Origin of the sequence: Chelativorans sp. M5D2P16 (assembly GCF_034427935.1) — a bacterium.
GTDB lineage: Bacteria > Pseudomonadota > Alphaproteobacteria > Rhizobiales > Rhizobiaceae > Chelativorans.
This window is the reverse complement of sequence record NZ_JAXQNM010000012.1, coordinates 55,611-112,715: the sequence shown is the minus strand read 5'-3', so window position 1 is coordinate 112,715 and position 57,105 is coordinate 55,611. Positions and strand designations below refer to the sequence as shown.

The following is a 57,105-nucleotide window of genomic DNA, read 5'->3' as shown; positions in this document are numbered from 1 at the left end:
AATTTCGGCCAACGCGCAGATGAACCAGATCACCGGTCCCCAGGAGGCCAGGGTCCATAGGCCGACCGCAGCGAAGGGAAACAGCACGGCCAGCGGCGCAGCGGCCACCTGCCAGTGCGGCGACATGAGGTCGAACCGCCATTCCGCTCCTTCGAAGAAGCCCATGAGCCTGACCCAATAGGCGGTGCCCTGGATAAGGCAGGAAAGCGCCACTGCCCTGTGGAGCAACTCCAGCGCATATTCGAGCGGGGACTGCTGTACCGGCGCTTGCGCTACCCTGTCGTCTATCACAGCTCCGGCTCTCCTCCCTCGGGCGGTGCTGAACGGGCATCACGCGTGACGGGCGTCATCGTGGTGGCGTCACCCGCCGGATATCGAAGAGAACTTTTCGCCTCCCCGGCAGACATCATCGTCCGGGCGAGCGGATCCGATCGCGCTCGCCAGTCGAGCGGGGTGATGCATGCACGGCCGGTTGGCGCAAAGCAGACAACAGCATCGCCGCCGAATCCAAGCTCCAAACCAGCCTCCTCGCACAAGCCCAGACCGGTGCTTATGTGCGGCACGGCCCCGCGTCAATGGCGCCCGCGCCCATCGCGGCATCGGACAAGCAGACTTGTTGTTCGGCGGGGGCAGCGCGTGGTAGGAATCCGGTAAACTGGAGATCGATCGTGAACAAGCCCGGCCGCCCCAAACCCGACACCATCCGCAGCGTCGACGACATCACCGCCGGAAGGCGCCTTCGGCGCATGCGCAAGGCGGACTGGTCGCGTCGGCTGGTGCAGGAAAACCACCTGCGGGTCGACGATCTCATCTGGCCGATCTTCCTGGTCGAAGGACAGAAGAAACAGGAGGAGATCGTCGCCATGCCCGGCGTCTATCGCTATTCGGTCGACCTGGCGGTGAAACAGGCCGTGCGAGCGGCTGAACTGGGCATTCCGGCCGTCGCCACCTTTCCGAACATCGACATGAGCCGGCGCGACGCGCGGGGTTCGGCAATCCTCGATCCGGACAATCTGATCAACCGGGCAAGCCGTGCCATCAAGGAGGCGGTCCCCGAAATCGGCGTCATCACCGACGTTGCGCTCGATCCCTTCACCGACCATGGACACGACGGCATCCTGGCTGACGGGACCATCGTCAACGACGAAACGGTCTCGCAGATTGCCGAGGCGGCGGTGCTGCAGGCGGCCGCCGGTTCCGACGTGATCGCCCCATCCGACATGATGGACGGGCGCGTGGGCGCCATTCGCGACGCGCTCGATGCGGCGGGTTTTCACGACGTGGCGATCATGTCCTACGCGACCAAGTTCGCCTCGGCCTTCTACGGACCCTACCGGGAAGCCATCGGAACGGGTGGGCTTCTGAAGGGCGACAAGAAGACCTATTACATCGATCCGGCCAATACGGACGAGGCACTGCGCGAGACCGAGCAGGACCTCGCCGAGGGCGCCGACATGGTGATGGTGAAACCGGGCTTGCCCTATCTCGATATCGTGCGGCGCCTGAAGGACAATTTCGCCGTACCGACCTTCGCCTATCAGGTCTCCGGCGAGTATGCGATGATCAAGGCGGCGGCCGCCAATGGCTGGCTCGACGGCGACAAGGCGATGATGGAAAGCCTGCTCGCCTTCAAGCGCGCCGGCTGCGACGGCATTCTGACCTATTTCGCGCCGGAGGTGGCGAAGCAGCTTCGCGGCTGAGAGGCCATTCGCTTGAAAAGCCCGGCACGATCCCCATCTTGGCCGCAAAGCTCGGGCTCGCAATTTTCAGGGATTTTCTGACGTATGGCTACGAAGACGATCGATATGTCCGCCGAGGATGCACGGCTTGAGGACGCGCGGACCTTCCGGGGTGTGCGCACCCGCCGCGTCATCGCTTTCCTCATCGACTATTGCCTAATTGCCCTCCTCCTCATTCCGATCGGGCTTCTGGTGTTCCTGCTGGGGATCTTCACCCTGGGTCTGGGGTGGTTTCTGTTCGGCATATTGGGACCGCTCACCGCACTTTTATACGTGGCGGCGACGCTTGGCGGCCCCAACCAGTCGACTCTCGGCATGCGGTTGATGGATCTGCGGCTCGAACGGCTCGACGGGCAGCGTGTCGATCCCGTATTGGCGGTCGTCCACACCGTGCTCTTCTGGGCCGGCAACGCCATTCTGACACCGCTCATCCTCCTGGTGAGTCTCTTCCTTAGCTACAAGCGGACCTTGCACGACCTCCTGCTGGGAACGGTGGTGACGCGCGCAAGCTGACGAAACGGCATACCACGCGGGCGGAGTAAACCTGGTCCAAAGTTGCGCACAGCGGGCCTGCGCGGGCAAATCCATGCTTGCGGCGCGAGGTGCTGCCCTTATGCTCTGGCGCAATCGGCGGGCGAGGGATCCGGGTCCGCCAAACATTCACTGGCGGGACGCGTCATGGCCGATTTCCACATCTGGATGACCCTCGTGATCATCCTGGCGACGGTGGCCGCCTATGCCAGCGAGCGTTTCGCGCTGGAGCAGGTGGCGCTGGCCAGTCTCGCTGGCTTTTTGCTGCTCTTCGCCGTCTTTCCCTACGAAAGCCCGGTTTACGGGAGCCTGGACCCGGAGGAGCTGCTCACCGGCTTCGCCAATCCGGCGCTGGCCACGGTGCTCGCCCTGCTCATCGTCGGCCAGGGGCTTTTCGCCACCGATGCGATGGACCGGCCGGCACGCATCATCGCCGGTTCCGGAGGGCGCTCCAACACGCGCACCATCGTGATCACGCTCCTGGCGGCTGCCACCTTGAGCGCGATCCTGAACAATACCCCGGTGGTGGTGATCTTCATCCCGGTCCTGACGGTGATGGCCGCGCAGCGTAACTTCGCCGCTTCCAAGACGCTGATGCCCCTATCCTTCATGACGATCCTCGGCGGCATGACGACCCTGATCGGCTCCTCCACCAACCTGCTGGTTGCCGGCGTGGCGGCCCGGTCGGGCATCGGAATCGGCTTTTTCGACATCACCGTACCAGGGCTCGCGCTGGCAGCCACCGGCGCGGTCTACGTCCTTTGGATAATGCCGCGTATCCTGCGCGAAACGGGCAGCGAGCAGAACTTCCGCCGGACCGTCTCGGGCACGCAGTTCATCGGCGAGATCAGGCTGACCGCCGGGCACCCCTTCATCGGCCTGGAGTCGCGCGCCGGGCTCTTTCCGGGTCTGGGCGAGATCACGCCCCGCCTCATCGTGCGCCGCGGCATGAACTTCTATCCGCCGTTCGAAAACGTCACCCTGTCTGAGAGCGACCGGCTGGTGGTGACGGCGACACGGCGGGCGTTCGTGAAAGCGCTGTCGCGCGGCGGGAGCGGCATCATCGGCGGCGAGGAGGCGGAACCCTTCGCCGGCGGCGGGGAACTTTCCCAGCCGCTGGGCCCCGACTACCATATCGCCGAGGCCGTCATCGCGCCGGGCTCGCGCCACGCGGGACGGACCATCCGCAATGCCGGCATCGACATCACCCACGGGGTGCACATGCTCGGCGTTCAGCGCAAGCACCGCATGGGCCGCACACCCCTGTCGGAGATCCGCCTGGAACCGGGCGACACGATCCTCATCGGCGGCACCGACCGGGCGTTTGAGGAAATGCGCGATAGCCACGACCTGCTCGTTCTGGAATGGTCTGCCGAACCGGTGCCGCAGCGGCGCAAGGCGGGGATCGCCATCGCCATCTTCGCCTTCATCGTTGTGACGGCGGCCTTCAACATCCTGCCCATCGTGGTCACCTCCATCGCCGGCGCCTTCGCCATGATGGCGACGGGGTGCCTTACCCTGCAGCAGGTGGGCCGCGCCTTCGACCGACAGATCTTCCTGCTCGTGGGCGCCTCGATCGCCGCCGCCACCGCCCTGGAACGCACCGGTGGCGCGGAGTTGATCGCCAATGGCGTCGTGACGCTGCTGGACGGCCAGAGCCCTGCCGTGGTCGTTTCAGGCTTTTTCGCCGTGGTCGCGGTGTTGACGAACTTCCTGTCCAACAACGCGACGGCCGTGCTGTTCACGCCCATCGCCATCGGCATCGCGGAGGCCATCGGCGCACCGCCGGAGGCCTTCGTCGCGGCCACCATCTTCGCCGCCAACGCCTCCTTCGCCACGCCGATCGGCTATCAGACCAACCTTCTGGTCATGGGTCCGGGACACTACTCCTTCCGCGACTTCATCAAGGCCGGTGCGCCGCTTGTCGCAATAATGTGGTTGACGTTTTCACTGGTCGGTCCATGGTATTATGGGCTTTGAAAAGGAGTAGCGCCCACAGACCATGACGCAGCAGCCGACGCAATCGCCGCAATTCTTCCTCACGGCACCCTCGCCCTGCCCCTATCTGGAAGGGCAGTTCGAGCGGAAGGTCTTCACGCATTTGGTGGGGGACAAGGCGTCAGAACTCAACGACCTCTTGACCCAGGGCGGCTTCCGCCGATCGCAGAACATCGCCTACCGGCCGGCCTGCGAGGGCTGCCGGGCCTGCGTGTCTGTGCGAATCCTCGCCCAGGAATTCCGGCCGACGAAGAACATGAAGCGCATCATGAAGCGCAACGCGGACCTGATCGGCACCGCCCATCTTCCCGAACCGTCGACGGAGCAGTATTCGCTCTTCCGTGCCTATCTCGATGCCCGTCACCGCCGTGGCGGCATGTCGGACATGACCGTTCTCGACTACGCGATGATGGTCGAGGACACCCATGTCGACACCAGCATCATCGAGTACCGCCGGCGCGGCCCGGACTCCTTTGTCACCGGCCGCGGCGAAGGCGAACTCCTGGGCGTGGCGCTGACCGACCAGATGACGGACGGGCTGTCGATGGTCTACTCCTTCTATAATCCTGAGGTCGAGGACCGCTCGCTCGGCACCTTCATGATCCTCGATCATATCCGGCGGGCCAACGCCGCCGGCCTGCCCCATGTCTATCTTGGCTACTGGGTCAACGGCTCGCGCAAGATGGCCTATAAGGTGCGCTTCACGCCGCAGGAGCATCTCGGCCCCAACGGTTGGGAGCGGTACGAATAACCGCTTCCGTGAAGCCTCCACAAGCGAGCAGCGCCAATTGTCCGACAGCCAGAACAGCCACGGAAAAGGCCTGCTGCTGACTGCGATCGGCGGCATGGCCCTCACCGTCGACATTCCCCTGATCCGCCTTGCAGACGGCGATCACTGGTCCATTCTCATGGTGCGCAGCGGGCTCACCGTCATCGTGGCGCTCGTTGTCTGGGGCATCTGGCGGCTCTTCTCGCGTAATGCGCCGGCGCTTATCCCGGGCCGGCCCGGGCTGGCGGTCGCAGCCCTTTACGGCCTGTCGGCCATCACCTTCATCGGGGCGGTCTACAACACCACCACCGCCAATCTCGTCTTCATCCTGGCCTTCAACTCGATGTTCGCCGCCCTTCTTTCCTGGGTCTTCCTGAAGGAGCGGCCGCGGCCGGCCACGCTGATCGCCATGGCCGCGATGTTCGCCGGCGTCCTCATCATCGTCGGCGGCAGCATCGGCACCGGCAACATCGTCGGCGACCTGATGGCGCTGTCCTCCGCCTTTTCCATCGCGCTCGCCATCACCATCACACGGGCGAGCGGGCGCGACATGGGGTTTGCCGCATTGGTGGCGGTCGCCCTGCCCTGCCTGCTGGGGGCCTTCATGACCGCCGGAACGGGATATCGCATCGAGGCGCCCTGGTGGATCGTCCTCAACGGCGCCGTCGTCATACCGATCTCCTTCTTCTGCCTCGCCAACGGCCCGAAATATCTTCCGGGACCGGAAGTGGCGATGTTCTATCTGCTGGAGACGGTGCTGGCACCGATCTGGGTGTGGATGATCTTCAACGAGGTGCCGACGCGGGCGAGCCTCGTCGGCGGCAGCATCCTCGTCGTTACGCTGGTGGCGCACTCCCTGTGGCGGCTCCGCACCGGTCGGCGGCGGCGCCGCGCGGCGGGAACGATCCGCCATCCGGTATAGCAAGCAGGTCCGCTTACCCGGGCGAGCAGTTCCGCGAGCTGGTCGGCGCATTGGCCCCAGCCTTCGTGAAACCCCATCTCCTCGTGTCTCTTGCAGTCCTTCGCCGTCCAGTGGCGTGCGCGCGCGGTGTAGCGGGTCCTGCCGCCTTCCTCCTGCTCCTTCTGGCGCCTCGCGACCCGACAGCAAGGGCCGATTTTCCTCTTCCGGCAGCGCTCTTCCGGGTGACGCCGTCAGCCGCGCTCCCGCCAGGACCTCAGCCGAATTTGCCGGTGCGCGGAAAGCCCTTCGGCGCCATGCGCCCGGCCGCCGCGCGGTTGCCCACCCATTCGGTCAGCTCTTCGCGCCGGCGGGTGAAGGTGCGGTCGGCCGAGTCCTGCCAGGAGAGCCCCGCCTCGATGGCGAAGGTCTTCAGGTCGGAAACACCGCCGTCCTTGTAGCGCTGCAGGCGCACGCCCTTGCCGCGGGCCATCTCCGGCACCTCCGAGAGCGGGAAGACGAGGAGTTTTCGGTTCTCGCCGACGATGGCGACGTGGTCGCCGGAAACCGGTATGCAAAGCCGTGCCTCGTCGGGTGCCTTGACGTTCATCACCTGCTTGCCCTTGCGCGTATTGGCGACGACGTCGCTCTCGGCAACGATAAAGCCGTTTCCGCCATGGGAAGCGAGCAGCAGGCGACGCTCCGGATCGTGCACGAAGGCGGTGACGATCGCCTGGTCGTTCTCCATGTCGACCATGATGCGCACCGGCTCGCCATGGCCGCGCCCGCCCGGCAGGCGGTCCGCACCGATCGTGTAGAACTTGCCCCCTGTGGTGAAGAGCAGGACCTTGTCGGTCGTCTGCGCGTGGAAGGCGCGTTTCAGGCTGTCGCCCTCCTTGAAGGAGAGCGTGGAGAAGTCCGACAAATGGCCCTTCATGGCGCGCAGCCAGCCCTTCTCGGAAAGCACGACGGTGATCGGCTCGCGCTCGATCATCGCGTGCTGCACGTCCTCCAGATCGTGCGCAGGCGCCTCGCCGAAGGTGGTGCGGCGGCGGCCGAGCGCCGGGTTCTTCTCCGGGTCGAAGGTCTGGCGCACCTTGGCGACCTCCCAGCGCACGGTCTTCCATTGGCGCGCTTCCGAGCCCAGCAACCCTTCGATCTGGCTCTTTTCTTCCGTTAGCTTCTCGAACTCCTTGCGGATCTCGAACTCTTCCAGCTTGCGCAGGGCACGAAGCCGCATGTTGAGGATGGCTTCGGCCTGGACCTCGGTCAGTTCGAAGCGCTCGATCATCACCGCCTTGGGCTCGTCCTCCTCCCGGATGATGCGGATCACCTCGTCGATGTTGAGATAGGCGACGAGGTAACCGGCCAGGATCTCCAGCCGCTTCTCGATCTCGGCCAGGCGGTGCCGCGACCGGCGCAGGAGCACCTCGCGCCGGTGATCGAGCCATTCGCGCAGCACCTGTTTGAGCGACAGCACACCCGGCACGCGCCCGCGCGACAACACGTTCATGTTGAGAGGGAACCGCGTCTCCAGGTCGGTAAGCCGGAAGAGCGACTCCATCAGAAGGTCGGGCTCGACCGAGCGGCTCTTGGGCACCAGCACCACGCGGATGTCTTCCGCGCTTTCGTCGCGGATGTCTTCCAGCAGTGGCAGGCGTCGGGCAATGATGAGCTCGGCGATCTTCTCGATCAGCCGAGACTTCTGCACGCCGTAGGGGATTTCGGTGACCACCGCGTTCCAGGTGCCGCGGCCCTGATCCTCCTTGTGCCAGCGCGAGCGCAGGCGGAAGCCACCGCGGCCCGTCTCATAGGCCTCGCGGATGGCCGCCTCGCCCTCGACGAGAATGCCGCCGGTCGGGAAGTCCGGTCCCTTCACATGTTCGAGCAGGCGCGAAACCGGTGCCTCGGGATCGTCGATCAGAACGAGCGCCGCATCGCAGATCTCGGCGGCGTTGTGCGGCGGGATCGAGGTCGCCATGCCGACGGCAATGCCGGAAGAGCCGTTGCACAGCAGGTTCGGGAAGGCGCCGGGAAGGACAACCGGCTCCTCGTCCTCCTCGTTGTAGGTCTGGCGGAAGTCGACGGCGTCTTCCGTGATGCCGGTCAAAAGCTCGGCGGCGACCTCCGTCATGCGCGCTTCGGTGTAGCGCATGGCGGCGGCGTTATCGCCGTCGATATTGCCGAAATTCCCCTGCCCGTCGACCAGCGGATAGCGCATGGAGAAGGACTGGGCGAGACGCACCAGCGCGTCGTAGATGGACTGGTCGCCGTGGGGATGGAACTTACCCATGACGTCGCCGACGATGCGCGCGCACTTGGCGAAGCCCTGGTCCGGGTTGAGGCGCAGCAGCCGCATGGTGTGCATGATGCGCCGGTGCACGGGCTTCAACCCATCGCGCACGTCGGGCAGCGCCCGGTGCATGATGGTCGACAGGGCATAGGCGAGATAGCGTTCCTCCAGCGCCTTCTTCAGGTCGACCGGAGGGGCCGAATCATCGCCATTGCCGGGCGGAAGCAGCTCTTTTCCCATGGGCTCCGGTTATCGAACGCCGCGCCGCAAGGCAAGTGGGACGGGCCCGTCATCCACGCCTGTCAGGCGCCGTCGGCGAAGGGGAAATGCTCGATTTCCGCCCAGCGAGGATTAAGCTATGATCCGATTCGGGCGCGGCCCCCGCCTCCCCCCTCCGTTCGGGAAAGTATAGGTCACATACAGGGCTCACCGATCATCGAACCGACTGTTCGAGCACCAGGCATAAGGAGGGATTGCGAAGAACGCTCGCAATAGGAGGTTGCCGATGAAACTGTCCGCGCCGATCTACCATTTGAAGCGCAAGGCCAGGCTGTTGTCCCGCGAAGGAAACATTCCGCTCCACGAAGCGCTTGACCGGATAGCCCTCCAGGAAGGCTACGGCAGTTGGAGCCTGCTCGCAGCGAGATTGTCCGCGTCGAAGCCCGCAGGAAGGCTTTTTGCCCGGTTGGCGCCCGGCGATCTGGTGCTGGTGGGCGCACGCCCTGGCCACGGCAAGACGCTGATGAGCCTCGAACTCGCCGTGGAGGCAATGAAATCCGGCAACCGCGCGGTCTTCTTCACGCTGGAGTACACGGAAAGGGAGGTTCTGGACCGTCTCCGTTCTATCGGGACGGACCATGCGCGGTACGACGGGATTTTCGAATTCGACTGCTCCGACGCGATCAGCGCCGATTACATCATCGAGAAATTGGCATCAGCGCCCCGCGGCACACTGGTGGTCATAGACTACCTGCAATTGCTCGATCAGAAACGCGAAAATCCCGAACTGGCGGTGCAGGTTCGTGCACTGAACTCGTTTGCCCGGGACCAGGGCCTCATCATCGTCTTCATCTCGCAGATCGACCGGTCATACGATCCGTCGGAGAAACCGTGCCCTGACGTTCAGGATATCCGGCTGCCGAACCCGCTGGACTTGCATCTGTTCAACAAGACCTGCTTCCTGAACCGCGGTGAAATCCGGTTCCAGGCCGTGCGCTAGCGAGGCCGGTCCCGCCCATAATGAAGATACGCACTCCTGTCTCCCCGAAATTCCAAAGGAACTGACGCTAGGACCTGAGGTTAGCTTTAGGTCAAGTGCTCCTGAGCACCGTCCCCGGCCATGCCTTACGCGGCGCCCGACGTTGCACGCGGGTCAGTGATTTCGCGATTTGACAGGGATAACCCTGCCGGTCATCTTCCGGAGGTAATCCCGGGGCAATAATTCACGTCTTCGCGTATAATAACCGAAACGAAACTCTGGAAACGCCGCATGATCCGTCTTCACCGCCATTCCAAGTCCCTTCTTCTCGCCGGTTTCATAGCCGGTGTTGGCACGCCGTGCGCCTTCGCCGTCGAGGCGGATGCCGTGGGCGAGCGCCTGCAGGCGCTCCTCGAGAAGCAGCAGATCGTGCTGACTTATGACGCCGCGAGCATGGCCGGCAGCGACGTGACGCTGGAGGGCGTGAGCGCCCGCAGCACCGTGGGCGGCGAGGCGATCGCGCTCGGCACCGTCACGCTGGAAGACGTCATCGAGGAAGAGGACGGCGATTATCGCGTCGGCACCATCGCGCTCGACGCGTTCGAACATCGCAGCGACAACGTCACCGTCTCGCTGACGGATGCGACGATGACCGGCCTTGTGCTGCCGCCGGACATCGATGCCGATCCCTTCGCCGGTGCCATGCGCTACGAGCGGTTCGCGGTCGCGCGGGTGGACGTCGACGGCGAGGACGGGCCGCTCGGCTCGCTCGAAAACGCCTATGCCGAACTTTCGGAGGAGGACGACGTCCTTCAAGCCGTCGGCGCGGCGGAACGCTTTTCGCTCAACCTCGAGGCCATCGCCGACGACCGGGACGCCACCGCGCTTCTGGATCGGCTTGGCTACAGCCAGATCAGCGGCAGCGGCTACATGGAAGGATCCTGGCAGCCATCGGACGGACGCGTCCGTCTGACGCGCTACGAGGCCGTGATCGAGGATGCGGGGACGCTCGCGCTGATGGTCGATTTCGCCGGCTATACGCCCGAATTCGTGCGCATGCTGGACGAAATGGCGAGACAGTCCGCCGACGGCGGTCAGAACAACTCGGCCCAGGGCATGGCCATGCTCGGGATGATGCAGCAACTCACCTTCCATGGATTGCGCATCCACTTCACCGACGATTCACTGACGCGCAAGGTGCTCGACTACGTGGCCGAACGGGAAGGCAGCACACCCGAGGACGTTATCACCCAGATGACGGCCGTCATTCCCCTCCAGCTCTCCAATTTCCTCGGCGAGCAGGCGGCCACGGACATCGCAACGGCGGTCGGCACTTTCCTGAAGAACCCGCAGAACCTGGAAATCAGCGCGATGCCCGAGAACCCGGTGCCTTTCGCCATGGTCATGGGCGCGGCAATGGGTGCGCCCGAAATGCTCGTTCAACAGCTCGGGCTAAGCGTTAAGGCGAACCAATAGGCGGGATGGATCGGTGCGGGCGGTGCAACAATCGCCCGTGACATCGACCATTCTGCAGATTGGGCCGTTCCGGCATGGATCCTCGGGTCAAGCCGGAGGATGACGAATAGCGGGGGCGTTGCCCCTTTGCTCCCTCAATCCTTCTTCGGCGTAAGCCTCAGATGCAGCTCGCGCAGCTGCTGCGCGGTGGGTTCCGAGGGGGCTCCCATGAGCAGGTCTTCGGCCTGCTGGTTCATGGGGAACATGGTCACTTCGCGCAGGTTCTTCGCGCCCACCAGAAGCATGACGATGCGGTCGATGCCCGCCGCCATGCCGCCGTGCGGAGGAGCGCCATACTGGAAGGCGCGGTAGAGGCCGCCGAAGCGCTCCTCCACCGTCTGGCGGTCGAAGCCGACGATCTCGAAAGCCTTCACCATCACCTCCGGCAGGTGGTTGCGGATGCCGCCGGACGCAATCTCGAAGCCATTGCAGACGAGATCGTACTGGAACGCCTTGATGGAGAGCGGATCATCCCTCTCAAGCGCCTCCAGCCCGCCCTGCGGCATGGTGAAGGGATTGTGGCCGAAGTCGACCTTCTTTTCGTCCTCGTCCCATTCGTAGAACGGGAAGTCGACGATCCAGGCGAGTTCGAAACGCTCGCGGTCGACGAGATCCAGTTCCTCGCCGGCGCGCGTGCGCGCCGCCCCCGCGAAAGCGGCGAACTTCTTCGGATCGCCGGCGACGAAGAAGCAGGCATCCCCGTCCCCGAGGCCGAGTTGGGTGCGGATCGCCTCGGTGCGCTCGGGGCCGATGTTCTTGGCGATCGGGCCGGCGCCTTCCAGCGCTTCCCCTTCCCCGCGCCAGAAGATGTAGCCGAGCCCAGGCTGTCCCTCGCTCTGCGCCCAGGAGTTCATGCGGTCGCAGAAGGCGCGGGAACCGCCGGTCCTGGCGGGAACCGCCCAGACCTCGGCCTTCGGATCGTTGGCCAGGATGTTGGCGAAGACCTTGAAGCCGGAACTGCGGAAATGCTCCGAAACCTCTTCCATGACGATCGGGTTGCGCAGGTCCGGCTTGTCGGTGCCGTATTTGCGCATCGCCTCGTCGTAGGGAATGCGCGGGAATGTGCCGGTCACCGGCTTGCCTTCGGCGAAGGTCTCGAACACGGAGCGCATGACCGGCTCCATCGTGCGGAAGACGTCCTCCTGCTCGATGAAGCTCATCTCCAGGTCGAGCTGGTAGAACTCTCCAGGCAACCGGTCAGCGCGCGGATCCTCGTCGCGGAAGCACGGCGCAATCTGGAAATAGCGGTCGAAGCCCGAGACCATGATGAGCTGCTTATAGATCTGCGGAGCCTGCGGCAGCGCGTAGAACTTGCCCTCGTGCAGGCGCGAGGGCACGAGAAAGTCGCGCGCGCCCTCCGGCGAGGAGGCCGTCAGGATGGGCGTGGAGAACTCGGTGAAACCGGCCTCGCCCATCTTCTCGCGCATGGCGGCGATGACCTTCGTGCGCGCGACGATGTTCCTGTGCAAGGTTTCGCGGCGCAGGTCGAGGAAGCGGTATTTCAGCCGGATGTCCTCGGGATAGTCCGGCTCGCCGAAGACGGGCAGCGGAAGCTCCTTCGCCTGCGACAGCACCTCGATGTCGCGCGCGAAGACCTCGACCTCACCGGTCGGCAGGTTCGGGTTCACCGTCTCCTCCGTGCGCGCCTTCACCGCGCCGTCGACACGGATCACCCATTCGCCGCGCACGCGCTCGGCCGTCTGGAAAGACGGCGAATCGGGATCGGCGACAATCTGCGTGATGCCGTAGTGGTCGCGCAGATCGATGAAGAGCAGGCCGCCATGGTCGCGCACGCGGTGAACCCAGCCGGAAATGCGTACGGTCTGGCCCACGTCGGCTTTTCTCAATTCTGCGCAGGTATGGCTGCGGTAGCGATGCATTCTGTCTCGTCCGTGTCCTGAGGTGACTGGGGCGCCGGCGGCCCGAACAAACCGGCGCGAAAAGCGCATGCGCGCCCGCTTTTGTCAAGGCGGAGCCGGCCTCCCACGCATGGCATGCCGGCATACGCCTTATGACACCTTTCTTCACATTTCGCCCGCCAGCGCCTAATAAGGGGGCATGGAACTCATCAAGACCCGCCATGAGCTGGAACAGGCTGTCGCCGAGCTCGAAAAATCCGATTTCGTCACGATCGATACGGAGTTCATCCGGGAGACCACCTTCTGGCCGGAACTCTGCCTGATCCAGATGGCCTCGCCGACCACCACCGCCCTCGTCGATCCGCTGGCCGACGGCATGGATCTCGCGCCCTTCTTCCGAATGATGGGCAATGAGGCCGTCACCAAGGTGTTTCATGCGGCCAGGCAGGACATCGAGATCATCTATCACGGTGGCGGGCTGATCCCGCACCCCATCTTCGACACGCAGGTGGCGGCGATGGTGTGCGGCTTCGGCGACAGCGTCTCCTATGACCAGCTCGTCTACCGCATCACCGGCACGCGCATCGACAAGACCTCGCGCTTCACCGACTGGCGGCGGCGACCGCTTTCGGACAAGCAGCTCGAATACGCGCTGGCCGACGTCACTCACCTCATTCCCGTGTTCGAGCACCTAAAGGAGGAGCTCGTCCGCGAAGGCCGTGCGCACTGGCTGAAGGAGGAGATGGACGTTCTGACGGCGCGCGAGACCTACGACCCGCATCCGGATGACGCCTGGAAACGGCTGAAGCTGCGCGTGCGCAAGCCGTTGGAGCTCGCCGTCATGCAGCACGTGGCGGCATGGCGCGAGCGCGAGGCGCGCGAGCGGAACGTCCCGCGCGGACGCGTGCTCAAGGACGACGCCATTTACGAGATCGCCCAGCAGCAGCCAAGCGACGCCGTCGCGCTCGGGCGGCTGAGAAGTACGCCGAGGGGCTGGGAGCGCTCCGCTTCCGCCGCGGGCCTCATCGAGACCGTGAATGCCGCCCTTTCATTGCCCAAGGCCGAACTGCCGAGACTGCCCAAGCCCCAGCATGCGCCGGACGGCGCGGCGGCAGCGGCCGAGCTCATCAAGGTCCTGCTCAAGCTGGTGGCGGAGAAGGAAGGCGTCGCCGCCAAGATGCTCGCCTCCGGCGACGATATCGATCGGCTGGCCGCCGAAGGCGAAAACGCCAACGTGCCCGCGCTCGCCGGCTGGCGGCGCGAGGTGTTCGGCGAGGAAGCCCTGAAGCTGTTGCGCGGCGAAACCGCCCTGCGCTTCGCCAACCGGCGCATCGAGACATTCACGCCGCCAAGCGAGGTGGCACGCGCGGCAGAGTAGGATCCTGCTTCCCCGACGGCGGGCGGGACAGATGAAGGCCGTGAGAGTGGCGGTGATCCGCAACATCTCCACCCCGCGTGGTCCCGGAAAGCACAAGGCGTGACCGGCACCCATTCCGTGACCTTCCCTGCGTTCCGGGGCGGAGCCCGAACGGCCTGCAATCCGGCGCTATTCGGCAGCCACGTCGAGCACCAGTTCGCGCCCCGCCACCCGCGCGAGGTGCGCCATGCGCCCATGCGGCCGCTCACCCATCAGGGCGGCGTGCGAGCGCGGCAGGAGCAGCGCCAGCGTGCCGTCGGCGCGCTTTTCCCATTTCAGTTGCGGGATGATGCCGGGCATGGATGCTGTCAGCAGGTAGACCACGCGCAAGAGGCCGCCGAGCAACCGCGCGCGCTCCACATAGTGCGGTCCGGCGAGCGCCCGCATCTCCGGCGACAGCGCATCGTCGAAAAGGCCCTCGTGCCGAAAGAGATTGGCAAGGGCGATAAAGGCGCGGCCGGGATGGTCGATGCCGCTGAAGGAGCCGTGGGAAATGATGTTGAGCGACTGGGTGCCGCGATACTCGGGATGCGCGCGCCAGCCGATATCGGCAAGCAGGCAGGCGGCGCGGCGATAACGCGCGTCGTCCTCGCTCTCCTCGATACCGAGCGCGGCGAAGGCCGTCCCCGTCCACTCCGCCAATTCGCGCGCGTGGGTGATTGAGCGCGAGCGCAGCAGCGCCAGTTCCTCGGCTGCGGACAAAAGCGGATCGGTGCGGCGTTCCTCCTCCTTCAGAAGCGAATAGAGGTAGCCCTCGCGCACGCCCGTGGCGGAGATGACGATTTTCGACGGTCGGGCCACGCGCATGAGTTCAAGAAGCACCGTCGCGCCATAGGGCAGCAATGCCCGGCGGTTCTTCGAGATGCGCTGGATGCCCCTCATCTTGCCGGTTTCGCCGGCCGCGACGCGCTTGAGAAACCCGGAATCCGCCTGGGGATCGAGCTCGTAGTGATGCATTACTGGCAGCGCATACCGGTTCGTGTACATGTGCAGGCGGGCGAGATTTCGCCATGTACCGCCGACACAGTAGAAGGTGCGTCCTGCTCCGTGCTCCAGCCAGGGCGCGCGGGAGAGCTCGGTCGCGGCGATCCCCGCCGCCTCGTTGAGCGAGGATCCGGCCATCTGGCGCAGCCGCAAGCCTCCGAGCGGCAGGGTGATGCCCTCCCCGAGGGTCTCGCCCTCGAGATCGACCAGCTCCAGGCTACCACCACCGAGATCGCCGACAATTCCATTGGGCTTGTGAAAGCCCGATATGATGCCGAAAGCCGAATAGCCCGCCTCCTCACGTCCCGAAAGGACGCGAATCTTCGTTCCGAGGATGTCCTCGGCGCGGCGTATGAAGTCCGGCCCGTTGGTGGCCTCGCGCGCAGCCGCGGTGGCCAGCACGTGCAGCGACTGCGCACCGGCCTGTTCCGAAAGCGCCCGGAAACGGCGGAACTCCTCGACCGCGCGGCTCACGCCATCGGGGTCGAGCTCTCCCGTCGTAACGATCGAGCGTCCGAGACCGGCCAGCATCTTTTCGTTAAACAGCACGGTGGGCGCGCGGGCGATGCCCTCGTAGATTACGAGGCGAATCGAATTGGATCCGATATCGATGACCGATACGGGCCGCCGGTCCTGCAACCGGCCTTGGGAGGCGGTGATCGGCACGGCTTACTCGCCGGCTGCGACCTTCTTGCGCCGCTTGAAGGCAGCGATCCTCCTCGGCGCATGAGACTTCAAGGCGTTGCCGCGCCCGGACAGGCTGGGGTTGGTCATGAAATATTCCTGAGCGTTGAAGGCTTCCTCTCCGTCCTCGGGCAATATGCGCCGCGAGGTTCCGTCAGGCAATACTTCGAAGCTCTGCTGGTTGTCCATAATATTTCCCAGCATGATCTGCCCAAGCACCTGCTCGTGAACGGTCGGGTTGGTGATGGGCACCATGGCCTCGACGCGCCGGTCGAGATTACGCGGCATGAGATCCGCGGAGGAGACATAGACGATCGCCTCGTCGGAGGGCAGCCCGTGTCCGTTGCCAAAACAGAAGATCCGGCTGTGCTCCAGAAACCGGCCGATAATCGATTTCACGCGTATGTTCTCCGAAAGGCCCGGCACCTGCGGCCGCAGACAGCAGATGCCGCGCACCACGAGGTCGATCTCCACGCCGGCGCGGCTGGCCTCGTAGAGCGCGTCGATGATCTTTGGATCGACCAGGGAGTTCATCTTCATCCAGATCTGCGCCGGCCGGCCGGCCCTGGCATGGTCCATCTCCTCGCCGATATGCTTCAGGATACGGCTGCGCAGCGTGAAAGGTGAGACGGCAAGCTTCATGTCCACGTCCGGCTCGGCATAGCCGGTGATGAAGTTGAACACCTTCGCCACGTCGTGCGCGATGACCGGATCGACCGTGAAGTAGGACAGGTCCGTGTAGATGCGTGCGGTGATCGGGTGATAGTTGCCGGTGCCCAGATGCACATAGTTGCGCAGGCGCCCGTCCTCGCGCCGTACCACGAGCGACATCTTGGCGTGTGTCTTCAATTCGATAAAGCCGAACACCACTTGCACGCCGGCCCGTTCCAGGTCGCGCGCCCAGCGGATATTGGCCTCCTCGTCGAAACGCGCCTTGAGCTCCACCAGCGCGGTCACCGTCTTGCCGGCCTCCGCCGCGTCGACGAGCGCGCGCACGATCGGGCTGTCGTTCGACGTGCGGTAGAGTGTCTGCTTGATGGCGACCACCTCCGGGTCGCGTGCCGCCTGGCGCAGGAACTGCACCACCACGTCGAAGCTCTCATAGGGATGGTGGACGACGATGTCCTTCTCGCGGATGGCCGCGAAGCAGTCGCCACCATGCTCGCGGATGCGCTCTGGGAAACGCGGATTGTAGGGCGCAAACTTCAGCTCATCGCGCGGCAGCTTGACGATTTCGGAAATCTGGCTGATCGCCAGCGGCCCGTCCAGAACGCTCACGCGCGCCGCCGGAACACCGAGCTCGCTCGCCACGAACTCGCGCAGGCTTTCGGGCATCGAGCTTTCGAACTCGATGCGGATAACAGAGCCGCGGCGCCGGCGCTTCAAGGCACTTTCGAACAGGCGCACGAGGTCCTCGGCCTCCTCCTCCACCTCGATGTCGCTGTCGCGGATGATGCGGAATGTGCCCGAGCCGTTGACCTTGTAACCGGGAAAGAGCTTGCCGATGAACATCTCGACGATGTCCTCGAGCGGAATGAAGCGTACGCTCCTGCGTCGCTCCGGCAACGCCACGAAACGATCGAGCGCGACCGGCAGGCGCAAGAGCGCCGTCATGGTCTCGCCATTGCCGAGATGCTGGAGATCGAGCGCGATCGAAAAGCCCAGATTGGGAATGAAGGGGAACGGATGCGCCGGGTCGATCGAAAGCGGCGTCAGCACCGGGTAGATGGCTTCGAGGAAATGCTCCTCCACCCATTTCCTGTCCTCGCGCGTCAGCGCGTCCGGGCGAATGATCTCGATGTTTCCCTTCTTGAGAAGGTCCAAGAGGGCGATCAAGCTGGCATGCTGCTCCATCTGGAGGCGGCTGACCTCCCGCAACACGTGTTCGAGCTGCTCCTGCGGGGTTCGCCCGTCAGCGCTGCGGGTGGCGATTCCCTCGCGCACCTGGCCGGCAAGCCCGGCCACCCGCACCATGAAGAACTCGTCCAGATTATCCGCGGAGATGGAGAGAAAGCGCACGCGCTCCAGAAGCGGGTGATTGGTGTTCTGCGATTCCTCCAGCACACGCCGGTTGAATTGGAGCCAGGAGAACTCCCGATTGACAAAACGGTCCGGGCTGGATTTGGCGATCTCGTCGACCGTTCCCGGCGCTGTCGGAAATTCGTTCTTGACCGGTTTCAGTTCATTCATGAGTCACTCGTTCACGCTCGTCTCTTCGGTGACGGCCCGCCCCTGATGACGGTATCTGACAGGATTTTACGACAGTTTCATATCACACGCTTTCCGGAGCGCCATTTCGGATTTCGCTTGGTATCACCCGAGCCATCCGCCTGTGAACTAGTCGGGCATCTCAACGCGAATTTTGATTGCCGCGTACCAGACCGCGACATTGGCTATGTCTTCATCGGTAAGGTCTTTTGCCACCACGTTCATCATCTCGCTTTTGCGCGTGCCCGAGCGAAAAGCCTTGAGCTGTGTCTGGAGATAGATCGCGCTTTCACCGGCCAGATGCGGGGCGACCGGTATCTGCGCGATTCCGTCGAGCCCGTGGCAGGTGCGGCACTGCGACGACGCGATCCGCCGTCCTGCCTCCAGATCGGCACCGGCGGCCGGAACTGCAGCGCCTGCCGTGAGAAAGGCGCAACACAATAGTTTCGGGATGTCCGTCATTTCACCGTCCGTTCGAAGAGGCCTGCCGCCCTTGGCGGCAGGCGCGGTTACCGCTGCTTCACTCTCCATATGCAATCCGGTAGAGCGCACCCGTCAGATCGTCGGAGACGATGATGGAACCGTCGCGCAACTGCGCCACGTCGACGGGGCGACCAAGATATTCCCCGTTTTCGTTCAACCAGCCCTCCGCGAAGACCTCCGTATCTCCCGCCGATCCGTCCTCATTGATCGCAGTGAACATGACGCGGGCACCGATCGGCGTCGTGCGGTTCCAGGAACCATGCTGGGCGGAGAAGATGCCGCCGCGATATTTGTCCGGGAACTGCTCTCCCGTATAGAAGACCATGCCGAGATCGGCCGCATGCGCGACCGTTTCCACCGCCGGCATCACCACGTCGACCGGCACTTCCTGGTCCTTGTATTCGACGGTGCGCACGGAGCCGCCGCCATACCAGGGGAAGCCGAAATGCTGGCCGGCTTCCGTCTGGCGATTGATCTCGCCGGGCGGAATATCGTCGCCCATGCCGTCCACCTGGTTATCGGTGAACCAAAGCTCGCCATTGGCCGGATTGAAGTCGTGTCCGACGGAGTTGCGCACGCCGTAGGTGTAGACCTCGCGCCCGGTGCCGTCCTGGTTCATCCGTATGATGCCGCCGATGCCCGTCCGCTCGTAAAGGTCCAGCTTTTCCGGTGGCGGCACGTTGAAGGGCTGGCCGAGCGAGATGTAGAGCTTGCCGTCCGGTCCGATGCGGCAGACACGAGCGGTATGGTTGTAGCTTTCCTCGTCCGGCGGAATGAGTTCACCCTGCTTCACCACCTCGAAGGCGGCGACGTCGGGGCTTTCGTAAAAGAACTCGGCGGCCGGATAGGAAATGACGCGGTTCTGCTCGGCGATGTAAAGGACGCCGTCGGGCGAAAAGCACGGACCGTTGGGGATCGTCATGGCGAGCGGCGGCGCGAAATCCTTGACCTCGTCGGCGACGCGATCCTTGTCGCGGTCCGTCACCGACCAGACCTTGGTCTTGCGCGTGCCGACGAACGTCACCACGCCCTGCGGCCCGACGGCCATATGCCGGGCGTCCGGGACGATAGCATAGAGGCTGATAGTGAATCCTTGCGGCAGGCTGATCTGCTCCAGCGTCCGCTTTATAGCCTCGGCTTTCGGTCCACTTTGCTCGATCTCGGTAAACTCGGTCGTGCCCGTCGTCTTGAAAGACCCCAGCTTCTCGAGATTGCTTGGCTGGGGTTGCGCAGATGACAGCATGGTCGTTCCGGCGAGAATCGCCAGAGACCCCAGAAACGTCCTATTCATTGCTTCCTCCCAAAAGCGTTTTTTCCCGGGTAGCAGATATAATGTCCGCCCAAATTTGCGTGATGACAATGGCAACCGCGACTTTGCCGGCGTGCGAACGGGTTAAGACGGTGTGTGAGCGGAAATGAATGGATCGCCAAGCGTGATCGTTTGCGGCAAACTGCTGCCGAGGCTTCCCGGCCGTCGCTTCGGCGAAAGACGGCCGCCAGGCACTACCGTGAGGCTTGGGGGCTTGCAATCACGTCGTATTTACGCCAAACGCAGCGCAAACAGCCACGCGCGGGAGAGGAAGAGATGGCGGGTCACGCAACACCCCACTTCCACAACACGGACGGCCACCGGTCGATCGAGATCGGTGTCAAGGAGTTCATGTGCGTGGGTGCCTATCCGCCGAACGATCACCCGCATGTCTTTCTCGACATGGGTGACGACGAAGAGCGGATCTGCCCCTATTGCTCAACGCTTTATCGCTACAATGCGCAGCTGAAGAGCGACGAGACCGTCCCCGAAGGATGTCGCTTCCGCGAGGAGGCGGTCTAGAGGCCTCGGTGAGCGACTGCGCTGTCGCCGTTGCAGGCGCGGGCATCGCCGGCCTGACCGCCGCCTTGAGCTTCGCCGCCAAGGGCTTTTCCGTCACTGTCATCGAAAAGGCCGCGCATCTCGACGAGATCGGCGCCGGCCTTCAGCTTTCCCCCAACGCAACGCGCGTTCTCGACCGGCTCGGCGTTCTCGATCGCCTGTCGGGAAATGCCGTAGAGCCGCGCGGCATCGTCCTGCGGGACGCCGCAAGCCTGGCCTCCCTCGCCTGCATACCGCTCGATGCGGCGGAGAAGCGCTGGGGCGCGCCCTACCTCGTCGCGCACCGGGCGGATCTGCAACGGGTGCTTCTGGAGCGCGTCCGCGAGAAAGAGAACATCACCCTGGAAACCGGGGTTGCCGTACGTGGCGCCACGTTCGGGAGAACCGGTGTGACGGTCGAGCTTGACCGCTCACCGGTGGAGCGCCGCCTCGCCGCCGGGCTGCTGGTCGCCGCGGACGGCGTCTGGTCCGCGCTGCGGCCGCTGGCAAACGCGAACCGGAGCCGCTTCACCGGCCACATCGCTTTCCGCGCGGTCATGTCCCGAAGATCCGCCGGCCTCGACCATCTCACGCAGCCCGACACGGTAACGGCCTTCCTGGCACCCGATTTCCACGTCGTCGCCTATCCCCTGCGCGGCGGGGAAGAGATAAACCTGGTGGCGGTGACGAAAGGCGGGGAAATTCGGCCGGACTGGTCGAATGACGCCGATACGGCACATCTGGCGAGGGCCACCGCCCGCGCCGCCCCTGCTCTTTCCCATCTCATCGAAAACACACAAGCCTGGTCGGCCTGGCCCATTCACGCGGTGGAAGGCGACGGACCCTGGACACATCCCGGCGGGCTGGCGCTGATCGGTGATGCCGCGCACGCGCTCACGCCCCACGCGGCGCAAGGCGCAGCCATGGCGATCGAGGATGCCGCGCTCCTTGCCGAACTCGCCGCCCACGCGTCCGACACGGAAACGCTGCTCGGAACATTCGAGCGCCTGCGGCGGCCCCGCATCCGGCGGGTCGCCCGGCGCGGTGCCTTCAACCGCTTCGTCTGGCATGCCGGCGGCCCGGTTGCGCTCGCCCGCAATCTGGCACTGCGCCTGCGCAGCCCGGAACGCCTCGCGGCGGATATGGACTGGCTCTACGGGTACGACGTGAAGACCGAACGATGATCCGACCGCCACCCGGGCGGCGCCGAACACCCTTGTCAATGCAGGATCTGTGACAGGAAGAGCTTCGTGCGTTCGTGTTGCGGGTTGTCGAAGAATTCGGCCGGCGTGTTCTGCTCGACGATCTGTCCCTGATCCATGAAAATCACGCGATTGGCGACCTGGCGGGCGAAGCCCATCTCGTGGGTAACGCAGATCATGGTCATGCCCTCCTCGGCCAGGTCCACCATGGTGTCGAGCACCTCCTTGATCATCTCCGGATCGAGCGCGGAGGTGGGCTCGTCGAACAGCATGATACGCGGGTTCATGCACAACGCCCGGGCGATCGCCACGCGCTGCTGCTGGCCGCCGGAAAGCTGGCCGGGATATTTGTTCGCCTGTTCGGGGATGCGCACCCGCTCCAGGTAATGCATGGCCACCTGCTCGGCCTCGCGCTTGGGCATCTTGCGCACCCAGATGGGCGCCAGCGTGCAGTTCTCCAGGATGGTCAGGTGCGGAAAGAGGTTGAAGTGCTGGAACACCATGCCGACTTCGCGGCGCACCTCGTCGATCTTCTTCAGATCGTTCGTCAGTTCGATCCCGTCGACGATGATCTTGCCCTTCTGGTGGTCCTCGAGCCGGTTGATGCAACGGATCATGGTGGACTTGCCGGAGCCCGAAGGGCCGCACACGACGATGCGCTCGCCGCCCATGACCTTCAGGTCGATGTCGCGCAGCACGTGGAAATCGCCAAACCATTTGTTCATGCCGACAATCTCGATCGCCACGTCGGTGTCCGAGATCTGCATGCGGCCGCGCCCGGCCTCGCTTTCGGTTGCCTTTGCGTTCTGGGTAGCCATCGCCGTGTTTCCCTGATGGGCCTTGCGGCCGGTTATCATTCGTGGCCGGTATGGAGTCGGCGCTCGGTGTAGATGGAATAGCGCGACATGCCGAAACAGAAGAGCCAGTAGATGAATGCGGCAAAGACGAGTCCCGATGCCGCCGTCGTCGGCGTAATCCAGTTCGGATCCGAAAAGCCGCGCCGCACCGTGCCGAGCAGATCCGCCAGGCCGATAATGTAGACCAGGCTCGTGTCCTTGAAGAGACCGATGAAGGTGTTGACGATCCCCGGTATGACCATCTTGAGCGCCTGCGGCATGACAACGAGACGCATCATCTGCCAGTAGCCGAGCCCAAGCGCCTGCGCCCCCTCGTACTGCCCCTTCGGGATCGCCTGCAGTCCGCCGCGAACCACCTCGGCCATATAGGCGGCGGAGAAGAGCGCGACGCCGATCAGGGCGCGTAGGAGCTGGTTGAAAGTGACCCCCTCCGGCAGCAAGAGCGGGATCATGAAGGCCGACATGAACAGAACCGTGATCAGCGGCACGCCGCGCCAGAACTCGATGAAGATGATGGAGAAGAGGCGTACCGCCGGCAGGTGCGAACGCCGGCCGAGAGCCAGAAGAATGCCGAGCGGCAGTGACGCGGCGATGCCGGTGAGTGCTACGACCAGCGTCAGCATCAGGCCGCCCCACAGATTGGTGGGCACCCGGCGCAGGCCGAAATCGCCGGCCAGGAGCACAATGATTACGGCCACGAAGAGCGGCGCTGCGAGCACGCTCAACAGCACTCCCTTACGCCCCTCGCCCTTTCCGGCGAGCGCCGCCGCCACGCTGACGCCGATCGAGGCCAGCGCGGCCAGGAAGGCCAGCACCGACAGGAGCGAGAAGCGGAAGGCCATGAGATCGACACGCCCGCTGGAGACGGCGTTGGCGAGGACCAGGATCAGGACAGAAGCGCCGGCAAGCCAGCTCGCCATACGCAACAGGCGTGGCGGAGCGGACAGATTGCCCGCCGCCAGGGCCGCGGCGACGAAGGCAGCGAGCGCGAAGAGGAAAGCGATCCAGCCGCCGGCAATCCTGATATTCCCACCCGTCAGGAGCATCAGAGCGAGGAAGGGAAAGGCGACAATCAGCAGAAACGCGTTCAGACGCTTGAACGGCACGCTCGGTATGGCCATCGGCAGGGCCAATGCGACCAACAGGAACAGGACCAGATCGACCCGCCATCGCTCCGCCATGGGATAAAGCCCGTAGAAGAACTGGCCGAACTTGGCACGCACGAATGCCCAGCATGCACCCACGGCCTCGCCTTCGCCGGCCAGGCAGGCCTCCCGGTCGGTGCCGGTGAACACGGCCGACAGAAGGGCCCATTGCAGCAGGTTCCAGGCCGCCCAGAGGCTGAAGAGCCCGAGCACGACCGTCAGGAGCGTATCGACGGGCGTAGCGAAGAAATTCTTGCGCAGCACTCCCCCGACGCCGACCTCGCTCGGTGGCGCGGGAAGCGGTTGCTTCTGTTCGCGCGCGACATAGGCTGCGACCTGTTCTTCCACGTCGACCTCCTATCGCTCGATCAGCGCCATGCGGGCGTTGAACCAGTTCATGAAGCTCGCCACGCCGACGCTGAGACCGAGATAGACGACCATCCAAATGGCCACCACCTCGACGGACTGGCCGGTCTGGTTGAGCACCGTCGAGCCCACCGCAACCAGTTCGGGATAGCCGACGGCCAATCCCAGCGACGTGTTCTTGGTCAGGTTCAGGTACTGGCTGGTCAGCGGCGGTATGATGACTCGGAAAGCCTGCGGCACGACCACCAGGCGCAACGTCTGGCCGCGCGTCAGGCCGAGTGCCGATGCCGCCTCTGTCTGCCCGCCCGCGACCGACAGGATGCCGGCGCGGACGATCTCGGCAATGAAGGAGGCCGTGTAGAACGACAGCGCCAGGAACAACGCCAGAAACTCCGGCTGGACGTGCCACCCGCCGACGAGATTGAAGCGCGTCGCCTCCGGCACCTCGAAGGTGACGGGGAAGCCTGACAGGGCGAAGACGACGAGGGGCAGTCCGACGATCATGGCCACGGAGGGCCAGAAGGTCGGGCGAATTTCGCCAGTCTGCAGCTGCCGTCTCTTGTTCGCGCGCGCCAGCACGACGGCGCCGGCGACGCCGAGCCCGAAGGCGATCAGCGCCACGAGTGCGATCGGTTCGAAGACCGCCGCCGGTGTCTGAAGGCCGCGGTTGGAGAGATAGGCACCAAGCGGCAGTTCCAGCGCCTCGCGCGGTCCCGGCAGGATCGCCAGCACCCCGAAATACCAGAACAGGATGACGAGAAGCGGTGGAATATTGCGGAAGGTCTCGACATAGATCGTGCTCAGCCCGCGTACGAGATAGTTGCGGGACAGGCGAGCGATGCCGATGATGAAACCGATGATCGTCGCCAGGGCGATGCCCGAAGCGGCGACGATCACCGTGTTGGTGGCGCCTACCAGCAGCGCGCGGCCATAGGTCGAATTGGCCGTATAGTCGATCGGCACCTGACCGATGTCGAAGCCGGCGCGCGAGGAAAGAAACCCGAACCCGCCGGCGATGTTGGCCTGGGTGAGGTTGCGCACGGTGTTGTTAACGAGCCAGGCTGCGAACGCCAGGATGGCGATGATCATCACGATCTGGATGATCAGGCCGCGTATGCGTGGATCGCGCATCAGCGACACACGCCCATGCGTAGCGTAGGTATGGGTATCAGCCGTCATCTGATCCGCCATGAGCAACGGCGGCGACCGCGCCCACGGCGGTCGTCTCGCCTTGCATGCTTAAGAGGGAGCCGCGCGCAGCGCGCGGCTCCCGCTCATTCGATCAGCGGATCGGGGGCGCGTATTGCAGACCGCCCTTGGTCCACAGCGCGTTGATGCCGCGCTGGATCTTGAGCGGCGTGTCCGGGCCGATATTGCGGTCGAAGATCTCGCCGTAATTGCCGACCGCCTCGATGACGTTCACCATCCAGTCGTTGCTCAAGCCGATATCCTCGCCGAAGGACCCGTCGAGCCCCAGGAGCCGGCGGATATTCGGATCGTCGGTTTCCAGCATCTCTTCGACATTATCCTGGGTAACGCCGAGCTCCTCGGCATTCAGCAGCCCGAAGTGAACCCATTTGACGATGTCGAACCACTGCTCGTCGCCCTGGCGGACCACCGGACCGAGCGGCTCCTTCGAGATAATCTCCGGAAGCACCACGTGCTCGTCCGGGTTGGCCATCTCGAGACGGCTGGCGTAAAGCCCGGAAGCGTCCGTGGTCAGCACGTCGCAGCGACCCTGGTCATAGGCCGCATTCACGTCCGATTGCGATTCGATGACCACCGGGCTGAGTTCCATGTTGTTGGCCCGGAAATAGTCGGTGAGGTTCAACTCGGTCGTCGTGCCGCTCTGCACGCATACCGTGGCGCCGGAAAGCTGCAGCGCGGATGTCACGTTCAGGTCCTTGCGGACCATGAAACCCTGGCCGTCATAGTAGTTCACGCCGGCGAAGTTGAGGCCGAGCGCGGTGTCGCGGTTCATCGTCCAGGTGGTGTTGCGCGCCAGGAGGTCGACCTCGTTGTTCTGGAGCGCCGGGAAGCGCTGCACCGCCGACAGCGGCGTATATTCGACCTTGCTCGCATCGCCGTCGAAGACCGCTGCCGCCACCGCCTTGCAATAGTCGACGTCGAGACCCTGCCATTCGCCCTGGTCGTTCTGCGACGCGAATCCAGGCAGGCCGGTGTTCACTCCGCAACGCAGATGACCGGCGCTCTTCACATCGTCTAGCGTGGCTCCAAAGGCCGGGAACACCACGAAAGCAGCGACGGCCGAGCCAAGCAGTGCCTTGATGAAATGATTCATGATTTTGACCCTTTATTCTGACGTACAGGGTTCATTCCCCAGATAATGTGCGGAAGCTGGCGCAGGCCGAATGCGGGTGACGCATCCACGCTTCCTCTCCCAAGCACTCCTGCATCGAATGCCATAATTCAGCGTGGGTCAAGTGCGAATGACGCAACCGCGCACCCCCTGTCGCGCGGGTTGTGAAGCCCGTGCGAAGACGATATGCGGATCACGAACGCCGAAGCGGGCAAGACGGAAGGGATCGGCATGGGAACCGACGAGCGAAAGAGCGGAACGAACACCAGACTTGCCCATATCGGCAATGATCCGGGCGACTTCTTCGGCTTCGTGAACCCTCCGGTGGTGCACGCCTCCACCGTGCTGTTTCCCGATGCCGAAACCATGGCCACGCGCAATCAGAAATACACCTACGGCACGCGCGGCACCCCGACAACGGAAGCGCTGTGTCAGGCGATCGACGAACTGGAAGGCTCGGCCGGAACGATCGCCGTCCCCTCGGGGCTTGCGGCGGTCTGCGTGCCGCTCCTGGCCTTCCTGTCGGCCGGCGATCACGTACTCATCGTCGATTCGGTCTACTACCCGACGCGGAACTTCGCCGAGCGCATGCTCAGGCGGCTTGGCGTGGAAGTCGAGTATTACGATCCCCATGTCGGCGCAAGGATCACCGACCTCATGAAGCCGAACACAAAGGTCGTCTTCACCGAGTCGCCGGGCTCCAACACCTTCGAGATGCAGGACATCCCGGCCATCGCCGAGGCCGCGCACGGCGGGGGCGCCATCGTCATGATGGACAACACCTGGGCCACGCCGGTCTTCTTCCGGCCACTGGATCACGGTGTCGATCTCTCCATCAACGCGGCGACGAAGTACCCCGCCGGCCACTCAGACTTGCTGCTGGGCACCGTCTCGGCGAACGAGGCCTGCTGGAAGCAGCTTCACGACACCTTCATTGCGCTCGGCGTCTGCCCGGCGCCGGACGACGTCTACCAGGTGCTGCGCGGGCTGCGCAGCATGGGCGTGCGGCTCGCCCGCCATCAGGAAAGCGCGTTCGCGATCGCCCGCTGGCTGGAAGGCCGCCAGGAGGTCGCGCAGGTGCTGCATCCCGGCCTCGAGTCGCACCCGGGCCACGCCATCTGGAAGCGTGACTTTTCCGGTGCCAGCGGCGTCTTCTCCTTCGTGCTCGCCAAGGGCGGCAAGCGCGAGGCGCACGCCTTCCTCGACGCCTTGAAGATCTTCGGGCTCGGCTACTCATGGGGCGGCTTCGAAAGCCTCGCCGTCCACGTTTCCCTCGAAGACCGCACCATCGCCAAGGGCTCCTACCCCGGACCGGTCATCCGGCTGCAGATCGGTCTTGAGGATGTGGAGGATTTGCAGGCTGACCTGGAAACGGGCTTCGAAGGACTCCGGGCGCTATAGGCCTTGACTCACGGTCGTCAAGAGACCGCACAGCCGCAGGTGCACGATGGCACCCCGCCTCGAGAACAAAAGCTGCCCCACGTCTCCAGAATGAAATGTAACCCATGTCTCCGGGCCGTACATCGGACATCTGGCGACCCCGGCAGGACTCGAACCTGCGACCATCGGCTTAGAAGGCCGGTGCTCTATCCAGCTGAGCTACGGGGCCGGTGCGGACGGCGCGTCAGTGCGTCCACGGAATTTTCCGGTCATACCGGAAATTCTCGGCATAGGAAACCTGACGCCGCTTGGGTGCCTTCGCCTCCTCCAGGCGGAAGGGAATGCCGTTCTTCTGCGCATAGGCCACCGCCTCCTCCTTGGTGGGGAAGTTCAGGCGCACCTGCCGCTTGGCGTCGGAGGAACTGGTGTAGCCCATCAGCGGGTCGATCTTGAGCGGCGATTCCGGCTCGAACTCGAGCACCCAATGACCGGTCTTGGCGGTGCCGGACTGCATGGCCGTCCTCGAAGGGCTGTAAATGCGCGCTGACACGTCTTGATCCCTTGTTGTCCCCGGCGCCGCCCGGCGCCGCTGGAAACCTGTCTTCTGGTCGGAGCGGCAGGATTCGAACCTGCGACCCTCTGCTCCCAAAGCAGATGCGCTACCAGGCTGCGCTACGCTCCGAAACGGGGAAATCCCTATATTCACGAAGGTTGCGGCGCAAGGAAGAAATCAAAGCTCTCCATTATATATGGAACAAACAGCGTCCAATGGTGCGAGTTGGAGCAGAAAGTCCCACGGATTTTCCCACTGTTGTTCGCATTTTGTACGCGCACTGGCTTTGCCGCTTAACTCTACCAGCCAGGACGCTACCCTCGTGGCAAACCACCGGCGCCAAGCTCGCCAGAAACGGGCTGAGTTGCGCGTCAGCGCAATGCGGTGACAACCGGAGCGCCGTATGCAACATTGACTTTGCTATAGCGTCCCTGTCGTCAAGGAATTGCGATGAAGTCGAATGCTATGTGGCTTGCCGCGCTGATCGCAAGCGGAAGCCTGCCGGCGATTGCGCACGGAAGTGAGTTGGCTGACCACGAAGTGAACGTCCAAGAAATCATAGCCGCACTTGAAGCTAATGATATGAGTGCGAACGAGATTCGTACGATTGAATCCTATGTTCGTCTTGATATCGTGGACCTGAGCGCCTTCAAGTCAAGTGACGAGTATCAAGCACTCGAACATGCCCTGGGCAGAACCGATGACGGTTGGGCGATGGTGCAGACCGCGATCGTAAGCAATGACTCAATCATGCAGGAACTCAAACGCCGCGCGGTCGAGATAGAGCGCGTGGTTGCAGCGACTATGGACGACCAAGGGGTAGTCACAATTTACATTCGCTGATGCTGAGACCGGAAACCAAGTTCCCCTCACAGTCCGGTGGCAAGTGGAAAGTCGGCTTTCGGGGAGCATCTCGCCAAAGCAGAAATTCAGGTGAAATCAGGCTGCCGTCATCCTGAGCCGGTCCAAGGACAGCCAAGCCCTTCGGCCGCCACGCGCCTTGTCCGCGCCACGGGCAGCCTCCGCTACGCCCAGCGCCTCCTCGGCACGGACCTCGCCACCACGACGCGCCATGCCCAGCAGCGCGCCACGAAAACTCCCACGTTGACGGGGATGGCAAGTCTAAGTGGCGGAATGCAAGAAGAAAAAGGCCTAAGCACCGCCGTTCCCAAAGCAGATGCGCTACCAGGCTGCGCTACGCTCCGAAACGGGAAAATCCAGTGACATGGAATCGGAGCAGAAAAGCGAACTGCCGTCGGGAATGTACCGCTTCCCCATTTCGCTCTCCTGATATCCGACACGAATGCCTTGCCCAGGCGAAGAAAACGAAGAAGCGACATCGGGCTCCCCCTTTGCGCGCAATGCAGTGTCATAATCAGGCAGGGGTTGATTGACAGGTTCGTGCTTTACCGCCCTATGTCTGGTGCGTTGCTCATGGATGGATAGCTTTGGGATTGTTCGAGGCCAAATGGGTACGGAGGCTTGAGGGGGTGGCGCGGTGCCTCAGCGCGGTCGTCATCTTCATAGGATGTTCGATTGCGCACGGTTATGCATTGCACGATTTTCACCACGATGCCGACGGACACCACGCCCACGGCGCGGCTTCGGAAGTGAATGACCACGATCACTCCGCAGCATCGCACGATCATCATCATCACGGTGCGCAGCAAGCTGGTCATGATCACGCACCTGAAGAGCTCGACTGTCATGTGAATATTGGCATTCTGCCCGACAGTCAGATTGCCGCCAGCCGAGTGGCGGCGGATACGGATCCAGCCTGTCCGCAATCCGGCAGGTCGCAGCAGCGGCTACCGATCACGCCCCCTCCGAAACAGCCGGTCTGAGAACGTCTTGGATGACCGCCGTCGGCGGTCATGAGCTGTTTTGAAGGGACCAAAACATGAACAAAAATCCTGATGAAGATCTCATCTCTGATGAGGACCTCGTTTCGGAGGCCACTTCTCTTGTCACGCAAGCTGTTCTGACCGAGCTGCTTGCCCGCCTTGCACGGATCGATTCGCAACTCCAAACGGCCACGTCGCAGAGTTTGCAGGCGGCAGCCGCGGGTCTGAAGATCGTGGCCGGCGAACGGGACGATGCGTACGAAAAGCGCATTTTCGCCAAGGCAGCCTCGATCGTCGAAGACATGCACGTCGCGGCCCTCGGCACGATCAACAAAGAGCAAGAGCGCACACGTCACTGACGTGTGCGCAGACCGACCGCGCCAACCCTGGTCAGCGATCCATTCCGATTGCTGACGGAGTGCGGTCGGTCGCCTCCGAACACGTCTTTAGAGATCACGGGAACTTCACATGACTTCTGCGGCAACACCGCTTGTCGTTCTTCTGCTGGCGTTCGGCACCGAAGAGCCAGCACTTGAATGCGGCCAAATCACTGGCATTGTCTTTGAGGATGTCAATCGCAACGGCGTCCGCGATTCCGGAGAGAGAGGCCTGGCAGGGACGCGGATCCTGACCGGCGACGGAAAAACGACCACCACGGACAAGCACGGGCGCTACCACATAGCGTGTGCGAGCGTTCCACACCCTCACCACGTGTCCGATATCCTCGTCAATCTGGATTTGCAAACGCTTCCGGACGGGTACCGGACAACGACGGAAAACCCGCGTCTGGTGCGCCTTATGGGGCGTTACGTGAGTCACGCCGACTTCGGCGCCGCGGAACTCCGCCTGGTAAAGATCGACCTTGCAGATGCCGACTTTCTTCCCAGGCAGTTGCGCTTGAAAGCGCAATCCCTGGCGCAAGTGGAGGAGGTCATGAACCTGCTACGGGAGGAACCCTCGCGTCTGGAGATAATCTATCGCGGCAGGGCCACCGAACTCAGGCGAGCCCGGCTCGACCGTTTTGCAGACCTGATCGAACGCCGCTGGAGGAACGATGGAGGTGATTACAGCCTTGACATCCACCGGTTCGTGATCGCAAACGACTGAGTGCAATCGACTGCAGCGCCAACAAAATGTCCCGCCGGCATGCGCCGGCGAGACAGGTTCAGTTGCCGTTAGAACCGCGCATCGACCGCACGGACCTGTGTCGATGCCGACTTGTCGGCGACGACCGTCAACTGCGTGTTACTGGTTCGTTCCGCCTCCTTGCTGACGCAGGATATCGGAAATCGACGAATCGGGGGCGTTTTCGCACGCAGTCATCACGCTCTCGATCGGAATTTCGAAGTATCCGACGGCCGCGAACTGCTGGGCGCCGCCAGTGGAGCCGGTGGTGCCGCTCGTGGTTCCCGCCGTCGTCGTCGTGTCGGTATCAGTCATGGTGTCGGTGCCGGTGTCATCGGCGGCCATGGTGTCGCTTTCCATATCGGCGGAGGCGCCACCGCTCGTATCCGTACCGGACGTGCTGGCCGTCGTATCCGTGTCCGTGCCCATATTGGGGCTGGTGCGGGTCGCGGCCGTGGTGTCGCTCTCTTCCATATCCGTGGCGGCGTCACTGCCGGTATCGGCGCCGGCCATCGTGTCCGTGGACGTGTCCGTGCCGGTGGAAGCCGTGGTGCCGGCGCCGGCTTCCTTCTGACCAGCCTCGTGCCCGGCCAGGAAATAGAGCACCCGCTGGGCCTCGCTGGCATCCAGCGCCACGATCTGGGCGCAGCTGACGTCACTGGCCATCTGCTGGCTTCCAGATGTGCCGGTTCCGCTGTCTTGCGCAATTGCCAGGCTGCTGCCTGCCAGCAGTGCCAGGGCGCCTGCAGAAGTCTTGAGAATGTTTTTCATGGATGTGTCTCCCGACTGATTGGTTACGGTGCGGTTTCAGTGCACCCTGCCGAACCATCGAGCCGTCCGGGAGTTCCCCGCCGTCCGGAAACCCGCGCGAAAATAACAGGCCGAGACGAGATCACCCGGCCCGGCCGTGCCGGCAAGCGACCGAAATCATTCTTCCGGCCTGCTCCAATCCGTCTGCGAAGCCGCGATGACATCCGCCGCGAGTGCTCGCGTGATGCGGGCCTTGCGCTCGAGCGCTGCACGGTCGAGCTCTTCGACCACGCGCTGTGCGGCCGAAAGCGAGCGCTCGATGCGCCGCACGAGGAACTGCACGACATGCGGCTCGATCACCACCTGCCGGTCCGAAAACAGCTTCACGATGACGCCGGAAAGAAGCACGTCGTCCGGCTCGTGTATCTCCACTGTCGCCGCCGCCTTGAGCCGGGAAAGCAGATCGGGAAGCTGGAGGCCCCAGCCAGCGGGAAAGCGGCGCGTTGTCAAAAGGAGACAGGTGCCGGCTTCCCGCACCGTGTTGATGAGGTGGAACAGTCCCGTTTCGTCGAGGCGCGGCGTATCCGCGTCCTCGACGAGAACAGCCCCCTGACCGGCGACAGCAAGCGCGTCGGCGCCGATCGCCGCGGGGTCGAGCCGGACGGCGCCGGCATGCTCGCGCCAGATCTCCGCCAGATGCGACTTGCCCGAACCGGCCGGTCCGGCCAGCACCACGACCGGCCCCGGCCAGTCGGGCCAGTTCTCGACAATGGCCACGGCTTGCGCGTTGGCGGGCGTGACGACCAGGTCGGCGCGCGAGCGCGCCTCCTCGTGCGCCAGCTCGAGCGGCAATTGCCGGGGTGTCTGCCGCCGCACGCTCATTCTGTCTCGCCCTTCGTCTTTACCGCCTCATCCCGCCCGTTGTAGAGCGGCGAGGCCAGATAGCGGGCGATCGCGAAGCGCACCAGCACGCCGATGGCCGCCGCGGTGGGAACGGCGATCAAAAGACCGACGAAACCGAAGAGATAGCCGAACGCGAAGAGCGCGAACATCAGCCAGACCGGGTGCAGCCCCACGCTGCGGCCCATGAGCTTGGGCTGGAGAATGTTGCCCTCGAGGAACTGGCCGCTGAAGAAGACGGCGGCGACGGCCGCCACCCAGTACCACTCCGGCCAGAACTGCACGAAAGCCACGCCCAGCGACAACGCCAGGCCGACGAGTGACCCAACATAGGGGATGAAGCTGATCAGCCCCGCAAAAAAACCGATGAGCAGGCCGAAGTTCAGCCCGAGCAACGTCAGTCCGACCGCATAGTAGACACCGAGAATGAGGCACAACGTCCCCTGCCCGCGCACGAAGCCGGCGGTGGTGACGTTGATGTCGCGGGCGATCTGGCGCACGGTCTCCACATGGTCGCGCGGGATCCAGCTGTCCACCTTGTCGACCATGCGGTCCCAGTCGAGCAGCATGTAAAACGCCACGACCGGCGTGACCACGAAAAGGCTGATGAGATTGATCAGCGCCAGGCCGGAACTCCAGATGGAGCCGAAGAGCGTCGCCACGAATCCGGTGCCCTGGGTCAAAAGCGTGCTCAGGCCCTCCTGGAGCGCCTGCGGATTGACCCCGACCGTCTCCTCGAACCAGCCCGGATCCCAGCTCGTGATCAGTTGCTGCAGGCGCGAAAGGTAATCGGGAAACCGCACGACGAATTCGGCGAGCTGGTTGCCAAGAATGGGAATGACCAGCATCAGGGCCAGCACGAGCAGGACCAGGAAGCCGACCAGGATCAGGATCGTCGCCGTCAGGCGCGAGGTCCCCAGCCGCTGCAGCCGGTCGGCCACCGGATCGAGGAAATAGGCAAGCACCATACCCGCCAGGAAAGGCAGCAGGATCGAGCTGAAAACGTAGAGGAACAGGATGAGCGCCGCCGCTGTCAGGAGCCAGAAAGCGACGTGCCGTGCCAGAACGTCTCGCTGCGGCGCCCTGTCAATCCTGTCCTTTCGGGGTGCCGGTGTCGACATAGCCGCCCATGTGCTTGATCCAGGAGACGAGATAGGCCGCGCCGGAAGCAACGGTCAAGAGCCCGGAAAGATAGACGAGCCCGAGATAGAGGTTCCCCCAGGAGATGGACAGCGACAGCCCGGCAAGCACAAGGGTCGCGAGCAGGATCTGGACCAGCGTGTTGGCCTTGGACACGAGGAGCGGTTTCATGGCCACGGGGTTGCCCATGACGGTAGCCAGCACCACGCCGCCGACGATCAGCGCATCGCGCGAGACCGCCGCCACCACGAGCCAGAGCGGCAGATGGCCCATATAGCCCAGCACCACGAAGACGCTGACCAGGAGCAGCTTGTCGGCGATCGGGTCGAGATAGGCACCCAGTTCGCTGCGCTGATCGAAGGTGCGGGCGATGAACCCGTCGACGCCGTCGGAAATGCCGGCGGCAACGAAGCCGGCAAAAGCCCATCCCAACTCTTCCGTGATCAGCGCGAAAACCACGCCCGGCACGAGCAGGAAGCGGAAAAGCGTGATAAGATTCGGAATGGTCACTCTTTCGTCTCCACGGTCGGCTCAAAAGGCGTGCCTCCGCTGTGCCGCCATAGATGGCCAGCTCTTCGGCCCGCTTCAAGGGAAAACCGATGGTCCAGCGGCGCCGACCGCGGGCGCGAACTTGCCTGTGCGCCGGTGGCGGGGGTGCCTTGCCCTGCCCTGCCCTTCATGCCAATAGCCGGGAAATGCACCAAAGGGGCTCTCCATGGGCATCAAGAAAAACGGCCTCAGCTACGCCGACGCAGGTGTCGATATCGATGCGGGCAACACGCTTGTCGAGAAGATAAAGCCGCTGGTCCGCTCCACGCGCCGGCCGGGCGCCGATGGCGAGATCGGCGGGTTCGGCGGTCTCTTCGACCTCAAGGCGGCAGGCTTTTCCGACCCGATACTGGTTGCCGCCAATGACGGTGTGGGAACCAAGCTCAAGGTCGCGATCGAGGCCGGCAAACACGACACGGTCGGCATCGACCTCGTGGCCATGTGCGTGAACGATCTCGTCGTACAGGGGGCCGAGCCGCTCTTCTTCCTCGACTATTTCGCCACTGGCAGGCTCGATCCGGACCAGGGTGCCGCGATCGTCGCCGGCATCGTCGAGGGCTGCCGCCAGGCCGGCTGCGCGCTGATCGGGGGCGAGACGGCGGAGATGCCAGGCATGTACCAGGGCGGTGACTATGATCTTGCCGGTTTCGCCGTGGGCGCGGCCGAACGCGGGCAGCTCCTTCCAGCCGACGATATCGTCGAGGGGGATGTGATCCTCGGCCTCGCCTCCTCCGGCGTGCACTCGAATGGGTTCTCCCTGGTGCGCAAGATCGTCGCGGCGAGCGGGCTGGACTGGAACGCGCCCGCGCCCTTCCTGCCCGAGCGTTCACTGGCCGACGCGCTTCTGGAGCCGACGCGCATCTATGTGAAGCCGCTCCTTGAGGCGATCGGCGGCACGCACGGCATCAAGGCGCTGGCCCACATCACGGGCGGCGGGTTCCCGGAAAACATACCGCGTGTTCTGCCGAAGGGATATGCAGCGGAGATCGACCTCGACCAGGTGGAGGTGCCGCCGGTCTTCTCATGGCTTTCGCACCAGGGCGGCGTGGAGGCTCGCGAAATGCTGCGCACCTTCAACTGCGGCATCGGCATGGTAGCGGTGGTCGCCTCCGGACAGGCCGCGCAGGTGGCCGCCGTCTTGCAGAAGGCCGGCGAGCACGTGGAGACCCTGGGCAGCATCGTGCCGCACCGCGAAACGGGTGTCATCTACCGGGGAGCGCTGGGACTATGAGGCAGAAGAAGAGGACGGCAATTCTGATTTCCGGCCGCGGCTCGAACATGAGCGCGCTCATCCGCGCCGCTGCCGAGGCCGACTATCCCGCCGAGATCGCAGCCGTCGTCAGCGACCGCGCCGACGCACCGGGCCTCGTGGCCGCGCGCGCGGCCGGCATCGAGGCCGTCCCTGTGCCGCGGACGGACTTTGCCGACAAGGCGGCCCATGAGGCGGCGATCGAGGAAACGCTCTCCGCCCACGAGACGGAACTCATCTGCCTTGCCGGTTTCATGCGCATGCTGAGCGCGGATTTCGTGAACCGGTGGGAGGGACGGATGATCAACATCCACCCTTCGCTCCTGCCGCTCTTTCGCGGCCTCGACACCCACGCACGCGCGCTCGAAGCAGGCATGCGCATCCATGGCTGCACAGTCCATTTCGTCACGGCGGAGATGGACAGCGGGCCTATCGTCGCTCAGGCGGCCGTTCCGGTTCTGCCGGGCGATGCCCCGGACGACCTCGCCGAGCGCGTCCTCAGGGTCGAGCACCAGATCTATCCGCTGGCGCTCGCCCTCGCAGCTTCGGGCAAGGCGCGCATGGAGAACGGCAGGACCGTCTTCGCCCGCAACGGAGACATCGGCTGGAGCGAGAAGGCCAGCTTCCTCGTCCCGTCCTCCCTGGAGGAGGTCCGCGACCTGGAGGATCTGGCCCGGCGGACACCCTGACCGCCTCTTGGGAACTTCCAGGGCGCCGTGCTACCGGCCCGGCCACGACCAGGGCACCGGCTCCACGCCGTCGATCCGCGTCTCGCCGAGGCTCTTGGTGAGTTCGTAGCCGCGAATACCCGCCTCCGCCAAAGCCTCCACGAGCGGTGCGGCGTGGGTGACGACGATGATCTGGCATGAGGCCGAGGCATCCCTGATCAACCGCGCGAGCGGTGCCAGCAGTTCCGGATGGAGGCTCGTCTCCGGCTCGTTCAATACCATCAGGCCGGGCGGGCGCGGGGTGAGCAGGGCCGCGAGCAGAAGCAGATAACGCAGCGTACCGTCGGACAATTCGGCCGCGCGCAGGCTGCGCAGCAGCCCGTGCTGGTGCATCAGGAGTTCCAGCTTGCCGCCCGATTCCTCGATCGCCATCGAGGCGCGGGGGAACGCGTCGTCGATCGCTGCCGCGAGCGCCTCCTTGTCGCCGATTTCCCGGATGGTCTGCAGCGCAGCCGGCAGGTCCGATCCGTCCGCGCTCAGCACCGGCGTGCGCGTGCCGATCCGCGCGCTCCTTGCGGGCGCCTCCGCGTCGGTGCGAAAGTGGTCGTAAAAGCGCCATCCCCGCATGCGCTCGCGCAGCACGAGCAGCTCCGCCAGGTTCCTGGGATCGGCCGCTTGCATCATCATGCTCTCATAGGGCGGCAGGTTGGTGATGGGCGTGTGTCGGCGCCCCGTCTCGTCCAGCGCCGTAACGGCCGGGCCGGAGCGCGTGGCAAAGGTGTTGCTGCGGCTCAGCGCCTCCCCGACCCAGACCGCTTCCGCCTTGATTTCCGGATCGAGATTGAACATCGAGCCCTGCGCGGCGACGGGAAGGCCGAGATCGATGGCGTAGCCATAGTCGTCCGAGGCAAATCCGAGCTTCAGGCTGACCCTTTCCTTTCTCACCGTCCCCTGTATCTCCTGGGTTCCCTGCCGCATTTCGCGCGAGATCCGCTCGGGGCCTGCCCACAGGGTCGATTGCAGCCCGCCTTCCGCCGCAAGTGACGCGATGACACGGCCTTGCGCCACGTCTGCCAGAAGGCGAAGCGCGCGATAGAAACTCGATTTGCCCGTCCCGTTGCGCCCGGTGATGACGGTCAGGCGGTCGAGCGGCAGAACCAGGGAGCGGATGGAGCGGTAGCCGGAAATCGCGAATGTATGAATCAAGGCATCCGCCGGGAAAACCCGGCCCTTCTTCAAAAAGCGCTGACCCAGAGAGCAATTCCAGGAAAGTGGAAACCGGTCTTCCCTCCGGAATTGGCTGGAATCAAAGGTTAGTTCAGTTCACCGTTTCCGTGAGACGGTGAACTGATCTAGCGGCTGTCAGGACGGCGCCTCTTGTCCTTTCAACCGCTCCCAACCCGCATCCGGCGCGAAGCGGGGGCCGTGCTTCTCCTCCAGTTGCTGCAGTTTGGTGACGATCTCGTCTGTCCCGCGCGAACGCGCATAATGCAGCGGGCCGCCGCGGAACGGAGCAAAGCCCGTCCCGAAGATCATCGCGCCATCGGCTGTGTCCTCATCCGGCACGACGCCTTCCCGCAGGCAGCGCACCAGCGTGTTGAGCATCGGCAGGACCAGCCGGTCAGCCAGCACCGCGTCCGCCTTCGGTGTCTCCGCCTTCTTGGCCACCCTTACCTCGTCGCTCTTCGGCCGGCCCTTTTCGTCATAGGTGTAGAGCCCCTTGCCGGCCTTGCGGCCGGTTTCGCCGTTTTCCACTTTCTGCACCAGCCATTCCGGCACGTCCGGCATTGGCTCCTCGAGGCGCTCCTGCAGCATGCGCGCGACCTCCAGGCAGATGTCGAGGCCGACGCGGTCGGCGAGTTCGATCGGCCCCATCGGCATGCCGAATTCCCGCGCCGCCGCGTCGATCACCTCCTTCGGCACGCCCTCGTCGAATATGACGAATGCCTCGACCAGATACGGCGTCAGCGCACGGTTGACGAGGAAGCCCGGCGCGCTCTTCACCGACGCCGGCAGGCGGGAGATATCGCCGCAAAACGCATTCGCCCTTTGCAGGGTTTTCTCGCCCGCCTCGTCGTGGCCGACGATCTCGACGAGTTCCATCCGCGTGACGGGATTGAAGAAGTGCAGGCCGACGAAACGCTCCGGAAAAGCCAGTCCATCGCGCAAGCTTTCCAGGGGAATGCTCGACGTGTTCGTGGCGAGAATCGCGTTCTTTTTCATGCGCGGCGCGACCGCCTCGAAAACCTTGCGCTTCACCGCCTCCTTCTCCGCCACGGCCTCGATGACGAGATCGGCCTTGGACACCCCCGCACCGTCGAAATCCGGTATCAGCCGGTCGAGTGCGTCGCGCCGGTCGAGGCTGGAATGCAGCTTTTTGTCGTAGAAGGCCGATGCCCGGCCGATGGCCGCGGCGATGGCCTTGGGCTCGAGATCGGTCAGCGTCACCCGCTTGCCGCGCGCCGCGCACCAGGCGGCGATGTCGCCGCCCATGGTGCCCGCGCCGATCACATGCACGTGCTTGACGCCGCTCTCGCCGCGGCCGCGGCGCTTCAAGCCTTCGCGCAGGAAGAAGACGCGCATGAGGTTCTGCGCCGTCTCGCCGACGAGCAACTGCGAGAAAGAGCGGATCTCGGCCCTTTGCATGTTCCGTTCGTTGCCGCCGTGCTCCTCCCAGAGGTCAATAAGCCGGTACGGCGCCGGGTAATGCGCCCGGGGCGCCTTCTTCTCCGTCTCCGCGCGCATGCGCTTGGCGGCCATGCGGCGCGCCGGTCCAAGGCCCAGAAGGTTCGCCCTCAATCCGCCGGTCGCGGATTTCAGCTCGCCGGAGACGGCGGCCTTCACCGCGTTCTCCACGTGCCGCTCCTCCACCACCGTGTCGACCAGGCCGAGCGCCTTGGCCTTTTTCGTGTGCACGGTGCGCCCGGTCAGCATCATTGTCATCGCTTCCACGGGATCGATGAGTGAGGTCAGGCGGAAGGTGCCGCCAAGGCCCGGATGCAGACCCAGAAGCACCTCGGGAAAGCCGAAGCTCGCACCGTCGACGGCGATGCGGTGCTTGCAGGCGAGCGCCAGTTCCAGACCGCCGCCGAGGCAATGGCCGTGGATCACGGCGATCGTCGGGATCGGCAGTCCCGCCAGCCGGTCGACCACCTCGTGCGCCCGGCGCATGCGTTTTTCCACCTCACCCGCATCGCGCACGCCGCGGAAATCGCGTATGTCGGCGCCGGCAACAAAGCCGCCCTTCTTGGCCGAGCGGATGACGAGCGCCCTGGGGCTCAATCCCTGCACCTCCGAAATCACGCGGTCGAGTTCGGCGATCACCGCTTCGGAAAGCGTATTGGTGCTCTCCTCCGCCCGGTCGAGCACCAGCCAGACGACCCCATCCTCCGCCTTGGCGTAGCGCCAGTGGGTCAGCATCCCGGTCGCTTCCGGCGGTCCGAGTTCCATGTTGCGCCGCTCGAGCACCTCCCACACGGTTTGCGAGACAGCCATCACACCACCTCCAGAAGCATGGCACCGCCCTGCCCGCCGCCGATGCATTCGGTGGCGATGCCGCGCTTCAGCCCGAGGCGGCGCATGGCGTTGGCGAGATGCAGGACGATGCGGTTTCCGCTAGTGCCCACCGGGTGTCCGAGACTGATCGCCCCGCCGTCGACATTGAGCCGGTCGCGCGGGATCGCGCCATAGGGTTCTTGAAGCCCGAGCACGTCACGGCAGTATTCATCGTCCTCCCAGGCCGCCAGGCAGGCGAGCACCTGCGCTGCGAAGGCCTCGTTGAGCTCCCAAAGGTCGATATCCGCGCGCTTCAGCCCCCGCCGTTCGGTCAGGGCGGTGCAGCACAGCGTCGGCCCGAGCCCCATGACCGAGGGATCGAGCGCGGCCCATTCGCTGTCGACGATCCGCGCGATCGGCTTGAGCTTGTGCTTCTTCACCGCATCTTCGGAGGCGAGCACCACCCAGCTCGCACCGTCGGTGATCTGGGAGGAGTTGCCGGGGGTCACCCGGCCGTAGGGCTTCTCGAAAACCGGCGTGAGCTTAGCGAGCTTTTCCATGGAGGAGTCCGGTCGCACGCCGTCGTCGTGATAGTGGAGCCGGCCCTCGCGCGTGACCGAGGCGATCACCTCGCCCTTGAGAAACCCCTCGCCCTGCGCCCGCGCCAGCCGCTGGTGGCTTTCTAGAGCATACGAATCGGCCGCCTCGCGTGTAATCCCGAAAGCGTGGCCGATGATCTCCGCCGTCTGGCCCATGCCGAGGTCGGTGAGCGGATCCGTCAGCCCCCGCTCGAGGCCGACGACCGGCTTTGCCATGCCGGGCCGGAAAGCGCCGACCGCCGCCGCCCGCTCCCACGCGGACTTGGCCGTGGCCATGCGCCCGAACCAGGATGCCGCCGTGTTGGACAGGACGAGCGGCGCATGCGACAGGGCCTCCGCCCCGCCGGCAAGAATGAGATCGGCCTCTCCGCCCTCGATGAGCCGGAAGCCGGTGTCGATCGACTGCATGCCCGAGCCGCAGTTGATCTGCACCGTGAAGGCGCGCATCGCTTCACCCATGCCGAGCCGCAAGGCGGCCACCCTGGCCGGGTTCATTTCGTCGGCGATCACGTTGACGCAGCCGAGAATGACGAGGTCGACATCCTCCGCGGCGAAGGGTTGCCGGGCCAGAAGCGGCCGTCCGCACTGCACGGCCAGATCCACCGGCGTGAAGGGCCCCGGCTTGCCGCGCGCCCGCAAGAAGGGCGTGCGCGCGCCGTCGACCAGATAGACCGGCCGCGCCCCTGCCTCGCTTCTGGCGGGAGTTCGTGGCGCGGCGGCCTTGCGAGCCGGTGTCGTTACACGGCGCGATTGCGTACCGCGGGGACTGCGTCGTCTCGTCGGCTTGGGTGTCTCGGCCATGGGCGAATCCATCTCCCTGCAACGGTGGGCTGCAGAATAAGAGCCTTTGGCCTGTTTGCCCACCACCCGGCGCTCCGACTTGGCAACGCCCGCCGTCCGGCTTCGTTCCGGCATGGGAATTTCACGCCGTGGCGAAACCACATGGCCCTTCCTGACGTTCGATCGTCAGACCCGCCCGCAAAGGAGAACGAGATGGCACGGCAGAAATCCAAAGAGGCCCGGGAGCGCAACCGCGCGGGCAATCTAAGGCAGACGGATTTTGCGAACGACAGAATGAGCAAAAACAGCCTTCAGGGCGATGACCAGACGAGCGTGCGCAACGAGCGCCACGACCAGCCCGACACCCGCAGAGACGCCGACGAAGTGATGGAGAGCTTCGAGAAGATGGACAAGGACAAGCGCGCACGCACCGATCTGGGCAAGGGCAACAGGAGCGGCAAATGAGAATGCGGGGCATTCTCCTTCTGGGGATGGTGGGCATACTTCTTTCCACCGCGCCTTCCCCGGCCCAGGTAGCCGAGGATGAACTCCTCGAAAACGAAGAGCCGCCCTTCATCGTCGAGGATCGTCCGGCGCCTGATGACCCGGAAGAACCCCGCATTCGTCGCACGGACGAGGCCTTCGTTCAGATCCGCGGCTCCTGGGCCGTCAACGAGGCTGCTTGCACGTCGATGGAAAACCAGGACGGCGGCGGTCTTTACGTCACCGACACACTCATTCGCTGGGAGGACGCGGCCTGCAGCATCCGAGAGATCGATTCCGAGGACGGTGCGGCCGACGTCCATGCCACATGCGCTACCGAGACCGGCCGCCGGGATCGTCTGTTCCACCTGCGGGTCGTCGGCGAAGATACCCTGGCTCTCAGGGTCTTCACCGGCGCCGGAGAACAGGAAGCCACATTGACGCGCTGCGAGGCGGCGCAGTAGCCTGCAGCTCTGAATTGTAATCGCATGGCGGCAGCGTGGCAGACTTGCCACGAAAACGACTGAAACTCCATAAACCGGGGCCGTTCAGGCCCTTGGCCATTGCGAACCTGGCTATTTAAAGTCATTTTGCGCGCCGGCGGGGTTGTGTCGGCGGGGGCGATGAGACTTTGAAAGACGACTGACATGACTTTGCGGGGTCGGGAGGGATTTTGAGCACTCGGATCGCCGATGCAGATCGAGTATTGCGTCTCTGTGTCGTTGCCGCGTTGGCCTTCGGCCCGGTTTTTGCCGCGCCCCCAGCCACCGCGCTCGAGATCTTTGGCCTTCGGCTCTTCGAGCGACAGGACGCGGAGGAAGACGACACCTTCATTGGAACGCCGCAGCCTTACACCGTCGAGTTCACCGTCTCCGGCGACAACGATGAAATCGAGTCCAACCTGAAGAACGCCTCGAGCCTGTGGGCGGACAGGGAAGAGCCGGCCTCGGGCGTGGCCGGGCTTGTCGCCAAGGCCCGCGGCGACTATCGGCGGCTTTTGGACGCGCTTTATGGGCAGGCCCGCTATGGCGGGACGATCTCGATCACCATAGACGGCCGCGAGGCATCCGACCTCCTGCCCGATGTCGAGCTCGCCGACCCGGCGGCGGTGCGCGTGACGATCGATCCCGGTCCCCTGTTTCATTTCGAGCGGGCGCAGATCGTCAACAAGGCGCCACCCACGACAAACAGAGACGATCACGTGGCCGATCCTGCGGAGGAGGGTTTCCGCGTCGGTGAACCCGCCCGCAGCGGTGCCATCATAGGCGCCGGCCGCCTCGCCTCCGAGGCATGGCGCCACCAGGGCTATGCCAAGGCGGAGGTTGCCGAGCGCCGCATCGTTGCCGCCCATGACACGGAGACGATCGACGCGACGATACGCGTCGAGCCCGGCGCCTACGCCGTGTTCGGACCGGTGACGGTCAGCGGCACGGAGCGCATGGATCCCGCTTTCGTCGCCCGGCAGACGGGAATCACGCCGGGCACCGAATACGACCCCGACGACATGGAAAAGGCCAATGACCGCTTGGCGCGGCTCGACGTCTTCAGCAGTTCCCGACTGCAGGAAGCCGAAACGGTCGGACCCGACGGACGCCTGCCGATCGAGGTGATCGTGCAGGAACGCCCACCGCGCCGCTTCGGCGTCGGCGGCTCGTATTCCACGCTCGACGGGCTGGGTTTCGAAGCCTACTGGCTGCACCGCAACCTCTTCGGCCGCGCCGAGCGCCTGCGCGTGGAAGGCCGGGTCAGCGGCCTCGGTGAGACCTTCAAGCCGGACGAGCTCACCTATCGTGTCGGCACCACCTTCACCAAGCCCGGCATCTACACGCCGGAGACCGATTTCGTCGCCTCGGTCTATGGCGAACGCGAGGTGCTCGACGCCTATACGCGGACGGGCGTTTCCGGCCGGGTCGGCTTCACGCATCGTTTCTCCGAAGAGCTTTCGGCCCGGATCTTCGCCACCGGGGGCTATAACCATTTCAACGACGATATCTTCGGCGAGCGCGATTTCGTCACTGCCGGCTTTCTGGGCGGGATCACCTACGATACGCGCGACAACGCCGCGGACGCCACGCGGGGCATCTTTACCGAACTCACCGTGACGCCCTTCTACGAATTCGAATACGGCAACGCCGCCGCCAGCGTGGTTGCCGAAGCGCGCGCCTATTACAGCCTCGACGAGGAAAGCCGCTTCGTGCTTGCCGGCCGCGTCAAGGCGGGCGCCCTCTTCGACCCGCCGATTGCGGAGACTCCGCCCGACAAGCTGTTCTTCGCCGGCGGCGGCGGCTCGGTGCGCGGCTACGCCTACCGCAACATCGGTGTCGAAACCCCGCTAGGGGTCGCCGGCGGCCGCTCGCTCATCGAAGGCTCAGCGGAGTTGCGCGTGCGCGTGACCGACACCATCGGCATCGTCGGCTTCGCCGATGCCGGTTATGTCGGTGCCGAGGCGTTCCCGGATTTTGCCGAGGACCTGCGCATCGGCGTTGGCGCGGGACTGCGCTATATTACCGGTTTCGGCCCCATCCGGCTGGATATCGCCATGCCGCTCGACCGTCGGGAGAATGACCCGAGCGTTGCGCTCTACGTTGGAATAGGACAGGCATTTTGACCCGGTTTCTGCTCGCCCTGCTTCTCCTCTTCCCGGTGCTTCCGGCCCTGGCCCAGGACGGGGCGGCGGACAGCCCGCAAGAAGAACGCTCCCTCTTCCTCTCCTTCATCGAGGACCAGCTTTCCACGCCCAACCGGCAGATCCGCATCAGGGGCATCCAGGGGGTGCTTTCCTCGCAGGCAGCGATCGGGGAAATCACCGTTGCCGACCGGGAAGGCGTTTGGCTGCGCATCACCAACGCTTCGATCAATTGGAGCCGTTCGGCTCTGGTCCTGCGCCAGCGCCTGCAGATACAGCGCCTTGCGGCCGAATCCATCGAGGTCTACCGGCGCCCCGTCCCGGCGGAAGGGTTGCCGGCGCCGGAAGCCAGTTCCTTCGCCATCCCGGAACTGCCGATTGCCATCGTGCTCGAGCAGCTCCAGGTCCCGCGCATTTCCTTCGGTGAAGAAGTGTTCGGCCTTGAATCGGTGTTGTCCGTGGGCGGCCGCCTACGCCTGGAAGGCGGCTCGCTCGACACCGCGCTCGAGATCGTGCGCATCGACGGCCCGGGCGGCAACCTGTCGATCGAGGCCGCCTACGACAACGCGACCGAGGTGGTCGATCTCGACGTTACCCTTTCATCGCCCGAAAACGGCGTCGTGGCCAACATGCTCAACATCGAGGGACGGCCGCCGCTTTCCCTCACGCTCACCGGTTCCGGCCCGGTGGAAAATCTTGACCTGTCGCTCGCCATGACCGTTGATGATGAGCCCACCCTGTCCGGTATCGCCCGGTTTCGCGGCGATCCGGAGGGACTGGGCTTCGACGTCGATGTCGGCGGACCGATCGTTCGGCTCGTCCCCACCCGTTTCCGGGGCTTCTTCGGCGAGGAAACCACGTTGCAGGCATCGGGCATGTCCAAGAACGCCGGCGGGTTGCGGCTCGACACCTTCGACCTGGCAAGCGCCGCCTTGCAGGTCAACGCGACGGCGGAAACGGCAAGCGACGGGTTCCTGACCACGCTTACGCTCGACGCCGAGATCGCCGACCCCCAGGGCGAGCGAGTGCTTCTGCCCGTCAGGGGCGGTGAAACCTTTGTCGACTCCGCCGGCCTGACCGCCCGCTACGGGACCGCCGATGACGAAGCGTGGCAGGCGGAACTGGAGATCGATAATCTCCGGACGGGTGAATTCGCCGCCGAGAACACCGAAATCCGGCTCTCCGGCATGGCCGCGAACCTCTCCATGCCTGCCGAGCGACGCCTCACCTTCGATCTGGACGGATCGCTCACCGGCATCACGGCCGAGCGCGCCGACGTAGCCGAAGCACTGGGCCGCTCGGTCAGCCTCGCCGCCAGCGGTGCGTGGGCGGCGGGAGAGCCGATCACGCTCGAAACGGCGGAGATCGCCGCGCACAGCCTCACCGCCAGGCTTTCCGGCATCATCGCGGAATTCGCCTTCCGCGGCGACATCGGGGTGGAAGCAGACAATATCGCGCCCTTCTCCGGTCTTGCCGGCCGTGATCTGGGCGGCAGCCTGAGCCTCGCCGCAAATGGCGAGTTGCATCCCATCACGGGCGCTTTCGATCTCGATCTTGACGGCCGGGGCGAAGACCTGCGCATCGGCACGCCCGCCGCGGATGCGCTCCTGGCGGGCACCACGCGCCTTACCGGGCAGCTTACGCGCAGCACGGAAGGATTTTCCGCGGATGACTTCCGAATTGCCAGTGACCGGTTCACCCTGACGGCTGACGGCACCTTCGCCACCGAGGCCGCCGATTTCCGCTTTGATGCGGACCTTGCCGACCTCGCCGTCCTCACCGAGCGCGCCGAAGGCCGCCTGACGGCGAGCGGTCGCGCCATGGGCAGCGCGGGCCAGCTCAGCCTCTCATTCGAGGCTCAGATCCCCAGCGGCCGTCTGCTCGATAAGCGCCTCACCGAGGCGGAGATCGGCTTCGAGGGCACATTGCAGGACGAGGCACTCGCCGGGCTTGTAAGCGGAGAGGCTTTTCTCGATGGCGTGGCCGCCAGCCTGCAGTCGCGCGTGAACGTCTCGGCGGGAGAGCGGCGCTTGAGCAACCTCGACTTTACTGCCGGCGGCGCGCATCTCACGGGCGACCTTGTGCAGGATCGCGAAGGCCTCGTCGCCGGACAGCTCACGCTCGATGCCAGCGACATTTCGACCGCCGCCGCCCTGTTCCTGGTGGAAGCGAGCGGCGCCGTCGATGCCGAGGTTGCCCTGGCGCCGCGCGAAGACGCACAGCATGTCGCGATCGAGGCGACACTGCGCAACGTGGTCGCGGAGCAGGTCTCGCTGGAAGATGGCGAGTTGGAAGCGGACGTTGCCGATCTCTTCGGCGTGCCGGCCGTCGAGGGAACACTGCGGGCAACGGGCCTCACGGCCGCCGGCATAGACGTGGCGCGCCTCCAGGCCACCGCCGAGACCAGCGGCAGAGAGACCGCGTTCGACGGCGAGGCAACGCTCGCCAACGGCACCGAGATCGCCGCGCGCGGCGCGCTGGCGCCTGAGGACGGCGGCTTCATCGTATCCCTTGCGCAGGCCAGCCTCGTGCAGGGGGACATCGCGGCCCGGCTGCTCAGGCCGGCCAGCCTCACCGTCCAGGGTGACACGATCACCTTCGAACCGGTCGACATCGACATCGCCGGCGGACGTGTGTCCGCCGAGGGCGAGATCGGCCGTGATCTCGACGTGGCCGTGTCGCTTGCCGACGTTCCGCTGTCGATCGCCAACACCGTGCGCCCCGACCTGGCGCTCGGCGGCACGCTTGACGGCGAGGCCACCATTTCCGGCACCCGCGATGCCCCGCAGGCCACCTTCAACATCACCGGCCGCAACATCGTCGCCGCAGCCCTTTCGCAAGCCGGCATCGCCTCGCTCACGGTCGATGCAGCGGGAAACATGCGCGGCGAAACGCTCGTCGTCGATGCGCGTGTGACGAGCCCGGGCGGCGTCAGTGCCACGATCAGCGGCGACGTGCCGCTCACCGACAGTGGACTGGCCGTCGACGTCGACCTTCGGGCCTTCCCCCTCTCGCTCCTCAACGCACGCGTGCCGAACCAGGATCTCGGCGGGACGCTCACCGGTTCGGCACGCGTCACCGGCAGCCTTGCCGACCCACGCGCCGAGTTCAGCCTGCGTACCGACGCGTTCACCGCAAGAACGCTCGCCGCCTTCGGCGCCGCACCGCTGAACGTATCCGCATCCGGCAGGTTTGCTGAAGAGACGATCACCCTCACCGCGCTGGAGGCGACGGGCCCGGCGGGCCTGACCGTGTCCGGCAGCGGCCGCATTCCCCTCACCGGCAGCGGCCTTGCCGTAAACGCGCGCGGCACGATTCCGCTCGCACTCGGCAACCGCCTGCTGGCTGATCGCGGCACGCAGTTGACCGGCACTGCCGTCGTCGACCTTAACATCGGCGGCAGCCTCTCCAACCCGGCGATCTCAGGGACGGTATCCACCACCGATGCGGCCGCCGTCGATCCGATGACCAATCTCCGTCTCAGCGCCATCCGCATCGACGCCGGGATTCAGGGTGACACCGTTACGATCCGCTCCAGCTCCGCCTCCCTTGCGACCGGTGGAACGGTTTCGCTCTCCGGGACGATCTCGACCGACGCGAGCGCGGGCTTCCCCGCAAATCTGTCGTTGGGGCTGAACGAGGCGCGCTATACGGACGGTGAACTGGTCACGGCGACCCTGAGCGGTACCCTGTCGCTCACCGGACCGCTCACACGCGATCCCCTGCTGTCAGGCAGGCTGTCCGTCGACCGCGCGGAGATCATTGTGCCGGAGAATTTCGGTGGCGGTGGCGCGGGCATCAACGTCCGGCACGTCGATCCGCCGGCGGGTGTCGCACGCACGCTGCAGCGGGCCCGTGCCGACGACGGGACGCCTGTCCCCGGCGGCCGCCCGAGTGTCATGCGCCTCGACGTCACGGTCGACGCTCCGGCGCGAATCTTCGTTCGCGGCCGCGGATTGGATGCCGAGCTCGGCGGGTCGGTCACGCTCACCGGACCCATCACCTCGGTGCAGCCGGTCGGCGGCTTCCGCCTCATACGCGGCCGCCTTGCCATTCTTGGACGGCGCATCACCTTCGATGAAGGGACGGTCACGCTGGTCGGCGACCTCGACCCTTATCTGGATTTCGTCGCTCGCTCGGAGGGGCGCGACATTACCGTGTTCATCACCGTGACGGGCCGCGTTTCCGACCTCGACGTCGCCTTCTCGTCCCAGCCGCAACTGCCGGAAGACGAGGTGTTGGCGCGCCTGATCTTCGACCGTGGCCTGAACGAGCTTTCGCCCGTTCAGCTCGCCCAGCTCGCGGCCGCCGCCGCAGAGCTTGCCGGCGGCGGCAACACCTCGCTTCTCGGCTCGCTCCGCCAGGCGGCTGGCCTCGACGAACTCGACGTCGTCACCGATCCGCAAGGCAACGTCGCCGTGCGCGCCGGACGCTACATCCAGGAGAACATCTATCTCGGGGTGGAAGCGGGCGCCAGCGGCACCACGCGCGCCACCATCAACCTGGACATTACCGAAAACCTGAAGGCACGCGGTGCCGTGGGCTCGGAGGGCGATTCGAGCGTCGGCGTCTTCTACGAGCGCGATTATTGAACCTCCGCCGCCACTACAGCGCCGCGCGCCATTCGGACGCACAAAACACGCTGTAGGGTTTCAGTCCGCGCATCGTGCTTCTCGAAAACCGATTCCGGTTTTCGAGCCGATGCACTGGCGGCAATGGGACCAGCTTACTGCTGGTTCTGCTGATTCTGCTGCTCAGCGGTTTGCTCCCAATACGCATCGACCTCCTGTGTGTCGATCGATCCCGTCTGCTGGGTATCGAAGAGGCCTTGATCGTCCGGCAGCGTCGGCGCTTGCTCCAGCGCGGCACGCTCCACCGGAAGCACGAAAGCGTTGCGGCCGGGCATCGCGCGAAGGCGCTCCCACGGCACGACGACCTCGTCCGAGCCCAGACCGAGAAAGCCGCCATAATCAACGACCACGTACTGCACCGCACCCGTCTGCGGATTGAGCACGACATCGTCGATGCTGCCCAGATTGTCGTCCTGGGCGTTGCGGACATTGGCACCGATGATGTCGTCGGCGCGGAAGCGACCTTCCATCTGCGCAACTGGCTCGGAGGCGGCAATCTCCGCCCGGCGCCAGTCGGTTACTTCCTGCGGGTCGATACCAAGTTCCTCCAACTCCGCGACATAGTTTTCATAGCGGTCGCGGGTGGCCTCGACCATGGTCTGGCATCTCTCTTCGTCACCATTATTCGCCAGAACATAGGCCGCCTCGTAGAGCACGCCAATTTCGTATTGCGGGCGCTGCTCCCACCGCACGTTTCCCCACGGACCAGCGCCTGGCACGTCACGCGCGGTATCCGTGGCTTCGGGCGTGACCGCCAGTTCGCCGGGCTGCTGGTCCGGCACGGGCGGCGTGGTGCCGGGCGGCGTGGCCCTGCCGCCGGCGGTCGGCCCCATGGCGGTCGTGCCATAGCCGCGATAGCCGGTGAGCCAATAGCCGTCCTCTCGCAAGGTCTCGGCCAATTGCCGCAGGTCCTGCATGCATTGCGAGGCCTGCGCCCCGTTCGTCTGCGCGGCTCCTTCCTCGTCCTGGCCCTGGGCGTTGGCCGGCAGGGCCAGAGCAAGTGCCGAGGTGGCACCAAGCGCGGCTGCGATATAGCTTTTCATGGAGTTCACCTCCGTTGCTGATCAAAATGCCGGCATGTTGTCGCCGGCCGCATATCCTGCCAACCAAACCCTGCAGCGAATTGTTCCGGGCACCATTCGGGCAAAAAAAATGCCGGCGCGTACGCCGGCAAACGACACGCAATTGTGGGGTTGGGGGGCGGGGGAGTGCGTGTCGTCATCCCCCAAATGCACCGGGCAAGGGAAGGTTCCTCTTGGCCCACAAAAAAATTGTTTCGGAGAAATTTTACCCGGAGATTTGGCGGAACCGCTCTGCCCTGCCACGTGTTGCTCCGGCATATCCACGGAGAAATAGGAAGATGCCGGAACAGACAGACGAGGTTCTTCGCATATACCGGCTGGTTCCCGACGCAGCCGAAACCGACCCCAACTGGGACCTGGCCGCGCCCGCCGGCGAGGTCGTCGTGCGCGCCCGCTCGCCCGCGGACGCACGCATCGTTGCCGCGCAAGCCGAAACGGACTTTCTCGACCTTCCGGCAAAGCCCGGAGACGGTGTGTCGACCAGCTTCGCCAGCGCCTTCCGCGACGACAAGCTCTACCGCGTCGTCGAAGACGACAGCGGAACCTACCCGCGCACAGGACCGCGCGGCGTGCTGGAGGGGCTCACCCGGCCGGATCCCCTCGTCCACGCCGCGGACGAACCGCCGGAGGATTAATACGCAACTCCACAAGAAGAGCGGACACTCGCCTCCCTCCGGAATTGTGCATGCCTGGCGGTCCCCCGCTTTCGATCAATGACCTAGGAAGTGCGGTCCTGCAGGTTCTCCACGCCTTCCTGGGAAGCGCAGTGGGCGCAGCAGAAGATCACGCCGTCCTTCTCGACACCGTGCCCGATGACCTTGCAGCCGCAATGGGCGCAGGCCGGCGCCAGCGCGTGAATCGCACATTCGAAACTGTCGAAGATATGCGCCTGTCCGGCCATCTCGACCTTGAAAGCCTTGTCGTATTCGTTGCCGCAAACCTCGCAACGCGCCATAGAACCCTCCTTCGTTGGATTCAGGAGGAAAACCACGTGCAAGGCGATGCGTTCCAACCGGCGGCGGGAAATCTGGCGCAGCGAAAAGCGAGCGCATGCGGCCAGCGGCTGTGAAACATATGAAGGGAGATCAAGAGCACGCAAAATGCCCGACTGCACAGCACCATGCATAAGCCGTTCGGCTCTTTGCAAAACCATTGTCACATCCAGCGTTCGCGAGCAGAACGCTCCCGCGCCTTCGCGATGCAATCGGGGTACCGCATCCCGGTCAGCCGAGGAATTTCTGGACATTGATGGTGGGTGATACAGGGCTCGAACCTGTGACCCGCTGATTAAGAGTCAGCTGCTCTACCAACTGAGCTAATCACCCGCCACGGCGCGCTACGCCGTAGAATGCCGCGCTCATTAGCGCGTTTGCCGAGGGCATGCAAGCCCTTCTCAGCGTGCCTCGCGACATGCCCGACAGCGGCCGTCACACTCATTTAGGAAGGCGGCAGCCGCACTCAAACAAAGAGCCGGCCTTCGGCCACCTTCACCGCGCCACCGCCGATTCGCGCGGCCTCGATGGCGCCGCCGGCCACGTCGATCTCCAGGCGGATCCGCGAGGGGCGACCCATCTCGACGCCCTGTTCGATCCAGTAGCGATGCGCTCCGTCCACGGGCTCGTCATACATCAGCACCGCGCCGGCGAAGGCCGCCGCCGCCGATCCCGTCGCCGGATCCTCGGGAATGCCCGCCCCCGGTGCGAACATGCGGGCATGGAAGGCGCAATCATGATTCACCGTCTCGCGACAGTAGACATAGGCGTCGCTGAGCACCGCCCCTATGCGCGGCGCCAGTTCCTCCCACAATCCGGCATCGAGCCGCGCCCGCCCCGCCGCTTCGAGATTGGCGACCGGCACGCAGATATAGGGCACGCCGGCGGTCCAGCCGCTGATGGCATGGTTCTCGAACCCGATCTCGTGGTGGGCAAGGCCAAGTGCGGCGGCCACCACTTCCGCCGGCACATCGAGGGCGAACGGCTCAGGGGTGCGCGGCAGGTCGAATTCGGCAAAAGCCGCCCCGTTGGCGGTCGAGACGGCGCAGCGCACCGGGCCGACATTTTCCTCCAGAACGATGATCGATGTGCGCTCGGCCTGTCCGATCTCGCTTACCCGATCGGAAAGCGCGACGGCCGTGCCGACGGTGGGATGGCCGGCAAAGGGCAGTTCCTGGCGCGGCGTGAAGATACGGATCCGTGCCGTGTGGATGGAGTTTTCCGGCGGAGTGACAAAAACCGTCTCCGACAGGTTGAACTCCGCCGCGATGGCCTGCATCCGCTCCGTATCGAGTCCTTCACCGTCGAGCACGATCGCCAGGGGATTGCCCGCCAACCCCGTCCGGGTGAAAACGTCGTAAAGAAGATATCGCCGCGTAGCCAAAAGTCTCCCCTTCCCTCGTCAGCTTCCGGTCGGCATGGCTGTACCGCCCGCTCGCATCTGGCATCTCTCTCCATATTTATAACCGGACTTCGCCGAGGCCGCACGCGCGGAGGAAAGGACGATCGGTTGTTTGAGCCGAGAGCCAAAACTTTAAGTAGAAATGGAAAAATATCTTTGACGCTTGGCCCAGACGAAAGTGCTTCTTTTCGCTGAGTTCAATGAGAATACCGGGCCAACATCGCTAACAAAACATTACAATACGCAACTTTTGCGTTCATTTGGCATTCATCCACCAGGTGCTAGCGTACGCTCACGATAAACCTTGTGGGCTTGGACGATAGTAAGTGAAGATCGGAGTATCCCAATGAAACGCATCCTTTCCCATCTTGTCATGTCCGGGCTTTTCGCGCTCGGACTCGCCGCCGCTGTTCCGGCGGCCAAGGCTTCGCCGGCTTCTGTGGGTGCGGCCGCAGTGAATGCGGTCATCAATGTCGAAACCGCGGGCAACACCAATCTGGTCGAGGTTGGCGATCATCGGCGGCACAAGCACTGGCGCAAGCACCACCGTGGCGATCATCGTTGGCGCAGGCACCACCGGCGCGATTACGACTGGCGCCGTCACAGCCGGCCGCGGAGCGGCATCTATTTCGAGTTCGGCACGGCGCCGCGCTACGCCCGGCCGCGCTATGTGCGCCCCGCGCCGGCCTACCGGCTCAGCCGCGCGCATGTCGGATGGTGCTACGACAGATACCGTTCCTACCGGGCCTCGGACAACACCTTCCAGCCCTACAACGGACCCCGCAGACAGTGCGTCTCACCTTATATGCGCTGACCTGACGGCCCAGCAAAAAGGCGGTGCCGAACACGGCACCGCCTTTCCTTTTCCGCAGGAGAGCGTCTCTCCCACCTGAGCCCGGCTCAGTTCTTCTCCTTGTCCACCAGCTTGTTCTGGGCGATCCACGGCATCATGCCGCGCAGCTTCTCGCCCACTTCCTCGATCTGGTGCGAATCGTTCAAGCGCCGGGTGGCCTTGAAGCGGGCCGCGCCCGAATGCCACTCCTGCATCCATTCGGCGGTGAAGCGGCCGGTCTGAATGTCATTCAGGATGCGCTTCATCTCGGCCTTGGTCTCTTCGGTGATGATGCGCGGCCCGGAGACATACTCGCCCCACTCGGCGGTGTTGGAGATCGAGTAGTTCATGTTGGCGATGCCGCCCTCGTAGATCAGATCGACGATCAGCTTCACCTCGTGCAGGCACTCGAAATAGGCCATTTCCGGTGCGTACCCGGCTTCCACCAGCGTCTCGAAGCCGGCGCGGATCAGCTCGACAAGCCCGCCGCACAGCACCACCTGTTCGCCGAAGAGATCGGTCTCGCACTCTTCGCGAAAGGTCGTCTCGATGACGCCCGAGCGCCCGCCGCCCACACCGCAGGCATAGGAAAGACCGAGGTCGAGCGCATTGCCCGAAGCGTCGTGATGCACCGCCACCAGGCACGGCACGCCGCCACCGCGCTGATATTCGCTGCGCACCGTATGCCCCGGCCCCTTCGGCGCAACCATCAGCACGTCCACCGTGTTCTTCGGCTCGATCAGGCCGAAATGCACGTTCAGCCCGTGCGCGAAGGCGATCGCCGCCCCGTCGCGGATGTTGGGCGCGATCTCGGCATTGTAGATGCCGGCCTGCAGCTCGTCGGGGGTGGCCATCATCATGAGATCGGCCCAGCCGGCCGCTTCCGCCACGGTCATAACCTTGAAGCCGTCGGCCTCGGCCTTCTTGGCCGTGCCGGAGCCCGCGCGCAGCGCCACGGCGACATCCTTCACGCCGGAGTCCTTCAGGTTGAGCGCATGCGCGCGACCCTGGCTGCCATAGCCGATGATGGCGACCTTCTTCGACTTGATAAGGTTCAGATCGGCATCGCGATCGTAATAGACACGCATCCTTCGTTTCCTTCCTTTGCCAACGTTCCGGCGCCCGCTACGGGTGCGCCCTCTCCTTCTCCCGCACGCCGTGCAGCGTGAAGAACTGGTCGACCGCCCGCTCCGCCCGGACAGAAAGATCCTCCGGCCTGCGCATGCCCTCCTCGCCGAGCAGCATGCGCACATGCAGGTCGCGCACCACGAGCCCGTAGAGCGTGCGATAGGCCTCGTCGAGGTCGTCATAGACAATGTGCCCGCAGCGCCGCCCCGATTCCAGGAGCGCGGCCGCCCCCTGGTCGATCCGCCGGCGGCCCTGCTCGACCAGAAGCTGGCCCAGCCTGCTGCCCTCTCGGCTCGCCTGCCCGATCGCCAGCCGGTTGAGCGCCAGCGACACGTCGCCGGAAAGAACTCGCAAAAGATCCTGCGCAAACGCGACCAGATGCGCGCGAAACTGCCCCCGCTCCAGCGGCCGACCATCGTCGCTGTAGGTGCGCACCTTGCTCGCCTGATGGGCGATCATGGCCGCAAGCAGCCCGTCGCGGTCCCCGAACCACTTGTAGAGGCTCTCCTTGGAGCAGCTCGCCGCCCGCGCCACGCCGGCCGTTGTCACCGCCCGCTCGCCCCCCGTAACGAGCAGCGAAAGCGCGCATTCCAGAACCGCATGCTGCCGCGGCGTCAGGCCATCGGTATTTTCGCTCAAGGATTACGCCTCTCAGTACCGTACGGTACGGTTCTGTCACAACCGCTGGCGGTTTTCAAGCAAACTCGTTTGGGACGGTGGAGAATTTCGCTTGGGTGGCCGGAAAATCCATTGCGAACATGCGGGACAGCCGTTTTGCGGCCTGTCACCGGCATCCAGGCTGTGGGCGGCTGAAAGGCGTCTTGTCCTGGCCATCCATTACGGGGTGCAGGCCTCGGCAATCGACAAGCTGTTTTCGTAGAGGCGGTGCCGGGTGATCCGGCCGCCCTGGACAGTGAGTGGACAGTGAGGTGCAACGCGAACGGACCCTCGAAGGATTTTCCGGTCGCGCGTACGGTCCCCGATATGTCGCCCATCAGGACAGCGTCGGTGCCGTCGACGAGGAAAGTGTCGATGGAGGCGCGCGCGTGCTCGGGTACGGTGTACTCCATCAATTCCGTGAACTGGGCCGCGCATTCTGCGGCGGTGGACCGTCGGCGAATCCACGGGGCGGCGGGGTTCTTGGCGAGAAGCCAATCAACCTCGTCGGCGAAGAGTTCGATGAGCCGCCCGGTGTCTCCGGCCAACCTGGCGGTAAGGAATTCCTGCACGACAGCCCGGGTGGCGTTGGCGACGGAACTCGCGGTGTTGGCTGAATTATCCGTGGTGGTGTACCCGACAGACATGGTGGTCTCCTCGCTACTTCGGCCCAATCCCGACTGGGACGTCCGTGTGCCTGATCCTGCCAAGGGATGGGGAAGCGATCGATTACCCCCGAGGTAATGAGCCGCAAATCCTGTTAAGGCACACACACGTTCTTCAAGGAGACCGGGCAGAAAGAGACGCTCATATCGCAATGCCTGAAAAGGGCTCAATCGAGCCGTTCGTCGTGGGGCGGCTCGTACTAGCCCTGATCGAACCGCGCCCGAGCCTCGCGCACGGCTCCGTGATTGCGCTCGGCCCACTGCAACAGCGCAATGAGCGGCTCGAACATCGACCGTCCGAGACGGCGCTATCCTTCGCAGGCCTTCAGGAAACGTCGCACGGTCTCGGCCATGCCGAACTCCAGCGCATCGGCCGTCAGCCCGTGCCCGATCGAAACCTCCGCGAGCGCCGGGATGCGCCGGGCCAGTGGCGGCAGATTGGCGACCGTGAGGTCGTGACCGGCATTGACCGCCAGCCCGAGACCCGCCGCCGTGTCAGCCGTTTTCCCGAGTCTTTCCAACTCCTTGGCGGCCTTTTCGGAATCGTCGTGGCAAGCCCCGTAGGGCCCCGTGTAAAGCTCCACCCGGTCGGCGCCCGTTTCCTTCGCCGCCCTCAGCGCCACCTGATCCGCGTCGGGATCGCAGAAGAGGGAAACGCGAAAGCCCTGCCGCTTCAGCCGCGCGACGGCCGATTTCAGGAAGTCCCCCTTTTCCACAAACGGCCAGCCATGGTCGGAGGTCTGCTGTGCCGGGTCGTCCGGCACCAGAGTCACCTGCTCGGGCTGGGTTTCCTCGACGAGGCGCAGGAAATCCTCCGACGGATACCCCTCGATGTTGAACTCGCGCCCCGGGAAAACGTCGTCGATGAGTGCCCGGATGTCCGGCAGGTCCGAGAAGCGGATATGACGCTGATCCGGCCGGGGGTGGACGGTAAGGCCGTTCGCGCCGGCCTCAAGCGCGATGTGGCCGAGCCGGGTCAGGCTGGGCCACGGCAGGTCACGCCGGTTGCGCAACATGGCAATGGCGTTCAGATTAACGGAGAGCTTGGCCGGCATGGATCGATTCCGCGTCGCGTGTCAGGTCCCTCTCCTATAGCGCCTTTGGCGGGAACTGACAGGGCCAATCGCCGTTGTCCAAAGGGGTCAGAGGAGGACCGTGCCAGGCATCTGCCTTGCGGGAAGTGCGTGCAAATGCTGATCAACGAAACACCGCCGCACGTCCGGCGCATCGACACCGACCGTGAAGACGCCTACGCCTTCG

Annotated in this window: 49 protein-coding genes, 3 tRNA genes and 2 pseudogenes (2 of these 54 running past the window's edge); 23 read left to right on the top strand and 31 right to left on the bottom strand. The window is 64.5% G+C overall.

Features of this window, described 5'->3' with window-relative positions:
• On the bottom strand, positions 1–291 hold the 5' portion of the coding sequence (locus tag SIN08_RS06290) for a DUF6163 family protein (RefSeq protein WP_416208023.1). It extends 141 nt beyond the left edge of the window; 291 of the gene's 432 nt are visible here — the first part of the coding sequence; the start codon lies at positions 289–291; its stop codon lies off the left edge, out of view.
• Between the two features lie 377 nt (positions 292–668).
• On the opposite strand from SIN08_RS06290, the gene hemB reads away from it, so the two are divergent.
• The 5 genes from hemB (at position 669) to SIN08_RS06265 (ending at position 5,959) form a co-directional block, all read left to right on the top strand.
• Positions 669–1,700: a porphobilinogen synthase gene (gene hemB, locus SIN08_RS06285; protein ID WP_322450726.1), complete on the top strand. Its 1,032-nt coding sequence runs from the start codon at positions 669–671 to the stop codon at positions 1,698–1,700.
• A gap of 84 nt (positions 1,701–1,784) precedes the next feature.
• Entirely contained in the window at positions 1,785–2,252 is a 468-nt protein-coding gene (locus SIN08_RS06280; protein ID WP_322450725.1) for an RDD family protein, read from the top strand.
• Between the two features lie 165 nt (positions 2,253–2,417).
• Positions 2,418–4,250 carry an SLC13 family permease gene (locus SIN08_RS06275; protein ID WP_322450724.1) on the top strand — a complete coding sequence of 611 codons (1,833 nt, stop codon included), beginning with the start codon at positions 2,418–2,420 and terminating at the stop codon, positions 4,248–4,250.
• 22 nt (positions 4,251–4,272) lie between these two features.
• Entirely contained in the window at positions 4,273–5,019 is a 747-nt protein-coding gene (locus tag SIN08_RS06270) for an arginyltransferase (protein WP_322450723.1), read from the top strand.
• Positions 5,020–5,113: 94 nt separating this feature from the next.
• Positions 5,114–5,959 (top strand): DMT family transporter, encoded by an 846-nt coding sequence (locus SIN08_RS06265; protein WP_322450898.1) that lies wholly within the window; start codon positions 5,114–5,116, stop codon positions 5,957–5,959.
• 14 nt (positions 5,960–5,973) lie between these two features.
• Here SIN08_RS06265 and SIN08_RS06260 read toward each other — a convergent pair.
• Positions 5,974–6,114: pseudogene (locus SIN08_RS06260) on the bottom strand (SRPBCC domain-containing protein); the annotation flags it as partial.
• Between the two features lie 98 nt (positions 6,115–6,212).
• Positions 6,213–8,468 (bottom strand): DNA topoisomerase IV subunit A, encoded by a 2,256-nt coding sequence (gene parC, locus SIN08_RS06255; protein ID WP_322450722.1) that lies wholly within the window; start codon positions 8,466–8,468, stop codon positions 6,213–6,215.
• A gap of 265 nt (positions 8,469–8,733) precedes the next feature.
• Here parC and SIN08_RS06250 point away from each other — a divergent pair, with 265 nt between their 5' ends.
• Together SIN08_RS06250 and SIN08_RS06245 are read left to right on the top strand one after the other, a co-directional pair.
• Positions 8,734–9,447, top strand: coding sequence for a DNA helicase (locus SIN08_RS06250; protein WP_322450721.1), 714 nt, complete (start codon positions 8,734–8,736; stop codon positions 9,445–9,447).
• A 270-nt stretch (positions 9,448–9,717) separates the two neighbouring features.
• Entirely contained in the window at positions 9,718–10,902 is a 1,185-nt protein-coding gene (locus SIN08_RS06245; RefSeq protein ID WP_322450720.1) for a hypothetical protein, read from the top strand.
• 134 nt (positions 10,903–11,036) lie between these two features.
• Here SIN08_RS06245 and aspS read toward each other — a convergent pair whose 3' ends face one another.
• Positions 11,037–12,821, bottom strand: a complete 1,785-nt coding sequence (gene aspS / locus SIN08_RS06240) for an aspartate--tRNA ligase (protein ID WP_322450719.1) — start codon at positions 12,819–12,821, stop codon at positions 11,037–11,039.
• A gap of 178 nt (positions 12,822–12,999) precedes the next feature.
• Here aspS and rnd point away from each other — a divergent pair, with 178 nt between their 5' ends.
• Complete coding sequence (gene rnd / locus SIN08_RS06235) at positions 13,000–14,178, top strand: ribonuclease D (protein ID WP_322450718.1); 1,179 nt, start codon at positions 13,000–13,002, stop codon at positions 14,176–14,178.
• Between the two features lie 168 nt (positions 14,179–14,346).
• Here rnd and SIN08_RS06230 read toward each other — a convergent pair whose 3' ends face one another.
• From SIN08_RS06230 to SIN08_RS06215, 4 genes are all read right to left on the bottom strand, one after another.
• Positions 14,347–15,867 (bottom strand): Ppx/GppA phosphatase family protein, encoded by a 1,521-nt coding sequence (locus SIN08_RS06230; RefSeq protein WP_322450717.1) that lies wholly within the window; start codon positions 15,865–15,867, stop codon positions 14,347–14,349.
• A 3-nt stretch (positions 15,868–15,870) separates the two neighbouring features.
• On the bottom strand, positions 15,871–18,075 hold the full coding sequence (locus SIN08_RS06225; protein WP_322450716.1) for an RNA degradosome polyphosphate kinase: 2,205 nt from the start codon (positions 18,073–18,075) through the stop codon (positions 15,871–15,873).
• Between the two features lie 147 nt (positions 18,076–18,222).
• On the bottom strand, positions 18,223–18,555 hold the full coding sequence (locus SIN08_RS06220; protein ID WP_322450715.1) for a cytochrome c: 333 nt from the start codon (positions 18,553–18,555) through the stop codon (positions 18,223–18,225).
• A gap of 58 nt (positions 18,556–18,613) precedes the next feature.
• Positions 18,614–19,867 carry a PQQ-dependent sugar dehydrogenase gene (locus SIN08_RS06215; RefSeq protein ID WP_322450714.1) on the bottom strand — a complete coding sequence of 418 codons (1,254 nt, stop codon included), beginning with the start codon at positions 19,865–19,867 and terminating at the stop codon, positions 18,614–18,616.
• Between the two features lie 294 nt (positions 19,868–20,161).
• Here SIN08_RS06215 and SIN08_RS06210 point away from each other — a divergent pair, with 294 nt between their 5' ends.
• Both SIN08_RS06210 and SIN08_RS06205 read left to right on the top strand, forming a co-directional pair.
• Positions 20,162–20,407 (top strand): zinc-finger domain-containing protein, encoded by a 246-nt coding sequence (locus SIN08_RS06210; protein WP_322450713.1) that lies wholly within the window; start codon positions 20,162–20,164, stop codon positions 20,405–20,407.
• A gap of 8 nt (positions 20,408–20,415) precedes the next feature.
• Positions 20,416–21,609: an FAD-dependent monooxygenase gene (locus SIN08_RS06205; RefSeq protein WP_322450712.1), complete on the top strand. Its 1,194-nt coding sequence runs from the start codon at positions 20,416–20,418 to the stop codon at positions 21,607–21,609.
• A 35-nt stretch (positions 21,610–21,644) separates the two neighbouring features.
• Here the strand turns inward: SIN08_RS06205 and SIN08_RS06200 are convergent, their stop codons facing one another.
• From SIN08_RS06200 to SIN08_RS06185, 4 genes are all read right to left on the bottom strand, one after another.
• Positions 21,645–22,445 carry an amino acid ABC transporter ATP-binding protein gene (locus tag SIN08_RS06200; RefSeq protein WP_322450711.1) on the bottom strand — a complete coding sequence of 267 codons (801 nt, stop codon included), beginning with the start codon at positions 22,443–22,445 and terminating at the stop codon, positions 21,645–21,647.
• Positions 22,446–22,480: 35 nt separating this feature from the next.
• Positions 22,481–23,977 (bottom strand): amino acid ABC transporter permease, encoded by a 1,497-nt coding sequence (locus SIN08_RS06195; RefSeq protein WP_322450710.1) that lies wholly within the window; start codon positions 23,975–23,977, stop codon positions 22,481–22,483.
• A 9-nt stretch (positions 23,978–23,986) separates the two neighbouring features.
• Positions 23,987–25,174, bottom strand: a complete 1,188-nt coding sequence (locus tag SIN08_RS06190; RefSeq protein WP_322450709.1) for an amino acid ABC transporter permease — start codon at positions 25,172–25,174, stop codon at positions 23,987–23,989.
• Positions 25,175–25,277: 103 nt separating this feature from the next.
• On the bottom strand, positions 25,278–26,300 hold the full coding sequence (locus tag SIN08_RS06185) for an amino acid ABC transporter substrate-binding protein (RefSeq protein ID WP_416208026.1): 1,023 nt from the start codon (positions 26,298–26,300) through the stop codon (positions 25,278–25,280).
• Positions 26,301–26,546: 246 nt separating this feature from the next.
• On the opposite strand from SIN08_RS06185, the gene SIN08_RS06180 reads away from it, so the two are divergent.
• A complete protein-coding gene (locus tag SIN08_RS06180; RefSeq protein WP_322450897.1) occupies positions 26,547–27,716 on the top strand; it encodes a cystathionine beta-lyase in 1,170 nt (389 codons plus the stop codon).
• A 131-nt stretch (positions 27,717–27,847) separates the two neighbouring features.
• Here the strand turns inward: SIN08_RS06180 and SIN08_RS06175 are convergent.
• The 3 genes from SIN08_RS06175 to SIN08_RS06165 all read right to left on the bottom strand — a co-directional run bounded on the left by SIN08_RS06175 (position 27,848) and on the right by SIN08_RS06165 (position 28,377).
• A tRNA-Arg gene (locus SIN08_RS06175) sits at positions 27,848–27,924 on the bottom strand.
• 15 nt (positions 27,925–27,939) lie between these two features.
• On the bottom strand, positions 27,940–28,245 hold the full coding sequence (locus SIN08_RS06170; RefSeq protein ID WP_322450707.1) for an ETC complex I subunit: 306 nt from the start codon (positions 28,243–28,245) through the stop codon (positions 27,940–27,942).
• 55 nt (positions 28,246–28,300) lie between these two features.
• Positions 28,301–28,377, bottom strand: a tRNA-Pro gene (locus tag SIN08_RS06165).
• A 321-nt stretch (positions 28,378–28,698) separates the two neighbouring features.
• Here SIN08_RS06165 and SIN08_RS06160 point away from each other — a divergent pair.
• The 3 genes from SIN08_RS06160 to SIN08_RS06150 all read left to right on the top strand — a co-directional run bounded on the left by SIN08_RS06160 (position 28,699) and on the right by SIN08_RS06150 (position 31,199).
• Positions 28,699–29,091, top strand: a complete 393-nt coding sequence (locus SIN08_RS06160; protein WP_322450706.1) for a hypothetical protein — start codon at positions 28,699–28,701, stop codon at positions 29,089–29,091.
• A 1,057-nt stretch (positions 29,092–30,148) separates the two neighbouring features.
• Positions 30,149–30,451, top strand: a complete 303-nt coding sequence (locus SIN08_RS06155) for a hypothetical protein (RefSeq protein WP_322450705.1) — start codon at positions 30,149–30,151, stop codon at positions 30,449–30,451.
• Between the two features lie 109 nt (positions 30,452–30,560).
• Entirely contained in the window at positions 30,561–31,199 is a 639-nt protein-coding gene (locus SIN08_RS06150; protein WP_322450704.1) for an SdrD B-like domain-containing protein, read from the top strand.
• A 138-nt stretch (positions 31,200–31,337) separates the two neighbouring features.
• Here the strand turns inward: SIN08_RS06150 and SIN08_RS06145 are convergent, their stop codons facing one another.
• The 4 genes from SIN08_RS06145 to SIN08_RS06130 all read right to left on the bottom strand — a co-directional run bounded on the left by SIN08_RS06145 (position 31,338) and on the right by SIN08_RS06130 (position 34,517).
• Entirely contained in the window at positions 31,338–31,988 is a 651-nt protein-coding gene (locus SIN08_RS06145; protein WP_322450703.1) for an HdeA/HdeB family chaperone, read from the bottom strand.
• A 156-nt stretch (positions 31,989–32,144) separates the two neighbouring features.
• Entirely contained in the window at positions 32,145–32,849 is a 705-nt protein-coding gene (hdaA, locus tag SIN08_RS06140) for a DnaA regulatory inactivator HdaA (RefSeq protein ID WP_322450702.1), read from the bottom strand.
• On the bottom strand, positions 32,846–33,988 hold the full coding sequence (locus SIN08_RS06135; protein WP_322450701.1) for an AI-2E family transporter: 1,143 nt from the start codon (positions 33,986–33,988) through the stop codon (positions 32,846–32,848). The genes hdaA and SIN08_RS06135 overlap by 4 nt, the downstream gene beginning before the upstream one ends.
• The gene (locus SIN08_RS06130; protein WP_322450700.1) at positions 33,954–34,517 is read right to left on the bottom strand and encodes a CDP-alcohol phosphatidyltransferase family protein; all 564 of its coding nucleotides are present in this window, start codon (positions 34,515–34,517) and stop codon (positions 33,954–33,956) included. The genes SIN08_RS06135 and SIN08_RS06130 overlap by 35 nt, the downstream gene beginning before the upstream one ends.
• Before the next feature lie 205 nt (positions 34,518–34,722).
• Here SIN08_RS06130 and purM point away from each other — a divergent pair, with 205 nt between their 5' ends.
• Complete coding sequence (gene purM / locus SIN08_RS06125; RefSeq protein WP_322450699.1) at positions 34,723–35,787, top strand: phosphoribosylformylglycinamidine cyclo-ligase; 1,065 nt, start codon at positions 34,723–34,725, stop codon at positions 35,785–35,787.
• On the top strand, positions 35,784–36,494 hold the full coding sequence (purN, locus tag SIN08_RS06120; RefSeq protein ID WP_322450698.1) for a phosphoribosylglycinamide formyltransferase: 711 nt from the start codon (positions 35,784–35,786) through the stop codon (positions 36,492–36,494). Before purM ends, purN begins: the two co-directional genes overlap by 4 nt.
• A gap of 30 nt (positions 36,495–36,524) precedes the next feature.
• On the opposite strand, the gene SIN08_RS06115 is transcribed toward purN, so the two are convergent.
• The 3 genes from SIN08_RS06115 to SIN08_RS06105 form a co-directional block, all read right to left on the bottom strand.
• Positions 36,525–37,679 (bottom strand): AAA family ATPase, encoded by a 1,155-nt coding sequence (locus SIN08_RS06115; protein ID WP_322450697.1) that lies wholly within the window; start codon positions 37,677–37,679, stop codon positions 36,525–36,527.
• Between the two features lie 156 nt (positions 37,680–37,835).
• Positions 37,836–39,968: a 3-hydroxyacyl-CoA dehydrogenase NAD-binding domain-containing protein gene (locus tag SIN08_RS06110; RefSeq protein ID WP_322450696.1), complete on the bottom strand. Its 2,133-nt coding sequence runs from the start codon at positions 39,966–39,968 to the stop codon at positions 37,836–37,838.
• Entirely contained in the window at positions 39,968–41,368 is a 1,401-nt protein-coding gene (locus SIN08_RS06105; RefSeq protein WP_322450695.1) for an acetyl-CoA C-acetyltransferase, read from the bottom strand. Before SIN08_RS06105 ends, SIN08_RS06110 begins: the two co-directional genes overlap by 1 nt.
• A 192-nt stretch (positions 41,369–41,560) precedes the next feature.
• On the opposite strand from SIN08_RS06105, the gene SIN08_RS06100 reads away from it, so the two are divergent.
• From SIN08_RS06100 to SIN08_RS06085, 4 genes are all read left to right on the top strand, one after another.
• Complete coding sequence (locus SIN08_RS06100) at positions 41,561–41,812, top strand: hypothetical protein (RefSeq protein ID WP_322450694.1); 252 nt, start codon at positions 41,561–41,563, stop codon at positions 41,810–41,812.
• The gene (locus SIN08_RS06095; RefSeq protein ID WP_322450693.1) at positions 41,809–42,294 is read left to right on the top strand and encodes a hypothetical protein; all 486 of its coding nucleotides are present in this window, start codon (positions 41,809–41,811) and stop codon (positions 42,292–42,294) included. The genes SIN08_RS06100 and SIN08_RS06095 overlap by 4 nt, the downstream gene beginning before the upstream one ends.
• Positions 42,295–42,503: 209 nt before the next feature.
• Positions 42,504–44,438, top strand: a complete 1,935-nt coding sequence (locus SIN08_RS06090; protein WP_322450692.1) for an autotransporter assembly complex family protein — start codon at positions 42,504–42,506, stop codon at positions 44,436–44,438.
• Positions 44,435–49,048: a translocation/assembly module TamB domain-containing protein gene (locus SIN08_RS06085; protein ID WP_322450691.1), complete on the top strand. Its 4,614-nt coding sequence runs from the start codon at positions 44,435–44,437 to the stop codon at positions 49,046–49,048. The genes SIN08_RS06090 and SIN08_RS06085 overlap by 4 nt, the downstream gene beginning before the upstream one ends.
• A gap of 134 nt (positions 49,049–49,182) precedes the next feature.
• Here SIN08_RS06085 and SIN08_RS06080 read toward each other — a convergent pair whose 3' ends face one another.
• Positions 49,183–50,130 carry a PRC-barrel domain-containing protein gene (locus SIN08_RS06080; RefSeq protein ID WP_322450690.1) on the bottom strand — a complete coding sequence of 316 codons (948 nt, stop codon included), beginning with the start codon at positions 50,128–50,130 and terminating at the stop codon, positions 49,183–49,185.
• A gap of 317 nt (positions 50,131–50,447) precedes the next feature.
• On the opposite strand from SIN08_RS06080, the gene SIN08_RS06075 reads away from it, so the two are divergent.
• Positions 50,448–50,804, top strand: coding sequence for a hypothetical protein (locus SIN08_RS06075; protein ID WP_322450689.1), 357 nt, complete (start codon positions 50,448–50,450; stop codon positions 50,802–50,804).
• 83 nt (positions 50,805–50,887) lie between these two features.
• On the opposite strand, the gene SIN08_RS06070 is transcribed toward SIN08_RS06075, so the two are convergent.
• The 3 genes from SIN08_RS06070 to SIN08_RS06060 all read right to left on the bottom strand — a co-directional run bounded on the left by SIN08_RS06070 (position 50,888) and on the right by SIN08_RS06060 (position 52,545).
• Positions 50,888–51,373, bottom strand: a complete 486-nt coding sequence (locus SIN08_RS06070; RefSeq protein WP_322450688.1) for a hypothetical protein — start codon at positions 51,371–51,373, stop codon at positions 50,888–50,890.
• Positions 51,374–51,418: 45 nt separating this feature from the next.
• A tRNA-Lys gene (locus SIN08_RS06065) sits at positions 51,419–51,494 on the bottom strand.
• A gap of 133 nt (positions 51,495–51,627) precedes the next feature.
• Positions 51,628–52,545, bottom strand: coding sequence for a PhzF family phenazine biosynthesis protein (locus tag SIN08_RS06060; protein ID WP_322450687.1), 918 nt, complete (start codon positions 52,543–52,545; stop codon positions 51,628–51,630).
• Between the two features lie 364 nt (positions 52,546–52,909).
• Between SIN08_RS06060 and SIN08_RS06055 the strand changes: the two genes are divergently transcribed.
• Positions 52,910–53,377, top strand: a complete 468-nt coding sequence (locus SIN08_RS06055; protein ID WP_322450686.1) for a BA14K family protein — start codon at positions 52,910–52,912, stop codon at positions 53,375–53,377.
• A gap of 86 nt (positions 53,378–53,463) precedes the next feature.
• Here the strand turns inward: SIN08_RS06055 and ilvC are convergent, their stop codons facing one another.
• From ilvC to SIN08_RS06030, 5 genes and pseudogenes are all read right to left on the bottom strand, one after another.
• The gene (gene ilvC / locus SIN08_RS06050; RefSeq protein ID WP_322450685.1) at positions 53,464–54,483 is read right to left on the bottom strand and encodes a ketol-acid reductoisomerase; all 1,020 of its coding nucleotides are present in this window, start codon (positions 54,481–54,483) and stop codon (positions 53,464–53,466) included.
• A gap of 37 nt (positions 54,484–54,520) precedes the next feature.
• Positions 54,521–55,162, bottom strand: coding sequence for a TetR/AcrR family transcriptional regulator (locus tag SIN08_RS06045; protein WP_322450684.1), 642 nt, complete (start codon positions 55,160–55,162; stop codon positions 54,521–54,523).
• A complete protein-coding gene (locus SIN08_RS23600; protein ID WP_416208022.1) occupies positions 55,159–55,827 on the bottom strand; it encodes a nuclear transport factor 2 family protein in 669 nt (222 codons plus the stop codon). The genes SIN08_RS06045 and SIN08_RS23600 overlap by 4 nt, the downstream gene beginning before the upstream one ends.
• Before the next feature lie 218 nt (positions 55,828–56,045).
• A pseudogene (locus SIN08_RS06035) lies at positions 56,046–56,147 on the bottom strand (transcriptional regulator); the annotation flags it as partial.
• Positions 56,148–56,153: 6 nt separating this feature from the next.
• The gene (locus SIN08_RS06030; protein WP_322450682.1) at positions 56,154–56,900 is read right to left on the bottom strand and encodes a pyridoxine 5'-phosphate synthase; all 747 of its coding nucleotides are present in this window, start codon (positions 56,898–56,900) and stop codon (positions 56,154–56,156) included.
• Between the two features lie 135 nt (positions 56,901–57,035).
• Here SIN08_RS06030 and SIN08_RS06025 point away from each other — a divergent pair, with 135 nt between their 5' ends.
• Positions 57,036–57,105, top strand: the start of a protein-coding gene (locus SIN08_RS06025) for an STAS/SEC14 domain-containing protein (protein ID WP_322450681.1). Its footprint extends 338 nt past the window's final position; the window shows 70 of its 408 coding nt (coding positions 1–70); its start codon is at positions 57,036–57,038; its stop codon lies beyond the right edge, outside the window.

Coding starts and splice junctions, on each gene's coding strand:
- SIN08_RS06280 (WP_322450725.1), top strand. CDS start 1,785: ATGGCTACGAAGACGATCGATATGTCCGCCGAGGATGCACGGCTTGAG.
- SIN08_RS06275 (WP_322450724.1), top strand. CDS start 2,418: ATGGCCGATTTCCACATCTGGATGACCCTCGTGATCATCCTGGCGACG.
- SIN08_RS06270 (WP_322450723.1), top strand. CDS start 4,273: ATGACGCAGCAGCCGACGCAATCGCCGCAATTCTTCCTCACGGCACCC.
- SIN08_RS06265 (WP_322450898.1), top strand. CDS start 5,114: ATGGCCCTCACCGTCGACATTCCCCTGATCCGCCTTGCAGACGGCGAT.
- parC (WP_322450722.1), bottom strand. CDS start 8,468: ATGGGAAAAGAGCTGCTTCCGCCCGGCAATGGCGATGATTCGGCCCCT.
- SIN08_RS06250 (WP_322450721.1), top strand. CDS start 8,734: ATGAAACTGTCCGCGCCGATCTACCATTTGAAGCGCAAGGCCAGGCTG.
- SIN08_RS06245 (WP_322450720.1), top strand. CDS start 9,718: ATGATCCGTCTTCACCGCCATTCCAAGTCCCTTCTTCTCGCCGGTTTC.
- aspS (WP_322450719.1), bottom strand. CDS start 12,821: ATGCATCGCTACCGCAGCCATACCTGCGCAGAATTGAGAAAAGCCGAC.
- rnd (WP_322450718.1), top strand. CDS start 13,000: ATGGAACTCATCAAGACCCGCCATGAGCTGGAACAGGCTGTCGCCGAG.
- SIN08_RS06225 (WP_322450716.1), bottom strand. CDS start 18,075: ATGAATGAACTGAAACCGGTCAAGAACGAATTTCCGACAGCGCCGGGA.
- SIN08_RS06220 (WP_322450715.1), bottom strand. CDS start 18,555: ATGACGGACATCCCGAAACTATTGTGTTGCGCCTTTCTCACGGCAGGC.
- SIN08_RS06215 (WP_322450714.1), bottom strand. CDS start 19,867: ATGAATAGGACGTTTCTGGGGTCTCTGGCGATTCTCGCCGGAACGACC.
- SIN08_RS06210 (WP_322450713.1), top strand. CDS start 20,162: ATGGCGGGTCACGCAACACCCCACTTCCACAACACGGACGGCCACCGG.
- SIN08_RS06200 (WP_322450711.1), bottom strand. CDS start 22,445: ATGGCTACCCAGAACGCAAAGGCAACCGAAAGCGAGGCCGGGCGCGGC.
- SIN08_RS06190 (WP_322450709.1), bottom strand. CDS start 25,174: ATGACGGCTGATACCCATACCTACGCTACGCATGGGCGTGTGTCGCTG.
- SIN08_RS06180 (WP_322450897.1), top strand. CDS start 26,547: ATGGGAACCGACGAGCGAAAGAGCGGAACGAACACCAGACTTGCCCAT.
- SIN08_RS06160 (WP_322450706.1), top strand. CDS start 28,699: ATGAAGTCGAATGCTATGTGGCTTGCCGCGCTGATCGCAAGCGGAAGC.
- SIN08_RS06155 (WP_322450705.1), top strand. CDS start 30,149: ATGAACAAAAATCCTGATGAAGATCTCATCTCTGATGAGGACCTCGTT.
- SIN08_RS06150 (WP_322450704.1), top strand. CDS start 30,561: ATGACTTCTGCGGCAACACCGCTTGTCGTTCTTCTGCTGGCGTTCGGC.
- SIN08_RS06145 (WP_322450703.1), bottom strand. CDS start 31,988: ATGAAAAACATTCTCAAGACTTCTGCAGGCGCCCTGGCACTGCTGGCA.
- hdaA (WP_322450702.1), bottom strand. CDS start 32,849: ATGAGCGTGCGGCGGCAGACACCCCGGCAATTGCCGCTCGAGCTGGCG.
- SIN08_RS06135 (WP_322450701.1), bottom strand. CDS start 33,988: ATGTCGACACCGGCACCCCGAAAGGACAGGATTGACAGGGCGCCGCAG.
- purM (WP_322450699.1), top strand. CDS start 34,723: ATGGGCATCAAGAAAAACGGCCTCAGCTACGCCGACGCAGGTGTCGAT.
- purN (WP_322450698.1), top strand. CDS start 35,784: ATGAGGCAGAAGAAGAGGACGGCAATTCTGATTTCCGGCCGCGGCTCG.
- SIN08_RS06110 (WP_322450696.1), bottom strand. CDS start 39,968: ATGGCTGTCTCGCAAACCGTGTGGGAGGTGCTCGAGCGGCGCAACATG.
- SIN08_RS06105 (WP_322450695.1), bottom strand. CDS start 41,368: ATGGCCGAGACACCCAAGCCGACGAGACGACGCAGTCCCCGCGGTACG.
- SIN08_RS06100 (WP_322450694.1), top strand. CDS start 41,561: ATGGCACGGCAGAAATCCAAAGAGGCCCGGGAGCGCAACCGCGCGGGC.
- SIN08_RS06095 (WP_322450693.1), top strand. CDS start 41,809: ATGAGAATGCGGGGCATTCTCCTTCTGGGGATGGTGGGCATACTTCTT.
- SIN08_RS06080 (WP_322450690.1), bottom strand. CDS start 50,130: ATGAAAAGCTATATCGCAGCCGCGCTTGGTGCCACCTCGGCACTTGCT.
- SIN08_RS06075 (WP_322450689.1), top strand. CDS start 50,448: ATGCCGGAACAGACAGACGAGGTTCTTCGCATATACCGGCTGGTTCCC.
- SIN08_RS06055 (WP_322450686.1), top strand. CDS start 52,910: ATGAAACGCATCCTTTCCCATCTTGTCATGTCCGGGCTTTTCGCGCTC.
- ilvC (WP_322450685.1), bottom strand. CDS start 54,483: ATGCGTGTCTATTACGATCGCGATGCCGATCTGAACCTTATCAAGTCG.
- SIN08_RS23600 (WP_416208022.1), bottom strand. CDS start 55,827: ATGTCTGTCGGGTACACCACCACGGATAATTCAGCCAACACCGCGAGT.
- SIN08_RS06030 (WP_322450682.1), bottom strand. CDS start 56,900: ATGCCGGCCAAGCTCTCCGTTAATCTGAACGCCATTGCCATGTTGCGC.